This is a genomic window from Streptomyces javensis (genome assembly GCF_039525925.1).
Lineage (GTDB): Bacteria > Actinomycetota > Actinomycetes > Streptomycetales > Streptomycetaceae > Streptomyces > Streptomyces asiaticus.
The window spans coordinates 1-53,918 of sequence record NZ_BAAAIF010000072.1 but is presented as its reverse complement, the minus strand read 5'-3'; the positions used below and the strand labels follow the sequence as shown (position 1 = coordinate 53,918).

Annotated in this window: 49 protein-coding genes, 5 tRNA genes and 2 pseudogenes; 18 read left to right on the top strand and 38 right to left on the bottom strand. The window is 71.1% G+C overall.

The annotated features are described in order from the left end of the window. The 3 genes from ABD329_RS39515 to ABD329_RS39505 form a co-directional block, all read right to left on the bottom strand. A partial coding sequence (locus ABD329_RS39515) for a chromosome segregation SMC family protein (RefSeq protein WP_344317651.1) occupies positions 1 to 2,385 on the bottom strand: 2,385 nt, incomplete at its 3' end. A gap of 238 nt (positions 2,386 to 2,623) precedes the next feature. Then, positions 2,624 to 2,830 carry a hypothetical protein gene (locus ABD329_RS39510; protein WP_020868169.1) on the bottom strand — a complete coding sequence of 69 codons (207 nt, stop codon included), beginning with the start codon at positions 2,828 to 2,830 and terminating at the stop codon, positions 2,624 to 2,626. A 373-nt stretch (positions 2,831 to 3,203) separates the two neighbouring features. After that, positions 3,204 to 3,485, bottom strand: coding sequence for an acylphosphatase (locus ABD329_RS39505; RefSeq protein WP_037948581.1), 282 nt, complete (start codon positions 3,483 to 3,485; stop codon positions 3,204 to 3,206). Between the two features lie 191 nt (positions 3,486 to 3,676). Here ABD329_RS39505 and ABD329_RS39500 point away from each other — a divergent pair, with 191 nt between their 5' ends. Further along, positions 3,677 to 4,621: a CAP domain-containing protein gene (locus tag ABD329_RS39500; RefSeq protein ID WP_198277450.1), complete on the top strand. Its 945-nt coding sequence runs from the start codon at positions 3,677 to 3,679 to the stop codon at positions 4,619 to 4,621. A 165-nt stretch (positions 4,622 to 4,786) separates the two neighbouring features. Continuing rightward, positions 4,787 to 5,278, top strand: a complete 492-nt coding sequence (locus ABD329_RS39495; protein WP_198277451.1) for a winged helix-turn-helix transcriptional regulator — start codon at positions 4,787 to 4,789, stop codon at positions 5,276 to 5,278. On the opposite strand, the gene mutM is transcribed toward ABD329_RS39495, so the two are convergent. From mutM to ABD329_RS39450, 9 genes are all read right to left on the bottom strand, one after another. Then, positions 5,191 to 6,126 (bottom strand): bifunctional DNA-formamidopyrimidine glycosylase/DNA-(apurinic or apyrimidinic site) lyase, encoded by a 936-nt coding sequence (gene mutM / locus ABD329_RS39490; protein ID WP_198277452.1) that lies wholly within the window; start codon positions 6,124 to 6,126, stop codon positions 5,191 to 5,193. The two genes, ABD329_RS39495 and mutM, sit on opposite strands and share 88 nt — an antisense overlap. A gap of 126 nt (positions 6,127 to 6,252) precedes the next feature. Continuing rightward, positions 6,253 to 7,089 (bottom strand): ribonuclease III, encoded by an 837-nt coding sequence (rnc, locus tag ABD329_RS39485; RefSeq protein WP_044569578.1) that lies wholly within the window; start codon positions 7,087 to 7,089, stop codon positions 6,253 to 6,255. Between the two features lie 19 nt (positions 7,090 to 7,108). Continuing rightward, positions 7,109 to 7,282, bottom strand: a complete 174-nt coding sequence (gene rpmF, locus ABD329_RS39480) for a 50S ribosomal protein L32 (protein ID WP_037948573.1) — start codon at positions 7,280 to 7,282, stop codon at positions 7,109 to 7,111. 2 nt (positions 7,283 to 7,284) lie between these two features. Further along, complete coding sequence (locus ABD329_RS39475; RefSeq protein WP_198277453.1) at positions 7,285 to 7,875, bottom strand: YceD family protein; 591 nt, start codon at positions 7,873 to 7,875, stop codon at positions 7,285 to 7,287. 201 nt (positions 7,876 to 8,076) lie between these two features. Next, positions 8,077 to 9,201, bottom strand: a complete 1,125-nt coding sequence (locus ABD329_RS39470; protein ID WP_198277454.1) for an ATP synthase subunit B family protein — start codon at positions 9,199 to 9,201, stop codon at positions 8,077 to 8,079. Positions 9,202 to 9,307: 106 nt separating this feature from the next. After that, positions 9,308 to 9,817: a pantetheine-phosphate adenylyltransferase gene (gene coaD / locus ABD329_RS39465; RefSeq protein WP_198277455.1), complete on the bottom strand. Its 510-nt coding sequence runs from the start codon at positions 9,815 to 9,817 to the stop codon at positions 9,308 to 9,310. Then, positions 9,814 to 10,401 carry a 16S rRNA (guanine(966)-N(2))-methyltransferase RsmD gene (gene rsmD / locus ABD329_RS39460; protein WP_198277456.1) on the bottom strand — a complete coding sequence of 196 codons (588 nt, stop codon included), beginning with the start codon at positions 10,399 to 10,401 and terminating at the stop codon, positions 9,814 to 9,816. The genes coaD and rsmD overlap by 4 nt, the downstream gene beginning before the upstream one ends. Positions 10,402 to 10,530: 129 nt before the next feature. Further along, a complete protein-coding gene (recG, locus tag ABD329_RS39455; protein WP_246618496.1) occupies positions 10,531 to 12,678 on the bottom strand; it encodes an ATP-dependent DNA helicase RecG in 2,148 nt (715 codons plus the stop codon). Between the two features lie 139 nt (positions 12,679 to 12,817). Beyond that, on the bottom strand, positions 12,818 to 14,668 hold the full coding sequence (locus tag ABD329_RS39450; protein WP_344317650.1) for a DAK2 domain-containing protein: 1,851 nt from the start codon (positions 14,666 to 14,668) through the stop codon (positions 12,818 to 12,820). A gap of 265 nt (positions 14,669 to 14,933) precedes the next feature. Here ABD329_RS39450 and rpmB point away from each other — a divergent pair, with 265 nt between their 5' ends. Continuing rightward, positions 14,934 to 15,119: a 50S ribosomal protein L28 gene (gene rpmB / locus ABD329_RS39445; RefSeq protein ID WP_009714771.1), complete on the top strand. Its 186-nt coding sequence runs from the start codon at positions 14,934 to 14,936 to the stop codon at positions 15,117 to 15,119. An 89-nt stretch (positions 15,120 to 15,208) separates the two neighbouring features. Here the strand turns inward: rpmB and thiD are convergent, their stop codons facing one another. Then, positions 15,209 to 16,048, bottom strand: a complete 840-nt coding sequence (thiD, locus tag ABD329_RS39440; protein WP_344317649.1) for a bifunctional hydroxymethylpyrimidine kinase/phosphomethylpyrimidine kinase — start codon at positions 16,046 to 16,048, stop codon at positions 15,209 to 15,211. Positions 16,049 to 16,150: 102 nt separating this feature from the next. Continuing rightward, a complete protein-coding gene (locus ABD329_RS39435; protein WP_344317648.1) occupies positions 16,151 to 17,119 on the bottom strand; it encodes a thiamine-phosphate kinase in 969 nt (322 codons plus the stop codon). Between the two features lie 136 nt (positions 17,120 to 17,255). Between ABD329_RS39435 and ABD329_RS39430 the strand changes: the two genes are divergently transcribed. Together ABD329_RS39430 and ABD329_RS39425 are read left to right on the top strand one after the other, a co-directional pair. Then, positions 17,256 to 17,489, top strand: a complete 234-nt coding sequence (locus ABD329_RS39430) for an Lrp/AsnC family transcriptional regulator (RefSeq protein ID WP_037948554.1) — start codon at positions 17,256 to 17,258, stop codon at positions 17,487 to 17,489. 20 nt (positions 17,490 to 17,509) lie between these two features. Beyond that, on the top strand, positions 17,510 to 18,007 hold the full coding sequence (locus ABD329_RS39425; RefSeq protein WP_344317647.1) for a DUF3515 domain-containing protein: 498 nt from the start codon (positions 17,510 to 17,512) through the stop codon (positions 18,005 to 18,007). Between the two features lie 42 nt (positions 18,008 to 18,049). Here ABD329_RS39425 and ABD329_RS39420 read toward each other — a convergent pair whose 3' ends face one another. The 3 genes from ABD329_RS39420 to ABD329_RS39410 are packed head-to-tail and all read right to left on the bottom strand — an operon-like array spanning position 18,050 to position 21,013. After that, positions 18,050 to 19,222 carry a D-alanine--D-alanine ligase family protein gene (locus ABD329_RS39420; RefSeq protein ID WP_344317646.1) on the bottom strand — a complete coding sequence of 391 codons (1,173 nt, stop codon included), beginning with the start codon at positions 19,220 to 19,222 and terminating at the stop codon, positions 18,050 to 18,052. 34 nt (positions 19,223 to 19,256) lie between these two features. Beyond that, a complete protein-coding gene (locus tag ABD329_RS39415; protein ID WP_037948547.1) occupies positions 19,257 to 20,258 on the bottom strand; it encodes an NAD(P)H-dependent glycerol-3-phosphate dehydrogenase in 1,002 nt (333 codons plus the stop codon). Further along, entirely contained in the window at positions 20,255 to 21,013 is a 759-nt protein-coding gene (locus tag ABD329_RS39410) for a lysophospholipid acyltransferase family protein (protein WP_344317644.1), read from the bottom strand. Before ABD329_RS39410 ends, ABD329_RS39415 begins: the two co-directional genes overlap by 4 nt. Before the next feature lie 170 nt (positions 21,014 to 21,183). Here ABD329_RS39410 and cofC point away from each other — a divergent pair. Then, a pseudogene (cofC, locus tag ABD329_RS39405) lies at positions 21,184 to 21,798 on the top strand (2-phospho-L-lactate guanylyltransferase); the annotation flags it as partial. A gap of 362 nt (positions 21,799 to 22,160) precedes the next feature. On the opposite strand, the gene ABD329_RS39400 reads toward cofC, so the two are convergent. The 4 genes from ABD329_RS39400 to leuC all read right to left on the bottom strand — a co-directional run bounded on the left by ABD329_RS39400 (position 22,161) and on the right by leuC (position 25,259). Then, positions 22,161 to 22,733, bottom strand: a complete 573-nt coding sequence (locus ABD329_RS39400) for an HU family DNA-binding protein (RefSeq protein WP_344317643.1) — start codon at positions 22,731 to 22,733, stop codon at positions 22,161 to 22,163. 125 nt (positions 22,734 to 22,858) lie between these two features. Further along, positions 22,859 to 23,104 (bottom strand): SCO5555 family protein, encoded by a 246-nt coding sequence (locus ABD329_RS39395; protein ID WP_344317642.1) that lies wholly within the window; start codon positions 23,102 to 23,104, stop codon positions 22,859 to 22,861. 124 nt (positions 23,105 to 23,228) lie between these two features. Then, positions 23,229 to 23,822 (bottom strand): 3-isopropylmalate dehydratase small subunit, encoded by a 594-nt coding sequence (gene leuD, locus ABD329_RS39390; RefSeq protein ID WP_344317641.1) that lies wholly within the window; start codon positions 23,820 to 23,822, stop codon positions 23,229 to 23,231. 6 nt (positions 23,823 to 23,828) lie between these two features. After that, on the bottom strand, positions 23,829 to 25,259 hold the full coding sequence (leuC, locus tag ABD329_RS39385) for a 3-isopropylmalate dehydratase large subunit (RefSeq protein ID WP_344317639.1): 1,431 nt from the start codon (positions 25,257 to 25,259) through the stop codon (positions 23,829 to 23,831). A gap of 142 nt (positions 25,260 to 25,401) precedes the next feature. Between leuC and ndgR the strand changes: the two genes are divergently transcribed. Beyond that, positions 25,402 to 26,118 (top strand): IclR family transcriptional regulator NdgR, encoded by a 717-nt coding sequence (gene ndgR / locus ABD329_RS39380; RefSeq protein WP_030834082.1) that lies wholly within the window; start codon positions 25,402 to 25,404, stop codon positions 26,116 to 26,118. A gap of 27 nt (positions 26,119 to 26,145) precedes the next feature. Here the strand turns inward: ndgR and ABD329_RS39375 are convergent, their stop codons facing one another. After that, positions 26,146 to 26,640 carry a DUF4188 domain-containing protein gene (locus ABD329_RS39375; protein WP_344317638.1) on the bottom strand — a complete coding sequence of 165 codons (495 nt, stop codon included), beginning with the start codon at positions 26,638 to 26,640 and terminating at the stop codon, positions 26,146 to 26,148. Between the two features lie 95 nt (positions 26,641 to 26,735). Here ABD329_RS39375 and ABD329_RS39370 point away from each other — a divergent pair, with 95 nt between their 5' ends. Continuing rightward, complete coding sequence (locus ABD329_RS39370; protein ID WP_344317637.1) at positions 26,736 to 27,377, top strand: MerR family transcriptional regulator; 642 nt, start codon at positions 26,736 to 26,738, stop codon at positions 27,375 to 27,377. A gap of 62 nt (positions 27,378 to 27,439) precedes the next feature. Here ABD329_RS39370 and ABD329_RS39365 read toward each other — a convergent pair. The 8 genes from ABD329_RS39365 to ABD329_RS39330 form a co-directional block, all read right to left on the bottom strand. After that, positions 27,440 to 27,515, bottom strand: a tRNA-Glu gene (locus ABD329_RS39365). Between the two features lie 22 nt (positions 27,516 to 27,537). Continuing rightward, positions 27,538 to 27,609, bottom strand: a tRNA-Gln gene (locus tag ABD329_RS39360). A gap of 13 nt (positions 27,610 to 27,622) precedes the next feature. Continuing rightward, positions 27,623 to 27,695 (bottom strand) — tRNA-Glu (locus ABD329_RS39355). Between the two features lie 31 nt (positions 27,696 to 27,726). Continuing rightward, positions 27,727 to 27,799, bottom strand: a tRNA-Glu gene (locus ABD329_RS39350). Between the two features lie 50 nt (positions 27,800 to 27,849). Beyond that, positions 27,850 to 27,921 (bottom strand) — tRNA-Gln (locus tag ABD329_RS39345). A gap of 167 nt (positions 27,922 to 28,088) precedes the next feature. After that, complete coding sequence (gltX, locus tag ABD329_RS39340; protein WP_344317636.1) at positions 28,089 to 29,576, bottom strand: glutamate--tRNA ligase; 1,488 nt, start codon at positions 29,574 to 29,576, stop codon at positions 28,089 to 28,091. After that, positions 29,569 to 30,360 carry a fumarylacetoacetate hydrolase family protein gene (locus ABD329_RS39335; protein ID WP_020868197.1) on the bottom strand — a complete coding sequence of 264 codons (792 nt, stop codon included), beginning with the start codon at positions 30,358 to 30,360 and terminating at the stop codon, positions 29,569 to 29,571. Before ABD329_RS39335 ends, gltX begins: the two co-directional genes overlap by 8 nt. A gap of 119 nt (positions 30,361 to 30,479) precedes the next feature. After that, on the bottom strand, positions 30,480 to 30,695 hold the full coding sequence (locus tag ABD329_RS39330) for a hypothetical protein (RefSeq protein ID WP_344317653.1): 216 nt from the start codon (positions 30,693 to 30,695) through the stop codon (positions 30,480 to 30,482). A gap of 594 nt (positions 30,696 to 31,289) precedes the next feature. Between ABD329_RS39330 and ABD329_RS39325 the strand changes: the two genes are divergently transcribed. The 8 genes from ABD329_RS39325 (at position 31,290) to ABD329_RS39290 (ending at position 41,715) form a co-directional block, all read left to right on the top strand. Then, the gene (locus tag ABD329_RS39325; protein ID WP_344317635.1) at positions 31,290 to 35,108 is read left to right on the top strand and encodes a sensor histidine kinase; all 3,819 of its coding nucleotides are present in this window, start codon (positions 31,290 to 31,292) and stop codon (positions 35,106 to 35,108) included. 9 nt (positions 35,109 to 35,117) lie between these two features. Next, a complete protein-coding gene (locus ABD329_RS39320) occupies positions 35,118 to 35,531 on the top strand; it encodes a roadblock/LC7 domain-containing protein (protein ID WP_020868201.1) in 414 nt (137 codons plus the stop codon). A gap of 106 nt (positions 35,532 to 35,637) precedes the next feature. Then, positions 35,638 to 36,048: a DUF742 domain-containing protein gene (locus ABD329_RS39315; RefSeq protein WP_014055140.1), complete on the top strand. Its 411-nt coding sequence runs from the start codon at positions 35,638 to 35,640 to the stop codon at positions 36,046 to 36,048. Beyond that, positions 36,029 to 36,613 (top strand): GTP-binding protein, encoded by a 585-nt coding sequence (locus tag ABD329_RS39310; RefSeq protein WP_078559056.1) that lies wholly within the window; start codon positions 36,029 to 36,031, stop codon positions 36,611 to 36,613. Before ABD329_RS39315 ends, ABD329_RS39310 begins: the two co-directional genes overlap by 20 nt. Before the next feature lie 335 nt (positions 36,614 to 36,948). After that, complete coding sequence (locus ABD329_RS39305; protein ID WP_198278920.1) at positions 36,949 to 39,987, top strand: sensor histidine kinase; 3,039 nt, start codon at positions 36,949 to 36,951, stop codon at positions 39,985 to 39,987. A gap of 10 nt (positions 39,988 to 39,997) precedes the next feature. Next, on the top strand, positions 39,998 to 40,411 hold the full coding sequence (locus ABD329_RS39300; protein ID WP_020868201.1) for a roadblock/LC7 domain-containing protein: 414 nt from the start codon (positions 39,998 to 40,000) through the stop codon (positions 40,409 to 40,411). An 82-nt stretch (positions 40,412 to 40,493) separates the two neighbouring features. After that, entirely contained in the window at positions 40,494 to 41,156 is a 663-nt protein-coding gene (locus ABD329_RS39295; RefSeq protein WP_086879637.1) for a DUF742 domain-containing protein, read from the top strand. Beyond that, positions 41,137 to 41,715, top strand: a complete 579-nt coding sequence (locus ABD329_RS39290; protein ID WP_075200410.1) for a GTP-binding protein — start codon at positions 41,137 to 41,139, stop codon at positions 41,713 to 41,715. Before ABD329_RS39295 ends, ABD329_RS39290 begins: the two co-directional genes overlap by 20 nt. A gap of 130 nt (positions 41,716 to 41,845) precedes the next feature. On the opposite strand, the gene ABD329_RS39285 is transcribed toward ABD329_RS39290, so the two are convergent. The 5 genes from ABD329_RS39285 to ABD329_RS39265 all read right to left on the bottom strand — a co-directional run bounded on the left by ABD329_RS39285 (position 41,846) and on the right by ABD329_RS39265 (position 48,306). Further along, entirely contained in the window at positions 41,846 to 42,085 is a 240-nt protein-coding gene (locus ABD329_RS39285; RefSeq protein WP_344317633.1) for an acyl-CoA carboxylase subunit epsilon, read from the bottom strand. 55 nt (positions 42,086 to 42,140) lie between these two features. Further along, complete coding sequence (locus ABD329_RS39280) at positions 42,141 to 43,724, bottom strand: acyl-CoA carboxylase subunit beta (protein WP_198278919.1); 1,584 nt, start codon at positions 43,722 to 43,724, stop codon at positions 42,141 to 42,143. A gap of 330 nt (positions 43,725 to 44,054) precedes the next feature. Continuing rightward, positions 44,055 to 45,653: a citramalate synthase gene (gene cimA / locus ABD329_RS39275; protein ID WP_198278918.1), complete on the bottom strand. Its 1,599-nt coding sequence runs from the start codon at positions 45,651 to 45,653 to the stop codon at positions 44,055 to 44,057. A 323-nt stretch (positions 45,654 to 45,976) separates the two neighbouring features. Further along, positions 45,977 to 47,062: a branched-chain amino acid aminotransferase gene (locus ABD329_RS39270; protein ID WP_344317631.1), complete on the bottom strand. Its 1,086-nt coding sequence runs from the start codon at positions 47,060 to 47,062 to the stop codon at positions 45,977 to 45,979. Positions 47,063 to 47,262: 200 nt separating this feature from the next. Continuing rightward, positions 47,263 to 48,306, bottom strand: coding sequence for a 3-isopropylmalate dehydrogenase (locus ABD329_RS39265; protein ID WP_198280457.1), 1,044 nt, complete (start codon positions 48,304 to 48,306; stop codon positions 47,263 to 47,265). A gap of 128 nt (positions 48,307 to 48,434) precedes the next feature. Here ABD329_RS39265 and ABD329_RS39260 point away from each other — a divergent pair, with 128 nt between their 5' ends. Continuing rightward, complete coding sequence (locus ABD329_RS39260) at positions 48,435 to 50,018, top strand: purple acid phosphatase family protein (protein ID WP_344317630.1); 1,584 nt, start codon at positions 48,435 to 48,437, stop codon at positions 50,016 to 50,018. Here the strand turns inward: ABD329_RS39260 and ABD329_RS39255 are convergent. The 3 genes from ABD329_RS39255 to ABD329_RS39245 form a co-directional block, all read right to left on the bottom strand. Next, complete coding sequence (locus tag ABD329_RS39255) at positions 50,012 to 50,134, bottom strand: hypothetical protein (RefSeq protein ID WP_020868213.1); 123 nt, start codon at positions 50,132 to 50,134, stop codon at positions 50,012 to 50,014. The genes ABD329_RS39260 and ABD329_RS39255 overlap by 7 nt on opposite strands. Positions 50,135 to 50,658: 524 nt before the next feature. Further along, a complete protein-coding gene (pruA, locus tag ABD329_RS39250) occupies positions 50,659 to 52,290 on the bottom strand; it encodes an L-glutamate gamma-semialdehyde dehydrogenase (protein ID WP_198280459.1) in 1,632 nt (543 codons plus the stop codon). A 69-nt stretch (positions 52,291 to 52,359) separates the two neighbouring features. Continuing rightward, entirely contained in the window at positions 52,360 to 53,286 is a 927-nt protein-coding gene (locus ABD329_RS39245; RefSeq protein ID WP_198280460.1) for a proline dehydrogenase family protein, read from the bottom strand. A 164-nt stretch (positions 53,287 to 53,450) separates the two neighbouring features. Between ABD329_RS39245 and ABD329_RS39240 the strand changes: the two are divergent. Further along, a pseudogene (locus tag ABD329_RS39240) lies at positions 53,451 to 53,918 on the top strand (PucR family transcriptional regulator); the annotation flags it as partial.

The following is a 53,918-nucleotide window of genomic DNA, read 5'->3' as shown; positions in this document are numbered from 1 at the left end:
GGCGCCCGCCACCCGCGCACCCGGCACGGCGGCGGAACCGTCAGCCGCACCGCGCGACGCCCCCCCGGCATCGCTTCCGACGACGGCCTGCGGCCCGCCCGGACCGCCGGAGCCCGACGCGGCGCCCCGGGAGTCCGCCCCGCCCGACGGCTCACCAGTCCCGCCCGGCCGGGAGCCGTCGTCGGGGCCGGTGGCCGCGGCCGCCGGGCCCTTTGGAGACCGCGTGCCCGGCACGGCGGCAGCGCCGTCACCCGCGTCGGTGGTGCCACCCGCCCGACCGTCCGGCGTGGGCACGGCAGCCGGGGAACCCGCCCCGGCCGTGGGCGCTTCGGCATCCCCACCCGGCGCGCCGTCCGCTTCCGAACCATCGCCGCGCTCCGGCTCGAACGGGGGAGCGACGGAACCGGGCGCCGCCGGGGTGGCGGTCGGTCGCGGCGGGGGCGTCTGGCCCGGCTCGCCCGGCGCGGCCCCCTCGGTGCGCGTTCCCGGTACGAGGGCGGCACCGCCATGCGCGGGCCCGGCAGACGTGGTGTGAAGCGCGGCCGGGCTGTCCGGCTTCGGAGCGACGGCGGGGGACTCCGCGAGGGCGGTGGCGCCGTCCAACTCCTCCACGGCGGACGGGGGCTCCGCGAGGTTGACGGCCGGGGGCTCCTCCCGCTCGGCGCCCGGCGTCGTCAGCAGCAGGGCGGCGCGGCCGGCGTCGTCGGCGCGGAGGAGGCGGATCGCCTCGGCGGCCGCGTGGGGGCCGCTGACGGCGATCGCGTCGGCGGCGGCGCCCAGGGCCGTGGCAACCGGGACCTCGAAGCCCGGGGTCACGGTGAGGAGTTCGGCGGCGGGGCCGAGGAGTCCGCCGAGGCGGTCGGCGGCGGCCATAAGGGCGCCCGTGCCGTCCTTACGGCGCAGACCGAGGGCGAGGGCGTCATGCCGGGCGGAGGTCGCGGCGCGCTCGCGTTCGGCGGCCGTCGCCGCCTCGCGGGCCGCGCTCAGCGCGGCCTCCGCCTCGGCCAGCTCGTGCTTCGCGGCCTCGTGGCGCTCCGCCAATTCCGCGTCATCCGCGTCGAGTCCGTCGACCTCCGCCTTGAGCTGCTCGTACTCCTCCTGCGCGGCGACCGCCCGGGTCTGTGCCTCGTCGCGGGACGCGGCCAGCCGTTCGATCTCGGCGCGGGCCGAACCGGCCCGGCCGCGGGCGGCGTTCACCTGGCCCTGGAGCCGGGCGAGCCCTTCGCGGCGGTCGGCGATGGCGCGGGCCACGTCCTTGAGTCGGCGCTCCTCGTCGGCCAGGCTCCGCTCGAGCTCGGCGCGGTGCGCCACGGTGTCGTCCAGCGCCCGGCTCGCCGCCTCCAGGGCGGCCTCCAGCTCGGCCTCCTGCTCCCGGATGCGGGCCGCCTCGCGCTCCATGTCCTCGGGGTCGCGGCCGCGCCGCTCCTCCCCGGGGGCGGAGGTGGCGCTCTTGACCCGGGCGTCCGCCAGGCTGATCGTGCCGCGCACCCGCTCGGCGAGCTGCGAGAGCTCGTACCAGGTCTGCTGGGCGTCCCGGAGCCGGGGCGCGAGCCGCCGCACCTGCTCCTCCAGCGCCGCCTCGCGCTGCTGCGCGGCCCGCAGCTCGGCCTCCGCGGCCTCCTTACGGCGCTTGAGCTCGGCCTCGTCGGCGACCTCGGCGCGCAGCGCCTCGCGCAGGGTCACCAGGTCGTCGGCGAGCAGCCGCAGCCGGGCGTCGCGCAGATCGGCCTGGATGACGGCGGCCCGCCGGGCCACCGCGGCCTGCCGGCCGAGCGGCTTGAGCTGGCGCCGCAGCTCGTCGGTGAGGTCCTGGACGCGGGCGAGGTTGGCCTGCATCGCGTCCAGCTTCCGCAGCGCCTTCTCCTTGCGCTTGCGGTGCTTGAGGACGCCCGCGGCCTCCTCGATGAAGGCGCGGCGGCCGGTCGGATCGGCGTGCAGCACCCCGTCGAGCTGACCCTGCCCGACGATGACGTGCATCTCCCGGCCGATACCGGAGTCGGAGAGCAGTTCCTGGATGTCCAGCAGCCGGCAGGTGTCCCCGTTGAGCTGGTACTCGCTGCCGCCGTTGCGGAACATGATCCGCGTGATGGTGACTTCGGCGTAGTCGATGGGCAGCGCGCCATCGGCGTTGTCGATGGTGAGCGAGACCTCGGCGCGGCCGAGCGGGGGACGGCCGGTGGTCCCGGCGAAGATGACGTCCTCCATCTTGCCGCCGCGCAGGGACTTGGCACCCTGTTCGCCCATGACCCAGGAAAGGGCGTCCACGACATTGGACTTGCCCGAGCCATTGGGGCCGACGACGCAGGTGATACCCGGCTCGAACCGGAGCGTCGTGGCGGAGGCGAAGGATTTGAACCCTCGCAGGGTCAGGCTCTTGAGATGCACGCCTTTGGACTCTACCCGCCGCGCTTCCTCCGGCACCGTCCCATGACGGTGGCGCGGCGCACCCGCCCCGGCTTTTTCTCCGTTTCAGCAATGATCGGTTTCACCGCTGGGAGAGAGGGGCACATCAGTCGGTAAGGGTGGCTGGGAAGCACACTGGGAAACGACGAAGGGACGCCGAAGCGTCCCTTGAAGATTCTCAAGCGGCTGACGATGCAGCCCGACCGGCCCTGGGGCTGGGTCAGGCGAGCGCAGGCTCCGCCTGGGATACGTCGAAGCTTTCGAGCAGCGAGTCGCCGTGACGAGCGGCGGCGGACAGCGCGTCGTTCTCGGCCTGAATCCGGACGATCTCGGATTCAAGGTCCTGGACGCGCTGCTGAAGCCGTCGCATCTCGGCGAGGACTCGGGGGTCGGAACCGCCGACGTAACCGAGAAGCGCCTTTGCCATGATGGATGGTCCTCCACACTGAGTGACCGACCGAAGCGGTGTGGGTCGTGAGGGAATTTGCACCCGCGCTGCCTGCCGAAATTACTACCGTGCTGCGCGGCAAACAGTTAAGGTGCGCGGGGCTTCCAGCGTCTCACCAATTGGTTTGAGGGTCAACACGATCACACGCCGACGGGCCCGCAGGGGCCGAGAGCACACTGACGGCGGACGGTCCCGCCCCTCTCCAGATGACCCATCGCGGTCGGGGATCTTTCGTGACTCCGCAGCCTTCCACGGCGCGGCCCCGTTGGCAACCATCAGCCGATTTCTGCTCACCGTGCGCAGGGAAGGCGTGGTCAGAGGGGAGCCGCGGAGGGTGCCTCCGGTGAGTTGATCAACGGATCTCGAAGGCGTCGTAGCCGCCGCGGGGTGTGTCCCAGATCTCGGTGATTCCCTCGACTTTCCCGGGCGTGTCGCCGTCCCGGAGCCATTCGAGCAACTGTTCGCATTCCGCACGCGGGCCCTCCGCGACCACCTGCACCCGCCCGTCGGCGAGGTTGGAGGCAAAGCCGACGAGGTCCCCGATGCGCAACGCGTTGGCCCGGGTGTACCAGCGGAAGCCGACGCCCTGGACGCGGCCGCGGACCCACACGGTGAGGCGGACTCTTTCGTTCATATGCGCACGCTAACCCCCCGTCCGAGCAGCCGCTAAACCATCGAATTGCCCAGTGGGCAGGCGCGTTGGGGCCCGAATGGCGTACAGTCCCGGCTCAACAGGACTCACCCACACGAGTGATACATGGCTCGCGCACACGAGTGACACATTTCGAGCGACTTTTGACGCCGAGCACACAAGGAAGGCAGGAGATGGGCCGCCATCGACGATCTGCCCCCGGTACCCCGGCGCAGGTGGCCGCCGCAGGCCGCCACCGGGGACCGCACCGGAGCCCCCTCGCTCCGGTCCGGACCGGACTGTTGGGCGTGTCCGCCGCTGTCGCGGTCGGCGCCGTGGCGATGGCCTCCGGACTCGGTCCGAACGGCTACGAACTCGGCGGGGGCAACGACTCCGCCGGACAGGTCCAGGCGGGCGGTCCCTCGGACTCCGGCCTGGAGACACAGGGCTCGCAGTCCGCGGCCCCCGCCGATCGCGGCACAGTACCGCCCAGCCGTGGTGACGACCGCCCTCACGCACCCTCCACAACTCCCTCCAAGACCCCGCCCAAGCCCTCTGAACCGCCCTCCGCCACCTCGCCGGAGCGGCCGGGGCCCTCCCAGCCCTCCGGGAATGACCGGCCCGGCGGGAACGGCAAGGGCAAGGGAAGCGACAACAGCAACGGCAAGGGTGGCGCGAACGGCGGAGGGCACGGCAAGCCGTCGCAGACGCCCTCGACGGAGCCGACCGCACCCGAACCCCCGGCGGAGTCGACCGGCCCCGAGACCGCCTCGGAAGCCGAAGTCCTCACCCTCGTCAACAAAGAGCGCAAGAAGGTCGGCTGCGCCCCCGTGACGGCCGACTCCAAACTCGCGCAGCTGGCCGAGGACTTCAGCGAGGACATGTCCCTGCGCCAGTTCTTCGACCACATCAACCCCGACGGCGACAGCCCCTGGGAGCGGGCCGAGGGCGCGGGCATCCTGGACCTGGGCGGGGAGAACATCGCCCGCGGCCAGGCGGACGCACAGTCCGTGATGGACTCCTGGATGAACAGCTCCGGCCATCGCGCCAACATCCTCAACTGCTCGTTCAAGCGACTTGGCGTCGGCGCGCACTTCGGCGACGGCGGCCCCTGGTGGACCCAGGACTTCGGCTACTGAGCCGTCGAGCGGGAGATCCCGAGCGGGCCTCCGCAGCATCCGGCCATATATGAGAGCCCGGGGCGCACGAAAGCGCCCCGGGCTCTCACATGCCGTACGAGCAGCACACTCACCAGCCGAAAGCGCGACCCTGGAGTCAGCGCTGAGTGCGCGTATGGTGTGGGTATGGACAGTGAACGCACTGGCGGGGCGTCCACCACGCAGGACGCGGAGAACGTGGACACGGAGAACCTGGCCTTCGACGTGTTCGCCCGCGCCTGCCCCTCACGCGGCACGCTGGAGCACGTCACCGGCAAATGGGGCGGCCTCATCCTGAGCGCGCTCCACGACAGCACCTTCCGCTTCAACGAGCTGCGGCGGCGGGTCGACGGCGTCAGCGAGAAGATGCTGTCCCAGACGCTGCACGCGCTGGAGCGCGACGGTCTGGTGCACCGTGAGGCCCAGCCGACCAACCCGCCCCGGGTGGACTACCGGCTGACCCCGCTGGGCAGCGCGGTCGCCGAGCGGCTGCTGGGCCTCATCCATCTGGTCGAGGACCGGATGCCCGAGGTGCTGACGGCCCGGGAGCGCTACGACACCACGCGCGCCGGGAGCGGCGAGGCATCGGCCGCGCGCGACGCCGGACGGGCCGTGGTGGCCGGGCGCGGCGGGCGCTGACAGCGCGGGCAGAAGTAGCTGGAACGGTTCATCCAGGGGCGGCGGCGCATCGCGGTGCCGCAGCGGCGGCAGGGCTCGTCCTCCCGGCCGTAGGCGTCCAGGGAGCGCTCGAAGTACCCCGACTCGCCGTTCACGTTCACATAGAGGCTGTCGAAGCTGGTGCCGCCGACGGCCAGCGCGGCGGTCATCACCTCGCGCACATGATTTAGGAGTTCGGCGGCGCGCGGCCGGGTGAGGGTGGCCGTCGGCCGGTCGTAGTGCAGCCGGGCGCGCCACAGCGCCTCGTCGGCGTAGATGTTGCCGACCCCGCTGATCAGCGACTGGTCCAGCAGCGCGCGCTTGATCGTGGTGCGGCGGCGGCGCAGCGCGAGGTGGAAGGCGGCCTCGTCGAAGGCGGGGTCCAGCGGGTCGCGGGCGATGTGCGCGATGACGTCCGGCAGCCCCTCCAGGTCGCCGGGGACGGTGTCGTGCAGCGAGAGCCCGCCGAAGGTGCGCTGGTCGACGAAGCGCAGCTCGGTGCCCGCGTCGTCGGCGAAGCGGACCCGGACGCGCAGATGCTTCTCGTCGGGCGCCTCGGCCGGCTGGACCAGCAGCTGCCCGCTCATCCCGAGATGGGCCAGGACGGACTCGGCGGGCGCGCCGTCCTCGAACGGCAGCCACAGGTACTTGCCGCGGCGCCGCACGATCCCGGCGCGGCGGCCCCGGAGGCGGGCCGCGAAGTCCTCCGCGCCGCCGAGGTGGCGCCGGACCGCGCGCGGGTGCAGCACCTGGACCTCGGCGACCGTACGGCCGCTGACCCAGCGCTCCAGTCCGCGGCGGACCACCTCGACCTCGGGCAGCTCGGGCAACGGGGGCCTCCTTGAGCCTTCGAGCCCTCACCGCCCCCGGGCGGAACGGCCCGGGCGGGCCGTCCGCCGCGGGGGCGGTGAGGGGCGTTATGGACGTGATGGACGGTGCGGGTCGGGGAAGGCCGATCAGCGTGCCGGGGATGCGGTGTCGGCGGCGGCTCCGCCGTCCACCGCCGTGCCCGCGGTTCCGGCGTCGGCCGCCTTGGCCTTCGCCTGGGCCTCGTCGGCGGCCGCGCGGATGGCGCGCCAGGCGGCCTCGGCCGCCTGCTGCTCGGCTTCCTTCTTGCTGCGGCCGGTGCCGGTGCCGTACGCGACACCACCGACGCGGGCGGCAGCCGTGAAGGTCTTCTCGTGGTCGGGACCGGTCTCGGAGACCAGGTACTCGGGGACCCCGAGGCCCTCGGTGGCGGTCAGCTCCTGGAGGCTGGTCTTCCAGTCCAGGCCGGCGCCGAGGTTCGAGGACTTCTCGATCAGCGGGTCGAAGAGCCGGTGGACCAGCTCCGCGGCGGCGTCGAGCCCCCGGTCGAGATAGACCGCGCCGATCACCGCTTCAAGGGTGTCGGCGAGGATGGATGCCTTGTCCCTGCCGCCGGTGCCCTCTTCGCCCCGGCCGAGCCGGATGAAGGCGCCGAGGTCGAGGCCGCGGCCCACCTCCGCGAGCGCGCGCGAGTTGACCACCGCGGCCCGCAGCTTGGCCAGCTGGCCCTCGGGCAGGTCGGGGTGGATGCGGTACAGCGTGTCGGTGACCACCAGGCCGAGCACCGAATCCCCGAGGAATTCCAGCCGCTCGTTGGTGGGCAGCCCGCCGTTCTCGTACGCGAAGGAGCGGTGGGTCAGCGCACGCACCAGAAGGGCGGACTCGAGCTGGTACCCGAGCCGCCCTTCCAGGATCGTGTGAGACGAGGCCGTGTCCGCCTGGGCCGCTTCACCGCGCTTGCGCGGGGGCGTGGTGGCGTCTGACATAGAGCCTGTCACCCGCCGATCAGACCTCGAGGACCTGGCGGCGGTTGTAGGTGCCGCAGCTCGGGCACGCGATGTGCTGCTGCTTCGGCTCGTGGCAGCGCTCGCACGCCACCAGGTTGGGGACCGCAGCCTTCCACTGCGACCGGCGGTGGCGCGTGTTGCTGCGCGACATCTTCCGCTTCGGAACAGCCACGGCTACTTCTCCTGTGAGTCATCCCCGCGCTCGCGGGGTGCGTTGTCCTTCTCGCCGTCCCTCATGGTCTCGGCGAGTCCCTGCAATGCCGCCCAACGGATGTCGGCGGACTCGTGGTGGTGGTCGGGGTCGTCCGCGAGCCGGGCGCCGCAATCGGCACACAGACCCGGGCAGTCCTCCCGGCACACCGGCTGCAACGGCAGTGCGAGCACCACCGCGTCGCGCAGCACGGGCTCGAGGTCGAACAGGTCGGCCTCGAGGAAGAGCATGTCCTCCTCCTCGGCGTCGTCGCCGGTATCCGCTTCGCGGCTCCGGTCGTCGGCGTCGGGGTAGGAGTACATCTCCTGGAAGTCCACTTCGAGCTCTCGCTCCAGCGGCTCCAGACACCTTACGCACTCCCCCGTGAGCGGCGCACGGGCGGTGCCTGTGACAAGCACCCCTTCCATGACCGACTCCAGGCGGAGGTCCAGCTCGATCGTCGCGCCCTCCCGCACCCCGATGACCTCGATACCGAGATCCTTGGGCGCCACCACGGAGCGGGAGACCCTTTTGAGCGCACCAGGACGACGGCCCAGCTCGCGCGTGTCGAACACGAGAGGGGCACGGTGGTCGAGGCGGGCGTTCAGGGCTTCCTGCTTTCTACGCTGCGGCGGGCCACCCGAACATCCGCTAAGAATCGGGCAGCCGAGATCGCGGACGTACGCGCGACCGAAGAGCCAGGATACTGGACAGGCCGCCGTAGACCCAATCCGCCCGGTGGGGAAGGGATTCTCCCGGCCCGGGGGGGGAGCGGGCTAGCGGCCCTGCTCGTACTGACGTAGCTGATCGAGGTCGATCATGCTCGTGTCGAACAGGCTGGTCTCGTCGAGCGCGGCGCCCGGCTGCTGCTGCTGGGGCTGGGGCTGCTGGGGCAGCTGCTGGGGCTGCTGGGGCACGTAGGCCGCGTTCGGATCGTAGCCCTGGGCCTGCGCCTGCTGCTGGGCCTGCTGCTGCCACGCGGCGTAGGCGTCCTGCTGATAGCCGCCCTGCGCGGCGTACGGATCCTGTTCGCCCTGCGCGGCGTACGGATCCTGCTGTACGTACGCCTGCTGATAGCCGTAGGCGTCCTGCTGCTGGTAACCCGCGGTGGCGGCGTAGTACGCGGCGTCGGCGGCCGCCTGGTCGGGCGGGGCGACGGGCTGGGCGAGGTCCGCCTGGGACCGGGCCAGGTCCGCCAGATAGTCGTCGTCGGTGGTCCGCAGGGCCATCCCGGCCTCGTCCTGGGCCGCCATATGGGCGCCGAGCTCATCGGCGGGCCGGGCCCCGAGCAGCTTCTGGCGGCCCCGGCCGACCGCCTCCAGGGTCTTGGCGAGGACCGCCGAGACGGCCCCCAGCTTGGTGTCGACGTACTCGTCCGCGCGGTGCCGCAGGGTGGCCGGGTCGGCGCTGCGCTCCGGGCCCTCGTCGGGCTGCCCGAGGCCGTCCTCGGCGCCGGGGGCGCGGCCGAGCAGCTTCTCCCGGCCGCGGTCGACCGAGCCGATGGTCTTGGTGAGCACGACCTCGAAGTTGGCCAGCTTGCTGTCCACGTAGTCGTCGGCCTCGACGCGGATCTCCTCGGCCTCCCGCCGGGCCTCGGCCAGGATCCGGTCGGCCTCCTCCTGGGACTTCCGCACCAGCTCGGTGTCCGAGATCAGCGAGGCGCGCTGGGTGTGCGCGGACTCGATGATCCGCCCCGCCTCCCGGTGGGCCTCCTCGACCATCTGGTCCCGGCCGCCGATCAGCTCCTGGGCGTGGGCCAGGGAATCCGGGAGTGCCGCGCGCACCTCTTCGAGCATGGCGAGCAGCTCGGCGCGGTTGATCACGCACGAGGCCGACATGGGCATGGACCGGGCGTTGCCGACGGTATCGACGATCTCGTCGAGCTTCTTCTGCACGTCCACTGTGGGTGCTCGCAGACTGTCTGGATGCGGATGGATACGGAGCCGAACGGGACGACTGTACGGCCAGCGGCCGCCTCCCGGACAGCCGCTGACGTACCGTCAGCCGCTACTTCCGGCCGAGCCGCTCGGCGAGTGCCTCCAGGACCAGCGGGGGCACCAGGTGGGAGACGTCACCGCCCCAGGCCGCGACCTCCTTGACCAGGCTGGAGGAGAGGAAGCTGTAGGTGGGGTTGGTGGGCACGAACAGCGTCTCCACACCGGAGAGGCCGTTGTTCATCTGGGCCATCTGCAACTCGTAGTCGAAGTCGCTGACGGCCCGCAGCCCCTTGACGATCGCGGGGATGTCCCGCTGCTTGCAGAAGTCCACCAGGAGGCCGTGGAACGCCTCCACCTTGACGTTTCCATACTCCTCCGTGGTCTGGCGGAGGAGGTCGATCCGCTCGTCCACCGTGAACAGGCCCTGCTTCGACTTGTTGATCATCACGGCGACATGCACGACGTCATAGAGCTTGGAGGCACGGGCGATGATGTCGAGGTGTCCATTGGTGACGGGGTCGAACGACCCCGGACAGACTGCGCGGCGCAACGGAAGTTCCTCGCTCTCGGGTCCGGTCATGACGCGTTCTCGCACGTCGAGGCGGCGCGACCGTACCAAAGCGTGCCCTCGCCGTAGCGACGGGCCCTGAGGCCCTCGAATCCGGCAGGCCACACGAACTCCCCACCTCGTGTGCTCCGCTCAACGGTGGCCAGCGCACCGGGCGCGAGCCAGCCCTTCCCCAGGAGTGTGAGGAGTATCTCCCGGAGTTGGTCGTCGCTGACCGCGTAGGGCGGATCCAGGAAAACGACGTCGTACGGGCCGGTGTCGGGGGCCTGTCCGGCGATGGTCTGTTCGGCCTTGCCGGTGCGCAGCTCCGCGCCGGGCAGACCGAGGGTGCGGACGTTCTGGCGGATCGTGCGGGCCGCCCGCGGGTCGGACTCGACCAGCAGCGTGTGGGCGGCGCCGCGGGACAGCGCCTCCAGGCCGACCGCGCCCGAGCCGCCGTACAGATCCAGGACGCGGGCCCCGTCCAGCGAGCCGAGCAGCGACTCCCAGGTGGAGAACAGGCCCTCCCGCGCCCGGTCCGAGGTGGGTCGGGTGCCGTTTCCCGGCGGCACGGCCAGGCGGCGGCCGCCGGCCGCTCCGGCGATCACGCGGGTCATGGGTGGGAGCCGTCCTTCGCGGTGGTCGGGGCAGCGGCGCCCGGTGCCCGTCCGGGCGGGGCCGCCGCATCTCCACGATATGGCGTACGGGGGACCGGCGGTGGCCGGGCGCGCTCCTCATCAAGCGGCTCAGCCCTTGTCGAGGAACTCCGCGCGCTCCTTGTCCAGCAGGGCGTCCAGCGCGGTGCGCAGCTGCGGGTACCCGCCCAGCTCCGGGTCGGCGGCCACGATCGCGGCCGCCTCCTCCCGGGCCGCCGCGATGACCTCCTCGTCGTCGATGACGGCGAGCACCCGCAGCGAGGAACGGACCCCGGACTGGGCCTGGCCGAGCACATCCCCCTCCCGGCGCTGCTCCAGGTCGATCCGGGACAGCTCGAAGCCGTCGAGCGTGGCCGCGACCGCGCCCAGCCGGGCCCGGGCGGGGCTGCCCTCGGGCATGTCGGTCACCAGCAGACACAGCCCGGCGGCCGAGCCCCGGCCGACGCGGCCGCGCAGCTGGTGCAGCTGGGAGACGCCGAACCGGTCGGCGTCCATGATCACCATGGCGGTGGCGTTGGGCACGTTCACACCGACCTCGATGACGGTCGTGGCGACCAGGACGTCGACCTCGCCCGCGGCGAAGCGGCGCATCACCTCGTCCTTGGCCTCGGGCTGCATCCGCCCGTGCAGCACCTCCACCCGCAGATCGCTCAGCGGGCCCTTGACGAGCTGCTCGGCGACGTCGACGACGGCCAGCGGCGGGCGCTTCTCGGCCTCGTCCTCGGGGCTCTTCGCCTTCGCCGCCTTGGACTCGTCCTCCTCGTCCCCGATCCGCGGGCACACCACATAGCCCTGGTGGCCGGCGGCCACCTCCTCGCGCACCCGCTCCCAGGCGCGGGCCAGGAAGTGCGGCTTGTCCTTGGCGGGCACCACATGGGAGGCGATCGGGGAACGGCCCGAGGGCAGCTGGTCGAGGACGGAGGTCTCCAGGTCGCCGAAGACGGTCATGGCCACGGTGCGCGGAATCGGCGTGGCCGTCATCACCAGCAGATGCGGGGGCTGCTTGCCCTTGGAGCGCAGGGCGTCGCGCTGCTCGACCCCGAAGCGGTGCTGCTCGTCCACGACCACCAGGCCCAGATCGTGGAACTGGACCTTGTCCTCGATCAGGGCATGGGTGCCGATCACGATTCCGGCCTCGCCGGTGACCAGGTCCAGCAGCGCCTGGCGGCGGGCCGCGGCGCCCATGGAGCCGGTGAGCAGCACCACCTTGGTGCCCTGCTCGGCCCCGCCGAGCATGCCTCCCTCGGCAAGCTCGCCCATCATCTCGGTGATCGAGCGGTGGTGCTGCTGGGCGAGCACCTCGGTGGGCGCGAGCATCGCCGCCTGTCCCCCGGCGTCCACGACGCCGAGCATCGCGCGCAGCGCGACCATGGTCTTGCCCGAGCCGACCTCGCCCTGGAGCAGCCGGTGCATGGGGTGGTCGGTGGCGAGGTCGGCGAAGATCTCCTCGCTGACCCGGCGCTGGCCCTCGGTGAGGGTGAACGGCAGCCGGGCGTCGAAGGCGGTCAGCAGCCCGTCCGGGGCGGGCTTGCGGGGCGCCGCGGGCAGCTGGGCGTCGGCCTGCCGCCGCCGGGCGAGCGCCACCTGGAGGACGAACGCCTCGTCCCACTTCAGCCGGTCCCGGGCCGTCGCGATGTCGGCCTTGGTGCCCGGCCGGTGGATCTTGCGCAGCGCCTCGGGGAGCGTGGCCAGCCCCCGGCCCTCGCGCAGGCTCTCGGGCAGCGGGTCGATCAGCCCGGCCAGCGCGGACTCCTCATGCCCGGCCGGGCCCAGCACGGTGTCGACGGCCTGCTGGATCTGCCAGGACTCCATCTGCTTGCACGCCGGGTACAGCGGCAGCAGCTGATGGGCGAACGCCTTCACGGCCTCCGCGCCGCTCCCCGCGCCCAGCGTCTTGAACTCGGGGTGGGCCAGCTGCCGCTTGCGATTGAAGACCGAGACCTTCCCGGCGAACATCGCGCGGGTGCCGGGCTGGAGCTCCGTACGCGGCTTGTGGACGCCCTTGCCGAAGAAGACCAGCTGGAGACGGCCGCTGCCGTCGGTGATGGTGACCTCCAGCCGCCGGCCCCGGCCGCCGTTGAACGTGTGCACCCGGGCGTCGGCGACCTGCGCCACCACGGTCACATGCTCGTCCAGGGGCAGGTCGGACAGCCGGGTCAGCTCACCGCGCTCCGCGTACCGCCGCGGGTAGTGGTGCAGCAGGTCGCCGACGGTGTGCAGGTCGAGATGGTCGGCCATCACCTTCGCGGTGTTGCCGCCCAGGACCTTCTTCAGGGGTTCTTCCAGCACGGGCACCCGTCCATTGCACACCACGGGGGTGACAATCGGGGACGACGAGCCGGGTGGTTCGGCGGATGGCCGCTCCGGGCGGCCGGGCTCATTCGATGCCTATGATCAGCGGCGCGGTGGGCTGACCGCCGTGGTAGACGACCGTGTCGACGGCGAAGTGCCCATCCCGCACATGCCGCTCCAGCCGTTCGGCTACCTCGTCCGGAAGGTCCGCGCCGAGCACCAGCGTGACCATCTCGCCGCCCGACGCCAGCATCCGGTCAAGCACCGTCTCGGCGGTCGCGGCCAGCTCGGAGCCGATCACCGCCACATCGCCGTCGATCATGCCCAGGACGTCCCCGGCCTGGCACACCCCGGCCATGGTCCAGGACTGGCGCTCGGCGACGGCCAGCTCCGCGTAGCGGGTGGCGCCCGCTGCCGAGGTCATGGCGACCACGTCCTCGTCGAAGCTGCGGCCGGGCTCGTGGACGGCGAGCGCGGCGATGCCCTGGACGGCGGAGCGGGTGGGGATCACCGCGACCCGTACGCCCTCGGCGCGGGCCTGGGCCGCGGCCGCGGCCGCCGTGTGGTGCAGCTCGGTGTCGTTGGGCAGCAGCACGACCTCCCGGGCGTGCTCCCGCCGCACCGCGTCCACCAGCCCACCGCTGGCGGGCGGCTCCCCGGGGCGGGTGGCGACCGCGGTCGCGCCCTCCTCGGCGCACAGCGCGGCCAGCGCGTCGCCGTGGACGACAGCGACCACGGCACGGGGCGCGCGCTCGGCGCGCGGGCCTCCCGCGGGGCCCTGGGCGCCGGACTGATCCGGCAGGACGATGGCCGTATCCGGCCGGTCCGGACCGCCCGAGCCCGCCTTACGGACGGCGGCGCCGCCGAAGTGGGTGATCCGGATGCGGTACGGGCGCCCGGCCTGGATGCCCGCCTCCACGGCCGCCCCCGCGTCGTCCACATGGACGTGGACGTTCCACAGGCCGTCGCCGCCGACGACCACCAGGGAGTCGCCGAGGGCGTCCAGCCGCTCCCTCAGGGCGGTCACGGCCGAGTCACCGGCCTCCAGGAGGTAGATCACCTCGAAGGCGGGCCCGCCGTCCGGGGCGCCGTCGGTGGAGCAGCCCGCCAGGTCCTGCCCGCCCGTCCCGGTGCGCGCCGGGGCGTCACGGCCGGGGCGGGCCGGGGCGGGCGCCGAGGGGGCCTCACCCGACAGCGCCTGGGCGAGCCCGCCCAGGACCGTCACCAGGCCGTAGCCGCCCGCGTCCACCACCCCCGCGCGGGCGAGGACGTCGAGCTGGCCCGGGGTGGCCTGGAGCGCCGTACGGGCGCCCTCGTACGCGGCGCGGGCCACCGTGGCGGCGTCGCCCGTGGCGCGCTCCGCGCTCTCCGCGGCGGCCACGGCGACCGTAAGGACGGTGCCTTCGACGGGGTGCGCGACGGCCAGGTAGGCGAGGTCGACCGCGCGCCGCAGCGCCCGCCGCAGCCCGTCCGCCTCGTCCGTGTCCGCTGCGTCCGCCGTATCCGCCGTGGACGCCGTATCCGCCGTGGACGCCGTATCCGCCGTGGACGCCGTGCCCGCCGCGCACGCCCTGTCCGCTGGGTCCGCGCCCCCGGCCGGTGTGCCGTCGGCCAGGACGTCCGCCATACCGCGCAGCAGCTGCGCCAGGATCGTGCCGGAGTTGCCCCGCGCGCCGATCAGCGCGCCATGGGCCATGGCGCGCACCACATCGGCGAGGGTGGGACGGGACGCGGCGGCCGAGGTCGCGTGGCCGTCGAAGGCGGCGTCGACGGCCCGGGCGGCGGACTCGACGGTCAGATACAGATTGGTGCCGGTGTCCCCGTCCGCGACCGGATAGACGTTGATCGCGTCGATGTCCGCCCGGGCCCGGCCCAGCGCGTCGAGAGCGAGCCCACACCAGGTCCGTACCGCATCGGCATCGAGCGTGTGCGGCACGAAGGGTCCTCCTCGGAGGCTGCTGGGGGCGGGGGTGGGCATCGCGTCATCGCAGGGTAGCCGCCGCCCTCGGCGGGTGCCGGGGCAGCCATGATAGTTTCGTTGTACGGGAGTGGCCGTTGTATGCTGCTCCGGTTGCCCGATGCGAATCGGGCCATTCCCCCAGGCGCCGCCGATCCTCCACGATCCAGGCAACGTCCGGGGCATCCGTTCAGTGTCCTGTCTCCTCGCGGGAAGCGAGGGCGACCCGTCTTTGGAGTAACCCGTGGCTGCCAACTGCGACGTCTGCGGCAAGGGGCCGGGCTTCGGCAACAACATCTCGCACTCGCACCGCCGCACCCGCCGTCGTTGGAACCCCAACATCCAGACGGTGCGCGCTGTGGTCGGTCGTACCCCGAAGCGGCTCAACGTCTGCACCTCGTGCATCAAGGCCGGCAAGGTTTCGCGCTAGTCGTCTAGTCGCACGGCCTCCCCGCGCAAGCGGGATACCGGTACGCCAGGCCGGTCCACCACTGGAGTGGACCGGCCTTTCGCGTGCCCTCAGCCGGCCGCCTCCGACAGCCACCCGTGGTCGACCGGGCCGATGCCCGTGCCCAGGGGGAAGCCCGCCGCGATGGCGCCCGTGACGTAGTCCTTGGCCGCCGTGACGGCCTCGGGGACCTCGTAGCCGCCCGCCAGATACGTGGCGACGGCCGCGGCGAGGGTGCACCCCGTGCCGTGCGTATGACGGTTGTCCTGGCGCGGCGCCCGCAGCCAGTGCTCCTCGGTGCCGTCGGTGAGCAGATCCACCGCGTCGCCGCCGGGCAGATGGCCGCCCTTGATCAGCGCCCACCGCGGACCGTGGCGCAGCACCGCCCCGGCCGCCCGCCGCTGGTCGTCCTCCGACTCCACCCGGACGCCGGTGAGCTGGGCCACCTCGTCCAGGTTGGGCGTGGCGACGGTCGCGGTCGGCAGCAGCTTCGTACGGACCGCGTCGAGCGCCTCGGTGGCCAGCAGCGGGTCACCGTGCTTGGAGACGCCGACCGGATCGACGACCACGGGCGCGGTGACGTCCGCGAGCAGCGCGGCGACGGTCTCGACCAGTGCGGCGGTCGCCAGCATGCCGGTCTTGACCGCCTGGACGCCGATGTCGTCGGTCACGCTGCGGAACTGGGCCCGTACGGCCTCGGCGGGCAGCTCCCAGGCGCCCTGGACGCCCAGCGAGTTCTGCGCCGTCACGGCTGTGATCACGCTCATGCCGTGGGCGCCCAGGGCCAGCATGGTCTTCAGGTCGGCCTGGATGCCCGCACCGCCGCCGGAGTCCGATCCGGCGACGGTGAGGACGCGTACGGGCGCCGAGCCGTCATGGGCGGGGCGGGGGACGCGGGGAGGTAGAGCCATGGCACCGAATCTACTCGGCGCCCCCGGCACCCCCGAACGTCCCCCAAGGCGCCCTTACGGTCACTCGGCGCCCTTACCGTCGCCACCCGTCGCACATCACCGTCACTCGGCGCCCTTACCGTCGCCGAAGTGGTCCCAGCCCCCATGGGCCCACGGGGCGCCGTCCACCGTCACCTGGGGCAGCGCCGAGGGGTTGAGCACCTCGCCGATCACCTTCCAGCGGGCCGGCAGCTTGGCGTCGGGCGGGAAGGTGGCCACGATCGCGTGGTCCTCTCCCCCGCTGAGCACCCACTGGAGCGGATCGACGCCCACCGCCTGCCCGATGTCCGACATCTGCGAGGGGACGTCGATGTCCGCCGAGCGCAGATCGATGCGGACCTTGCTGGCCTCCGCGATATGCCCGAGGTCGGCCACCAGCCCGTCGCTCACATCGGTCATCGCGGTCGCGCCGAGACTGGCGGCGGCGGGACCGGCGTGGTACGGCGGTTCCGGCCGCCGGTGCGCCTCGACGAAGGCCCGCGGCGAGCGGAAGCCGCGCGAGAGCACCGCGTGTCCGGCCGCCGACCAGCCCAGCCACCCGGTGACGGCGACAACGTCGCCGGGCTGGGCACCGGATCGGGTGACCGGCTCGTGGTTGCGCAGATCGCCCAGTGCGGTGATGGCGACGGTGATGGTGTCCCCGCGCACGACGTCACCGCCCACCACGGCCGCGCCCGCGACCTGGCATTCGTCGCGGATGCCGTCCATCAGCTCGGCGGGCCAGGTGACCGGCAGATCGGCGGGGACCACCAGGCCGAGCAGCAGGGCGGTCGGCACGGCGCCCATGGCCGCGATGTCCGCCAGGTTCTGGGCCGCGGCCTTACGGCCGACGTCATAGGCGGTGGACCAGTCCCGGCGGAAGTGCCTGCCCTCCAGCAGGATGTCCGTACTGGCCACGACCCTCCGGTCGGGCGCGGCCACGACCGCTCCATCGTCACCGGGCCCCAACCTCACCGCCGGGGTGGTGGTGAGCCGGGAGGTGAGCTCTCTGATGAGCCCGAACTCCCCCAACTCGCCCACGGTGCCCTTCATCCCATCGCCCCTTCGTGCTCGTGACCACTTTCCGCCGCGCCGCGCTCCCCGCGCGGGTCTCCCCGCGCCGCATGGCGACGCGGTACCGTGGCGTCCCTTCTTTCCACATGATCCTCGTAGCCGCCCTGGAGGTTCCGTGGTACAGGCGTACATCCTGATCCAGACCGAGGTCGGCAGGGCCTCGACCGTGGCCGACGTCATCGCCAAGCTCCCCGGGGTGATACAGGCGGAGGACGTGACGGGTCCCTATGACGTGATCGTGCGGGCCCAGGCCGACACGGTCGATGAGCTCGGCCGCATGGTGGTCGCGAAAGTCCAACAAGTGGAAGGGATCACCCGTACCCTGACCTGCCCGGTCGTCCATCTCTAGCTCCCCCGTATGATCGGCCGGTGAAATCCGCACACCGTAGTCTCACCCGACGGCTCGTTCCGCTGTCAGCCGCGGTGGCCCTGGCCCTGATGCCGGTGGCCGGTTGCTCCTTCACCGGGGATTCCGACGACACCAAGGCGCCCGCGGTTCCCACGCCGGCCCCACAGGCCGCCGCGATGTGCCGGGCGCTGCACAAGGAACTGCCCGACGCCGTGAACGGGCTGAAGCGGGGCACCGCCGAGCCCGCCTCGGACTACACGGCCGTGTGGGGGGACCCCGCCGTGCAGCTGCGCTGCGGGGTCCCCCGGCCGGAGGCGATGGGCTCCAAGACCGATTCGGCCGAGGTGAACGGCGTCGAGTGGCTCCCGGAGAAGCGAAAGGACGGCTACCGCTTCACCACCGTACTGCGCCGGGCCTATGTCGAGGTGACCGTGCCCGGGAAGTACTCCCCCGAGATCAACCCCCTGCTCGATCTCGCCCGCGCCGTCAAGAAGACGGTCCCGAAGGGCGTGGCCTAGCGATCCGGGGCGACTGGCTCCGGCCGGCGCGGCCCCATCCGGCTAGCGCAGCCCCGTCGAGCGGCGCAGCGCGGCCTCCAGCAGCCGGTCCACCAGCTCGGGGTAGCTCACGCCGCTCTCCTGCCACATGCGCGGGTACATCGAGATCGGGGTGAAACCGGGCATGGTGTTGATCTCGTTGATCACGAACTCACCGCTGTCCAGCAGGAAGAAGTCGGCCCGCACCAGTCCCTCGCAGGACGCCGCCTCGAAGGCGGCCACCGCGAGCTCCTGGACCCGCCGGGTCTGCTCCTCGGTGAGCGGCGCGGGCACGATGCCGTCCGCCGCGTCGATGTACTTCGCCTCGAAGTCGTAGAAGGCGTGGGAGGAGACCGGCGGGATCTCGGCGGGCACGCTGGCGCGCGGCCCGTCCTCGTACTCCAGCACCCCGCACTCGATCTCGCGGCCGCGCAGCAGCGCCTCCACGATGACCTTCGGGTCGTGGCGCCTGGCCTCCTCGACGGCCGCGTCCAGGTCCGCCGGGCCCTCGACCTTGCTGATCCCGAAGGACGAGCCGGCGCGCGCGGGCTTCACGAAGAGCGGCCAGCCGTGCTCCTCGGCGAACTCCACGATCCTCTGGCGGGCGGCGGAAGGTTCCTGCTCCCAGGCCCGGGGGCGGATCACCTCGTACGGGCCGACGGGCAGCCCGAAGGAGACGAACACCCGCTTCATGTACTCCTTGTCCATGCCCACCGCGGAGGCGAGCACCCCGGCGCCCACGTACGGCACCCCGGAGAGCTCCAGCAGCCCCTGGAGGGTGCCGTCCTCGCCGTACGGGCCGTGCAGCATGGGGAAGACGACGTCGACGTCGCCCAGCGCCTTGGGCACCGCCCCCGGCTCGCTGTAGACGACCTCGCGGTTCCCCGGGTCGACCGGGAGCACGACCGAGCCCTCGCTGGACTCGGCGAGCCGTTCGACGCTGGGCAGCTCGCGGTTGGCGATGGCCATCCGCTCGGGCTCGTCGGCGGTCAGCGCCCAACGGCCGTCCGTGGTGATGCCGATCGGCAGCACGTCGTACTTCTCACGGTCGATGGCGCGCAGCACGGCGCCCGCGGTGACCACCGAGATGGCGTGCTCGGAGCTGCGGCCGCCGAAGACGACGGCCACGCGCGGCTTCCGCCGCTCGCCTCCGGAGGAAGCCGGGACAGGGCCTGGGGAAGGGGTCTGGCTGCTCATATCGCGTTGAGATTACCTTGCGGTCCGCGCGGCGTCAGTGCCGCTCGGCCTTGGCGCTGCGGGACATCAGCTCTTTGAGTGCGACAAGGGGCTGTTTGCCGTCGTGCACGATCTCGACGACGGTCTCGGTGATGGGCATGTCGACATCGTGGCGGCGGGCGAGATCCAGCACCGACTCGCACGACTTGACGCCCTCCGCGGTCTGCTTGGTGACCGCGATGGTCTCCTCCAGTGTCATCCCGCGGCCCAGGTTGGTGCCGAAGGTGTGGTTGCGGGAGAGCGGGGAGGAGCAGGTGGCGACGAGGTCGCCCATGCCCGCCAGGCCCGCGAAGGTGTGGGCGTCGGCACCCATCGCCAGGCCCAGCCGGGTCGTTTCGGCGAGGCCGCGGGTGATGAGCGACGCCTTGGTGTTGTCACCGAGGCCCATGCCGTCGGCGATGCCCACGGCCAGCGCGATGACGTTCTTCACCGCGCCGCCCAGCTCGCAGCCGACCACGTCGGTGTTGGTGTACGGGCGGAAGTACGCGGTGTGGCAGGCGGTCTGGAGGCGGCGGGCCACGCTCTCGTCGGGGCAGGCGACCACGGAGGCTGCGGGCTGCCGGGCGGCGATCTCCTTGGCGAGGTTGGGCCCGGTGAGCACCGCGACGCGCTCCGCGGGCGCCTTGGCGACCTCCTGGACGACCTCGCTCATCCGCTTGGCCGTGCCGAGTTCGACGCCCTTCATCAGGGAGACCAGCACGGTGTCGGCGGCCAGCAGCGGGGCCCAGTCGGAGAGGTTGCCGCGCAGCGTCTGGGAGGGCACGGAGAAGACGGTGAACTCCGCGCCGTCCGCGGCCTCGGCCGGGTCGGTGGTGGCCCGCACGCCGTCCGGGAGCCGCACCCCGGGGAAGTAGTCGGGATTGCCGCGGCCGGTGTTGATGGCCTCGACGACACCGGGCCGGCGTCCCCACAGCGTCACCTCGCACCCCGCGTCGGCGAGCACCATCGCGAAGGCGGTGCCCCAGGAGCCGGTGCCGAAGACGGCGCAGCGCGTCACTTGCTCTCCTCATCGGCCAGCGGGAGCGGCGGGCCGTCGGTGCTGGACCGGGTGGGCCGGTCGTACCTCTGAACGGGCGCCGGCTCGCCGCGCACCTCGGAGAGGAGCTCGGTGATGGCGTCCATGATGGTGTCGGTGGCCGCCCTGAGGACCTCGGCGGTGGGCTCCTGGCCGTAGAACTCGGACAGGTCCACCGGCGGGCCGGCGTGCACCTTGAGCGTCTTACGGGGGAAGAGGCGGACCCGCTTCTCCTTGGCGTACGGCGGCACGGCCTCGTTGGCGCCCCACTGGGCGACGGGGATGACCGGGGCCTTGGTGAGCAGCGCGACCCGCGCCGCGCCGGTCTTTCCGCGCATGGGCCACATGTCGGGGTCGCGGGTGAGGGTGCCCTCGGGGTAGAACGCCACGCACTCCCCCTTGTTGATGGCGTCCACGGCGGAGCGGAAGGCGTTGGCGGCGTCGGTGGACTCGCGGTAGACGGGGATCTGGCCGGTGCCCCGGAGCATGCTGCCCACGAAGCCTCCTCTGAAGAGGGCGGCCTTGGCGAGGAAGCGCGGCACCCTTCCGGTGTTGTACTGGAAGTGCGCGTAGGAGAGCGGGTCGAGATACGAGTTGTGATTGATCGCGGTGATAAATCCACCGTCGGCGGGAATGTGCTCCATTCCGTGCCAGTCCCGCTTGAACAGAACCACCAGCGGCGGTTTGCACAAGACCGCTGCCATGCGGTACCAGAAGCCGATTCTGCGGCCGGACACTCGGAACATCCTCTCTTGGACCCTGCTGACCTGCTGGCTTGCTGTCGTCCCCGTAGCCGCACAAGTGTCGCTCCAGGCACCCCGTCTGTCGAGGACACCGTAACCCCGCAGGTCTTCGGCGAGCCGGGCAGCAGGTCAGAATGAGGCCCGTGGGAAGAAACGGAGCCCCTGTGACCTGGACCCTCGTGGTGCCGCTGAAGCCCTTGGCACGGGCCAAGACCAGGCTCTCCGACGCGGCGGGGGACGGCCCCCGGGCCTCGCTCGCCCTCGCGTTCGCCCAGGACACGGTGGGCGCGGCGCTGGCGAGCCGGTGGGTGCGGGAGGTGACCGTCGTCACCGACGATCCGCTCGCCGGACGTGAGCTGTCGGCCCTCGGCGCCCGGATCCTGCCCGACTCCCCGGGGCTCGGGCTGAACGCGGCGCTCGCGCACGGTGCCCGCGCGGTCCGCGGGGAGCGCCCGGAGGCCGCCGTGGCGGCGCTGAACGCCGATCTCCCGGCGCTGCGGACGGCGGAGCTCGACCTGGTGCTCGAGGCCGCCGCCGGCTTCTCACGCGCCTTCCTGGCGGACGCCGCGGGGGTGGGCACCACGCTGCTCTCGGCGGCGCCGGGCACCGAGCTGGCGCCCGCCTTCGGGGGCCCGTCGCGGGACCGGCACCGGGCGTCGGGGGCGCGGGAGATCGAGCTGGCGGGGGTGGACTCGGTGCGGCGCGACGTGGACACGGCCGGGGACCTGCGCGCGGCGGTGGCCCTGGGCGTGGGCGCCCACACCAGGGCTAGGCTGGCGGACATGCAGGGAACCGCCTATACGTACGACCCCGAGACCCGCGCCGGCAGCGTGCTGCTGGACGACGGCACCCCGCTGCCGTTCGACACCGCGGCCTTCGACGCCGGGGGGCTGCGGATGCTGCGCCCGGGGCAGCGGGTGCGGATCGAGGTCGAGGGCGAGGGCGAGCAGCGCCGGGTCGTCTTCGTCACGCTCCAGACGTTCTGAGCGCCGTGAGGCTCCGAGCCCGGCGGACGGATCCGGGTGCCACGGGGTTCTGAGCGCGGATCCCTGGAATGCCGGGCGCCGACAGCACCGCGGGCCGGGCTCCCTCGGGGAGCCCGGCCCGGCGCGGATGCGGTGGGGCGCCTGAGCGCCGCCGGCTAGCGCTTCCTGGCGGTGGTCTTCTTCGCGGTGGTCTTACGGGCGCTCGTCTTGCGCGCCGGGGCCTTCTTCGCCGTGGCCTTGGCGGGAGCCTTCTTGGCCGTGGTCTTCTTCGCGGGGGCCTTCTTGGCCGTGGTCTTGGCGGGAGCCTTCTTGGCCGCGGCCTTCTTGGCCGTGGTCTTCTTCGCGGGAGCCTTCTTGGCGGTCGCCTTCTTGGCCGCGGCCTTCTTCGCCGCCACCTGGAGGCTGCCCTTCGGCGCCTTCTTCACGGCGACCTCGCCGCCGCGCGGGAGCTTCTTGGAGCCGCTCACCAGATCCTTGAAGCCCTGACCGGGACGGAAGCGGGGCACCGAGGTCTTCTTGACCCGCACGCGCTCCCCGGTCTGGGGGTTACGGGCGTACCGGGCGGGCCGCTCCACCTTCTCGAACGAACCGAATCCAGTGACCGAAACTCGCTCCCCGGAGACGACTGCCCGGACGATGGCGTCCAGGACGGCGTCTACGGCATCGGCGGCCTGCTGACGGCCGCCGACCTTGTCGGCAATCGCTTCTACGAGCTGCGCCTTGTTCACGTCTTCCCCTTCGGAGACATTGCCGGAATCAATGTGTTCAAGCCTTTTCGCACGTTAGGCAGATATATACCGCAAATCAAACACGAAACGGGCTAATCACCCTTGTGCCGCAACGCACTCGATCGTCACGGACTTCCGTCGGTGTCGGGATCTTGGGGGAAACGCCCCTCGTCGAGGTCGTTCATGAACCGCTCCAGACGCGTTGCCGCATCTGCGAGATCGTGTTTCGCCGCTGAGGTGATGACCAGCAGCTTCCGGGACAGCGCCATCCGTACGCCCTCCGGGACTTGCAGTGCGCGCACCTTTGCGTGCGCTTCCTTGAGCCGGTCGGCGACGATGCCGTAGAGCTCGAGTTGGCCGTCGCGTTCCATGCACTGATTGTGCCATCTGAGGCGAGTTGTCGCTTCACGGGGCCTCAACATGCCGATGCGCCGCCGGTCCGAGGACCGGCGGCGCATCTTGCCAAACCCGCTCTGTACAGGGCGAACCGGGGGGTCAGACCTCCACGGTGCTGGGCTTGAAGGAGGGGCGACGCGCCTCGTACGAGGCGATCGAATCCTCCTCCCTGAGGGTGAGGCTGATGTCATCCAGCCCCTCCAGGAGTCGCCACCGGGCATTCTCGTCAAGCTCAAAATCAGCCGTGATGCCCTCGGCCCGGACCTGGCGCCCGACGAGGTCCACGGTGACCTCCGCGGCGGGGTCCGCCTCGACCAGCTTCCACAGCCGGTCCACGGTCTCCTGCGGCAGGACGACGGTCAGCAGCCCGTTCTTGAGGGAGTTGCCCCGGAAGATGTCGGCGAAGCGGGCGGAGATGACGGCCTTGAAGCCGTAGTTCTGAAGCGCCCACACCGCGTGCTCGCGCGAGGAGCCGGTGCCGAAGTCGGGACCGGCCACCAGAACCGTTCCCCCCTTGTGCTCGGCCTTGTTGAGCACGAACTCGGGGTCCTTGCGCCACGCCTCGAAGAGACCGTCCTCGAAGCCGTCGCGGGTGACCTTCTTGAGCCAGTGCGCCGGGATGATCTGGTCCGTGTCCACATTGCTGCGGCGCAGCGGGACGGCCCGGCCGGTGTGCGTGGTGAATGCTTCCATGACTGCTCAGGCCCCCACGGGAGTCGATACGGCGGCGTCGGACAGGTCGGCGGGCGAGGCCAGATGGCCCAGCACCGCGGTGGCGGCGGCGACCTGCGGCGAGACCAGGTGGGTCCGGCCGCCCTTGCCCTGCCGGCCCTCGAAGTTGCGGTTGGACGTGGACGCCGAGCGCTCACCGGGCGCGAGCTGGTCGGGGTTCATGCCCAGGCACATCGAGCAACCCGCGTGCCGCCATTCGGCCCCCGCGGCGGTGAACACCTTGTCCAGCCCCTCCTCGACGGCCTGGAGGGCGACCCGCACCGAGCCGGGGACCACCAACATCCGTACGCCGTCGGCCACCGCACGGCCGGACAGCACCGAGGCGGCGGAGCGCAGGTCCTCGATCCGTCCGTTGGTGCAGGAGCCGACGAAGACCGTGTCCACCTTGATGTCGCGCAGCGGCTGACCGGCCGTCAGACCCATGTACTCCAGGGCCTTCTCGGCGGCGAAGCTCTCGCTGGCGTCCTCGAAGGTGGCCGGGTCCGGGACCGACTCCGACAGCGGGGCGCCCTGGCCGGGGTTGGTGCCCCAGGTGACGAAGGGGGCGAGCGCGGAGGCGTCGATGACGACCTCACGGTCGAAGACCGCGTCGTCGTCGCCGCGCAGGGTGCGCCAGTACTCGACGGCGGCGTCCCATTCCGCGCCCTGGGGGGCGTGCGGACGGCCCTCCAGATAGGCGAAGGTGGTCTCGTCCGGGGCGATCATGCCCGCGCGGGCGCCCGCCTCGATGGACATGTTGCACACGGTCATCCGGGCCTCCATCGAGAGCTTCTCGATGGCCGGGCCGCGGTACTCGATCACATAGCCCTGGCCGCCGCCGGTGCCGATCTTCGCGATGATCGCCAGGATCAGGTCCTTGGCGGTGACGCTCTCGGGCAGCTCGCCCTCGACGGTGATCGCCATGGTCTTGAACGGCGCCAGCGGCAGCGTCTGGGTGGCCAGCACATGCTCGACCTGGCTGGTGCCGATGCCGAACGCGAGCGCGCCGAAGGCACCGTGGGTCGAGGTGTGGCTGTCACCGCAGACCACGGTCGTGCCCGGCTGGGTCAGCCCCAGCTGCGGTCCCACCACGTGGACGACGCCCTGCTCGACATCGCCGAGCGGGTGCAGCCGGACACCGAACTCCGCGCAGTTCTTGCGCAGCGTCTCCAACTGGGTGCGCGAGACGGGGTCCGCGATCGGCTTGTCGATGTCGAGGGTGGGGGTGTTGTGGTCCTCGGTCGCGAGGGTGAGATCGGTACGACGGACCGTGCGGCCGGCCTTGCGCAGGCCGTCGAACGCCTGCGGGCTGGTCACCTCGTGCAGCAGGTGCAGATCGATGAAGAGCAGGTCGGGCTCGCCTTCGGCGCGCCGGACGACATGGTCGTCCCAGACCTTCTCCGCGAGTGTCCGTCCCATCGCTGTTCCCTCCGGCCGGCGCCAGTGCCGGCCCAACTCGAGTCAAGTGCGTGCCCTGGTCTCGGGCCCGCCATTTACAGGGTGGCGGGTATCCCCGACAAATGAACTTGCGTTTCATACTGTGAGACGCGAGTATCGTTTCATGGACAACACTAGCGGTGTCGGCGTTCTCGACAAGGCTGCTCTGGTTCTGAGCGCCCTGGAGTCCGGTCCGGCCACCCTCGCCGGGCTGGTCGGGGCGACCGGCCTCGCCCGCCCCACGGCACACCGGCTCGCGGTGGCGCTCGAGCACCACCGGATGGTGGCGCGTGACATGCAGGGACGCTTCATTCTGGGCCCGCGCCTGGCCGAGCTGGCGGCGGCCGCGGGCGAGGACCGGCTGCTCGCCACGGCCGGGCCCGTGCTCACCCATCTCCGGGACGTGACCGGCGAGAGCGCGCAGCTCTACCGGCGCCAGGGAGACATGCGCATCTGTGTCGCCGCGGCCGAGCGGCTGTCCGGACTGCGGGACACCGTGCCGGTCGGCTCCACGCTCCCCATGAAGGCCGGCTCGGCCGCCCAGGTGCTGATGGCCTGGGAGGAGCCCGAGCGGCTGCACCGCGGACTCCAGGGGGCCCGCTTCACCGCCACCGCCCTGTCGGGCGTACGGCGGCGGGGCTGGGCCCAGTCGATCGGCGAGCGGGAGCCCGGCGTGGCGTCCGTCTCCGCGCCCGTTCGCGGCCCGTCCAACCGCGTGGTCGCCGCCGTCTCGGTCTCCGGACCGATCGAGCGGCTGACCCGCCACCCGGGCCGCATGCACGCCCAGGCGGTCATCGACGCGGCAGCCCGCCTGACGGACGCCCTCCGCCGGGGAAATTGATGAGCGCCTTACGGCGCCCATGGCGCCTCACTGCGCCTTGTCCAGGCCCAGCCGGTCGGCCGCACGATCTCCGCGGCGGCCGACCGGCACGACTCCGGTGGCCTTGCCCAGGCCGAACGCCGGCATGTTGATGTAGATCGCCTCGTGCGACCCGGCCGGTACGACATAGGTCTCGTGCCAGAAGCCGACCTTGCCCTTGCCCTCCCGCAGTCGGCGGTTGAACGCCGCCCAGGCGGGACGGTGCTCCTTGTCCTGGGCCGCCGAGTACTCCAGCAGCCGCTCGTGCGAGTCCCAGTACTGGACCACGTAGAGCACCCGCGGCGGGCCGATCAGCACCTGATGGCCCAGCAGCCCGCTCCCCTCGTCCCGCGACAGCTCGCGGAGCATCCGCGGCATCGCCCGGAAGACCGGCAGCCAGCTCCGCAGCGCGCGGAAGCGGTTGATGCGCATGCCGATCAGAAAGACGGTGACCTCCCCCTCGGCCTCGGCGGTCATACGGCCGGCGAGCAGCTCGGCACCCATGGTGATCCCCTCGTTCCCCGCGCCGGGATAGACTTGGATAGCGGCGCTATCCAGTACTTAGATAGTGCCACTCCCCAATGGAAGGTGCAACAGGGATGCGACTGGCGGAGCTCAGCGAGCGCAGCGGAGTGCCCACCGCGACGATCAAGTACTACCTGCGCGAGCGGCTGCTGCCGCCGGGAGAGCGGATCACCGCCACCCAGGCCGAGTACGGCGAGGAGCACTTGCGCAGACTGCGGCTGGTGCGCTCGCTGATCCAGGTCGGCCGGATGCCGGTGGCCACGGCGCGCGAGGTGCTGGCGGCCGCCGAGGACGAGTCACTCAGCCAGAATGCCCGGATGGGAGCCGCGGTCTGGGCGCTGCCGCAGGGCCCCGAGCCCGACGAGGACGATCCGCACGCCGCGCGCGCCCGCGAGCAGGTGGACGCCGTACTGGGGCGGATGGGCTGGTCCCACGGCCAGGAGCTGGGCGACACCTCCCCCGCCTACCGGATGCTGGTGGCTGCCATCGCCTCCCTGGACCGCCTGGGGTACCCCCATGACACCGAGCATCTCCTGGTGCACGCCCGGCTGGCGGGCGAACTGGCCGTGGCCGACCTGGACCTGGTGGAGACCTATGACACCCCGCCGGAGCGGATCGAGGCGGTGGTGGCGCTGACGGTGCTCTACGAACCGGTGCTGCTCAGCCTGCGGCGGCTCGCGCAAACCGAGGAATCCGGGCGTCGCTTCGAGGAGTGACCGGGGGCCACGGCACGAACGGGACACGAAAAAGCCCTCCGCCACCGCGGAGGGCTTTTCGCTGGTACCCCCGACCGGATTCGAACCGGCGCTACCGCCTTGAGAGGGCGGCGTGCTAGGCCGCTACACAACGGGGGCCTGAATCAGCACAAGTGCTGCGCTGGGCTACCAGGACTCGAACCTAGACTAAATGAACCAGAATCACTCGTGCTGCCAATTACACCATAGCCCATGGTATAGACCAGTACCCCCGACCGGATTCGAACCGGCGCTACCGCCTTGAGAGGGCGGCGTGCTAGGCCGCTACACAACGGGGGCTCTAGCGATCTCCGTCTCGCGAAGAGATCCGTACCCCCGACCGGATTCGAACCGGCGCTACTGCCTTGAGAGGGCAGCGTGCTAGGCCGCTACACAACGGGGGCTTGGTCCTGCTTTGATCAAGAGATCCGCCGGACATCCGGGAGATCTCCTGCTGGGGTACCAGGACTCGAACCTAGACTAAGTGAACCAGAATCACTCGTGCTGCCAATTACACCATACCCCACCAAAACGCCACCCCCGTAAGGGGTTTTGTTTGGTTTGCGCCTCCGGTCCGACCTCTCGGCGGCCCGTCCGGCGCAGGAAGAACATTACCCGATGGTGGACGGGCCACCAAAACGAGTATCACCGCGAGTGGCGCCGCCTCACGGGCGCGGGCGGCGCCTCACGCACCTATCCGGCCAGCTTCGCCAGCGCCGCGTCGACCCGGGCCAGCGTGCGCTCGCGGCCCAGGACCTCCAGGGACTCGAACAGCGGCAGTCCGACCGTGCGCCCGGTGACCGCGACGCGCAGCGGCGCCTGGGCCTTGCCCAGCTTCAGGCCGTGCTCCTCACCGGCCGCGAGGACCGCGGCCTTCAGGGTCTCGGCGTCCCAGTCCGCCTCGGCGAGCCGGGTGCGGACCGAGGCCAGGAGCGCGTCCGCGCCCGGCTTCATCGCCTTGGTCCAGGACGCCTCGTCGGCCACCGGCTCGTCGAGGAAGAGGAAGTCCACGTTGGCGGTGATGTCGGACAGGACCGTCAGCCGGGTCTGGGCCAGCGGGGCCAGCGCCTCGAAGGCGGCCGTGTCGAAGGCTTCCGGGGCCCACGGCGCGTGCGGGGCCTTCAGCCAGGGCTCGCACCGCTCGATGAACGCCTTCACATCCAGCAGCCGGATGTGGTCCGCGTTGATCGCCTCGGCCTTCTTGAGGTCGAACCGCGCCGGGTTGGCGTTCACCCCGGAGATGTCGAACGCCTCGACCATCTCCTCCAGCGAGAAGACGTCCCGGTCGGCGGAGAGCGACCAGCCCAGCAGGGAGAGGTAGTTGAGCAGCCCCTCGGGGAGGAAGCCGCGCTCCCGGTAGAGGTTCAGCGAGGCCTGCGGATCGCGCTTGGAGAGCTTCTTGTTGCCTTCGCCCATGACGTACGGGAGGTGCCCGAAGGCGGGCACCGTGCCGCCGCCCACACCGATCTCGGCGAGCGCGCGGTAGAGCGCGATCTGCCGCGGGGTGGAGGAGAGCAGGTCCTCGCCGCGCAGTACGTGCGTGATCTCCATCAGCGCGTCGTCGACGGGGTTGACGAGTGTGTAGAGCGGCGCGCCGTTGGCCCGCACGATCCCGTAGTCCGTGACGTTCTCGGGGGCGAAGGTCAGCTCACCGCGCACCAGGTCGGTGAAGGTGATCGGCTCGTCCGGCATCCGGAAGCGCACGATCGAGGCGCGCCCCTCGGCCTCGTACGCCGCGATCTGCTCGGCGGTCAGGGTGCGGCACTTCCCGTCGTAGCCGGAGGGCCGGCCGGCCTTGCGGGCCGCCTCGCGGCGCTCCTCCAGCTCCTCGGCGGTGCAGTAGCAGCGGTAGGCGTGGCCCGCCTCCAGCAGCTTCTCCGCGACCTCGCGGTAGAGGTCCATCCGCTGCGACTGGCGGTAGGGCGCGTGCGGACCGCCGACCTCGGGGCCCTCGTCCCAGTCGAAGCCCAGCCAGCGCATGGCGTCCAGCAGCTGGGTGTAGGACTCCTCGGAGTCGCGCGCGGCGTCGGTGTCCTCGATGCGGAACACCAGGGTGCCGCCGTGGTGACGGGCGAAGGCCCAGTTGAACAGGGCCGTGCGGACCAGGCCGACATGGGGGTTGCCGGTCGGCGAGGGACAGAAACGAACCCGCACGGGGGCGGAGGAGGGTGCGCTAGCCACGCTTGATCACCTTGTTGGTGAGAGTGCCGATGCCTTCGATGGTGACGGCGACCTCGTCGCCGACGGAGAGCGGGCCCACGCCCGCCGGAGTGCCGGTGAGCACGACGTCGCCGGGGAGCAGCGTCATCGCCTCGGTGATGTGCACGATCAGGTCCTCGATCGGGCGCACCATCTCGCTCGTACGGCCGAGCTGACGCTGCTCACCGTTGACGGTGCACATGATGCCGAGGTCGCCGGCGCGCGTCAGGTCGATATCGGTCTCCACCCAGGGGCCCAGCGGGCAGGAGGTGTCGAAGCCCTTGGCCCGCGCCCACTGCTTCTCGCGCCGCTGGGCGTCGCGGGCAGTGATGTCGTTGCCGCAGGTGTAGCCGAGGATGACGTCCTGGACGCGGTCACGCGGAACCTCGCGGCACATCCGCCCGATGACCACGGCCAGCTCGGCCTCGTAGTGCACCTCGGAGGAGAAGGAGGGGTACGCGACGGGGTCGCCGGGGCCGACCACGGAAGTGGACGGCTTGAAGAAGACGACCGGGACGTCGGGGACCTCGTTGCCCAGCTCCGCCGCGTGCTCGGCGTAGTTGCGCCCGATTCCGACGACCTTGTTCGGCAGGACGGGCGGCAGCAGCCGGACCTTGCTCAGGGGGACCTTCTGGCCCGAGCGCTCGAATTCGGCGAAGGGGTGGCCCTTGATGATGTCGATGACGGGGCCGTCCGGATCGGACGGTTCACCCTCCACCACGCCGAAGGCGACGTTGCCGTCGATGGAGAATCTGGCGATGCGCACGGGAAGCCTTGGCTCCTGACTGAACTCGCTGGAGACTGACGCTCCAGGCTATCGCTCCGCATCCCGCGCGCCGCCGTCCCGCCTGCCGCCGGTGGTGGCGCCCACCACGGGCCCGGGGGTCAGTTGCCCGGGGTCTCGGTCAGCACGGTGCGCTTGGGGTTCGCGGTCCGGTTGGGCAGATCGACGCGGTGCTCCGGCTGCTCCTCGGGCGCGCCGGTGTTCTCGACCTCCTCGGCGATGTCCTTGGCGTCCTTGAGCTCTTGGACGTCCTTGACATGGGCCAGGGTGGTGCGCCGCGGGTTGGCTATGGAGCGGAACATCATCGTCGTCTTCACTGGGGTGTACGCCTCGCTCTTGTCGTTCGTTCCGGCTGTGTAAAGCGTCAGGCTAGAGGCGGCCTTGCCCATCGATTCGCAGGAAAAGTCGCAGCCAGCATGTGATATTGCTCACGAACGATCAGGCAAATGCGACATAGAAGACAGTTGCCTAATCACGCTAAACGGACATCGCATACCCGAACCCGACGTTCCGCTCTTGATCATCGCTAGCCGGACACTCGATTGCGACATTCGATTCGTCCCCGAAAGTCCGTTATCGCTGACATGACTTTCTACGTCCCGTAATAAAGTCCGCACTGAGCGTCACGCGCATCACAGCCTTATCCATTGCCCTTGTTGCAGCATCCGGCACTGTGCTGGAATTCCCGGGACCGCCGCGGGAATCACCGGCGCGCACGGGGGCGCAACGTGAGAGGCGCCGAGCGGCGGGGGGCTCCTCTTGTCGACACGAAAGGATGCGCGCCGGTCACTCACGACCGACAGGGGGGATCGCGGTCCCCCACGACTCGACACCGCTCCGCCGCTCAAGCCGGTGGGGCGCCTGGTCCAGAGGTTGCGACGCTAGTGCAGGGACGTTTCAAGAGGGATGGTATGGGGGCTCCCCAGGCCCACCAGGGCCGAGGGGAAGCTTCGGCGGACCCGGAGCCGCGCGGCGCGACCGACCGCGGCTCCTCGCCCCAGCGCGCCCAGGGCGGCAACGGCAGGACGCTGAGCGATCAGGGCCCCGAGGCCGGTGCGCAGAGCGCTACCCGGGTCAGCGTGCCGAGCGGCGGTGGCGGCGGAGATGCCGCGGAGCCGCCGGCCAAGGCGAAGCCCTCCGGCCCCACCGGGCCCGGCAATCGCATGGCCCTGCGCAACTGGCGCATCAGTACCCGACTGGTCTCCCTGCTCGCGCTCCCGGTGGTCGCCGCGACCACGCTGGGGGCGCTGCGCATCGAGGGCTCGCTGGACAACATCCAGCAGCTGGACCAGATGAAGCTGCTCACCGAGATGACGCAGCAGGCCACCCAGCTGGCCAGCGCGCTCCAGGAGGAGCGCGACAAGTCGGCGGGTCCGCTGGCGGGCAAGGGCAACGACAAGGACGACCGGGTCGTCTCCACCCGCGAGGAAACCAACCGCGCCATTGCGGCCTTCCGCGAGGAGACCCACAAGATCGACCCCGGCGACCAGTCGCTGGCCGGTGTCCAGTCCACGCTCGTCAACATCGACCGTCAGCTCGGCAAGATCAACGAGGTCCGCGACAACGCGTACGACAACAGCGAGTACTACTCGCTGACCGTCCAGGACTACAACGAGCTGATCAACTCGTTGCTGTCGCTCTCCCAGGACATGGCGCAGGCGACCAGCAACCGCGCGATGATCAACAACACCCGCGCGCTCGCCACCTTCTCCTCCGCGAAGGAGTACGCGTCCATCCAGCGCGCGCTCATCAGCGCCGCTCTCGCCGACCCCAAGGGCGCCGACTTCTCCGCCAACGACCGCCGCTTCGCCAGGACCGCGGTGGACAAGGAGAACGAGGCGCTCGGCCGCTTCAAGCAGATCCGCCAGGGCAACTCCGAGGACCTGCTCGAACCGCTGGACAGCCGCCCCGACATCAAGGCGGCGACCATGTACGCCGACCGCGCGGTGCGCGACCCCGAGGGGCTCAAGGCGGAGAAGCGGACCGATCTTGACTGGTACGACCAGGACAGTATCAAGATCGAAGAGATGGGCAAGATCGAGGAGACGCTGCTCAGCGAGATGCAGCAGAAGGCTCGTGAGCTCCGTGACTCCGCCCAGCAGGACGCGATACTCAACGGTGCGCTGATCCTGCTGGTCCTCGGCGTCTCCCTGATCGGCGCCTTTGTCGTCGCCCGCTCCATGGTCCGCTCGCTGCGCCGTCTCCAGGACACCGCGCAGGAGGTCTCCCAGAAGCGGTTGCCCGAACTGGTCAAGCAGCTCTCGGAGTCCGATCCGCAGGATGTGGACACCTCCGTCGAGTCCGTCGGTGTGCACAGCCGGGACGAGATCGGAAAGGTGGCCGCGGCCTTCGACGACGTGCACCGCGAGGCGGTCCGGCTCGCCGCCGAGCAGGCGCTGCTGCGGGGCAACGTCAACGCGATGTTCACCAACCTCTCGCGCCGCAGCCAGGGCCTCATCCAGCGCCAGCTCTCGCTCATCTCCGAGCTGGAGAGCCGCGAGGCCGACCCGGACCAGCTCTCCTCGCTGTTCAAGCTGGACCACCTCGCCACCCGTATGCGCCGTAACGGCGAGAACCTCCTGGTCCTCGCGGGCGAGGAGCCGGGCCGCCGGTGGACCCGCCCGGTGCCGCTGGTGGACGTGCTCCGCGCGGCCGCCTCCGAGGTGGAGCAGTACGAGCGCATCGAGCTCAGCTCGGTCCCGGCCACCGAGGTCGCCGGCCGGGTCGTCAACGACCTCGTCCACCTGCTCGCCGAGCTGCTGGAGAACGCCACCTCCTTCTCCTCGCCGCAGACCAAGGTCAAGGTCACCGGTCACGCACTGCCCGACGGGCGGGTGCTGGTCGAGATCCACGACACCGGTATCGGGCTCTCGCCCGAGGACCTGGCGGCGATCAACGAGCGGCTGGCCTCCCCGCCCACGGTCGATGTGTCGGTCTCCCGGCGCATGGGTCTGTTCGTGGTCGGCCGCCTCTCGCTGCGCCACGGCATCCGCATCCAGCTCCGGCCGTCCGACTCGGGCGGTACGACGGCGCTGGTCATGCTGCCGGTCGATGTCGCCCAGGGCGGCCGGAAGCCGGCCCCGCAGGCCGCCGGCGGCCAGGGCGGACCGGGCGCCGGCAACGGCGGCGCCCAGGGCGGCGGCGGCAGCGGACTGCCGACCCGGCCGGTCGGCGCGGGTGCGGGCCCCTCGGGCGGCGCCCCGTCCGGCTCCACCAACTTCTTCGAGGGCGGCCGGCCTCCCGGTCCCCGGACCAACGCCCCCTCGAGCCCCGGCGGTCAGCAGGGCGGCCCCGGTGGTCAGGGCGGCCCCGGCGCCCCCTCCGGCCGTCCCCCGCTTCCGACCCGCGGCGAGAACCCGACCGTCGCCCCGCCGACCGGCGCCCCGGCCCGGGCCGACGGGGGCGACCAGGGCGGCCGCCCGGAGCTGCCCACCCGCGGCCCCGCGCCCGAGCTTCCGGCCCCCACGCAGCCCGGCACCAGCTGGGGCGCGCGCCGCGCGTCCGGCGAGGACGACTGGCCGGGCACTCCGCGCGACGCCGGGGACACCCCGCGCGGGCACGAGGAGTACGAGCCCACCGGCCAGTTCGCCCGTCCGGAGCCCGGCGGTCCGCCGGAGCGGCGCGATCCGTTCGGCAACCGCGGCCCCGGCGACACCGGCGAGCTGCCGCAGCTGACCGACGGCCCCAGCATGTTCGAGCCGCGCCGCGCGCCCAGCGGGCCGCAGGCCGGGCAGGGGCTGTCCGACACCGGCCAGTTCAGCCGCCCCGACTACGGCCGCGGCCCGGGCGACACCGGCGAGTACGCCCGTCCGGAGCTCGGCCAGGGCCCGGGTGACACCGGTGAGTACGCCCAGCCCCGGTTCGAGGACGCCGCCCCGCGCGGCGGCCGCGGCCCCGGCGACACCGGCGAGTTCCCCCGCCCGAACATGGGCGGCCCCGGCGACACCGGCGAGTACGCCCGCCCGAACATGGGCGGCCCCGGCGACACCGGCGAGTACGCCCGCCCGAACATGGGCGGCCCCGGCGACACCGGCGAGTTCCCGCGTCCGGACATGAGCGGCACCGGCGAGTACGCGCTGCCCCAGGACTCCATGGGCGAGCCCGACCGGCGCACGAACGACCCGCTGCCGCCCGCCGGTCCCGGCGACGGCCGTACCCCGATCTTCGACACCATCGAGTCGACCTGGCACCACCCCCAGGTCGCGGACCCCGGCAACTCGGGCCCGCGGGACGGGGGCCGGTCGTTCCCGTCCGCGCCCTCCGCGCCCGAGCCCACCCCCGGTCGGCCCGCCTCGGCCGTACCGCCCCCCTCGCCCCGCGAGCCGCAGCCGGCGTCCCAGGGCATGGGGGACTTCGCCGGATCGGGCGCCTCGGCGGGCCCGGGCGGCGCCGGTCTGAACGGTCGGAGCACGGGTTCCCACTGGCGTACGTCGCCCCACAACGACGAACGCTGGCGCCGCGCCGAGCAGATCCGCGAACCCGCGGCCGGCGGTATCACGTCGTCCGGGTTGCCACGGCGGGTGCCGCGCGCAAACCTCGTGGAGGGCGCCGCACACCAGCAGCCGCAGCAGCCCGAACGGACTGGGCCGCAGGTGTCTCGCGCGCCCGATGATGTACGCGGAAGGCTGACCAACCTCCGCCGTGGGATCCAGCAGGGTCGCCGGGCCGGTACCGGACTCGACGACAACCATGATCGCGGCATTGGCCCGACTTACCAGCAGGAGCGTTAGTTGAGCCCGATGAGCCAGGCGGCGCAGAATCTGAACTGGTTGATCACGAACTTCGTGGACAACACCCCCGGGGTGTCCCACACGGTGGTGGTCTCCGCCGACGGACTCCTTCTGGCGATGTCCGAAGGCTTCCCCCGTGACCGAGCCGATCAACTGGCGGCGGTGGCCTCCGGCCTGACCTCGCTCACCTCCGGAGCCTCCCGCATCTTCGAAGGCGGCGTGGTCAACCAGACCGTCGTCGAAATGGAACGAGGCTTCCTCTTCATCATGTCGATCTCCGACGGATCCTCCCTCGCCGTGCTCGCCCACCCCGAGTGCGACATCGGCCTCGTCGGCTACGAGATGGCCCTGCTGGTCGATCGCGCGGGCAACGTCCTCACCCCGGACCTGCGCGCCGAACTCCAGGGCAGCCTGTTGAACTGATCCAACGACCATCCGAAGCCCGCCCGCCCGGCCACCTGGCCGGGCGGCCCCCCACCGGCACCGACCGACGGCACCACCGTCACCTTGTTGTCCGACCGGAGGATCCATGACCCCGCCCCCCGCCTCGCCCGGCCCGTACGGCGGCCATCACCAATCGCCGTACGGGGGTGAAGGCGACCAGCCGTTGGTGCGCCCCTACGCCATGACCGGTGGCCGGACCCGGCCCCGCTACCAGCTCGCCATCGAGGCGCTGGTCAGCACGACGGCCGACCCCGTGCATCTACAGGGGCTCCTTCCCGAGCACCAGCGGATCTGCCACCTGTGCCAGGAGGTCAAGTCGGTCGCCGAGGTCTCGGCGCTGCTGAACATCCCCCTGGGCGTGGCACGCATCCTGGTGGCGGACCTGGCGGAAGCCGGCATGGTGGCGATCCACCAGCCCGGGGGCGGTTCGGAAGCGGGCGGTACTCCGGATGTGACACTGCTCGAAAGGGTGCTCAGTGGACTTCGCAAGCTCTAGCGGCGCTCCCCCCGCCCGCGCGACCACCTCGGCGAAGATCGTGGTGGCGGGCGGCTTCGGCGTGGGCAAGACCACGTTCGTCGGCGCGGTCTCGGAGATCAACCCGCTGCGCACCGAAGCCGTGATGACGTCGGCCTCGGCGGGGATCGACGATCTGAGCCACGTCCAGGACAAGACCACGACGACCGTGGCGATGGACTTCGGCCGCATCACGCTCGACGACGACCTGATCCTGTACCTGTTCGGCACGCCCGGCCAGGACCGCTTCTGGTTCATGTGGGACGACCTGGTCCGCGGCGCCATCGGCGCCGTGGTCCTGGTGGACACCCGCCGGCTGGCCGACTGCTTCCCCGCCGTCGACTACTTCGAGAACTCCGGACTGCCCTTCGTCATCGCCCTCAACGGCTTCGACGGCCAGCAGCCCTACAACCCCGAAGAGGTCCGCGAGGCGCTCCAGATCGGTCCGGACACTCCCATCATCACCACCGACGCGCGCCATCGCAGCGAGGCGAAGAGCGCGCTCATCACGCTGGTCGAGCATGCGCTGATGGCCCGACTCAAGTAGGGGCCGCTGTCCGGAAGTTGTCGGGAAACCGGCGTAGGGCGGGCTGTGTCGAACGACACGGCCCGCTCGTCATTCATAACGTTTCGACAGAGATATGCACCGGCTGTCGATACAGAGCGCGATCACGCAGCTCCGGTGCGCACTCAAATAGTTCGGTATTCGACATATCTCAGCCGTAACGCCCGTTTTTTCTCTGGTCCAGACAACCCACTGAGCGCTTTGCGCACTGTTTGGAAAGCACCCGCGCGGCGTGCTGGAATTCGCTGAACTGGGCAGTCAGGGCTCAGCTGGGAACGGCACGAATCAGGTGCCGATGCCGAGAGGTTGTTGGTCGAGTGAGGCGAAGCAAGCCGGACCCCGCGCAAGAGGCGCGAGGGAACTTCACCCCGCCGCCGCGTACAGGTACAGCGGCGTCGCCCGCCGAGGCAGCGGGGCCACCCGCACCCAGTGGTGGCCGGATCTCCCCTCGGAACTGGCGGGTGCGCGGCCGGCTGTACGCGATCCTGCTCATCCCCGTGCTCGTCGCCCTGGTCTTCGGTGGCTTCCAGGTCGCCTCATCCGTCTCCACCTGGAACGAGGCGCGGGACGCCGAGCGCACCGCCCAGGTCGTCCGGGCCGCCACCACCTATGCCCACGCCCTGGTCAACGAGCGCGACCTGACCGCGGGCCCGCTGCTCAGCGGCACCAACGAAGCCACGGTGACCAGGGCCCGGGCCGCCAGCGACGCGGCGAAGAAGGATTTCGACAAGGCCGTCGCCGACATGCCGCAGACGCCGACCCTGAAACGCCGCCTCAAAGCGTTCAGAGCCGCCGAACCGCAGCTGGCCGCCCTGCGCCGGAACGCCTACACCGACCGCCTGAACGGGGTGAAGACCGAAGAGGGCTATGTGGGCGTCGAGCACGGGCTGATCGAGTTCGCCAATGAACTGGGCCTGGGCACCGGCAATATCACGTCATACGGCCGTACCGTCTACGCGGTATCCCTGGCCAAGGGAGCGGAGTCGCTCCAGCGCTCCATCGGCACCCATCTGCTGGTGAAGCCCGGCCCGTCCGCGACCGACCGCAAGACCCAGCTCACCGCCTTCACCTCGTACGTCTACCTCGAGGGCATCGCGCTCGGGGAGTTCGAGGCGGCCGGCACCCCGCAGGACGTGACCCGGCTCGAGGACACCCTCAGGGCGGCCGAGAAGCGTGCGCAGACGCAAATCGCCGAGGCGAAGCGGAAGGCCGAGGCGGACGGAAAGAAGTTCGTGGCGCCGCCCGGCATGGACAAGATGCTCAAGGCCGTGGGCAGCGGTGCGAGCCCCTCCGCGCTGGCCGCCCAGGGAGTCACCCCGGACTCCTGGTTCAACGCCTCCACGATCAAGTTCAACGCCTACCGGGACGTCGAGCAGACCCTGGTGAACAAGGCCGTGGACGAGGCCGCGCAGATCTCGTCGGACGCCCGGCGCGATGCGATCGTGAACGGTGCGATCGTGGTGCTGGCGCTCCTAGCCGCCTTCTTCGTGGCCGCCCGGATGGCCCGCTCGATGAGCCATTCGATGCGGCAACTGCGCAACGCCGCCTTCGACGTCGCCGAGAAGCGGCTGCCCGCGGTGGTCGACCAGCTCTCCCGCACCGACCCCGGACGGGTGGACACCCGGGTCAGCTCGATACCGATCAACACCCGGGACGAGATCGGCGAGGTGGCCCGCGCCTTCGACCAGGTGCACCGCGAGGCGATCCGGCTCGCGGCCGAGCAGGCGATGCTGCGCGGCGGCGTCAACGCGATCTTCACCAACCTTTCCAGTCGCAACCAGGGGCTGATCGAGCGGCAGCTGACCCTGATCTCCGAACTGGAGAGCCGGGAGGCCGATCCGGACCAGCTGGAACACCTCTTCCGGCTGGACCACCTGGCCACCCGTATGCGGCGCAACGGCGAGAACCTCCTGATCCTCGCGGGCGAGGAGCCCGGCCGGCGCTGGAACCAGCCGGTACCGCTGATCGACGTGTTGCGGGCCGCCTCCTCGGAGGTGGAGTCCTATGAGCGGATCGAGCTGGCCGGGATCTCCGAGAGCGAGATCCACGGCACCGCGGTGACCGACCTGGTGCACCTCCTGGCCGAGCTGCTGGAGAACGCCACCACCTTCTCCTCCCCGCACACCAAGGTGCGGGTCACCTCGACCCGGCTGCCCGACGGCCGGGTGGTGGTGGAGATCCACGACAAGGGCATCGGCCTGACCGCCGAGGACTTCGCCGACATCAACCACAAGCTGGCCAATCCGCCGACGGTGGACGCCTCGGTGTCCCAGCGCATGGGCCTGTTCGTGGTCGGCCGCCTCGCCGACCGGCACGGCATCCGGGTCCAGCTGCGCCCCTCCGGGGAGCTGGCGGGCACCACCTCGCTGGTGATGCTGCCCGAGGCGATCACCCACGGCGGTGGCGGCGAGGAGCTGCCCCAGGACGACTTCACGGTCTCCCGGATCGTTCCCGAGCCGCGGCCCGCGCCCGCCTACGAGGACGCGAGCGAGCTGTCCTCGCGCACCGCCGCCGAGCTGGGCTTCGACGACTCCGCCTACGCCCGGGACCAGGGACAGAACCAGTTCCAGGGCCAGTACAGCGGAATGGGGGCCACCCCGCCCGAGCAGGATCCGCGCCATGAGCAGGCCGCTTCCGATCCGTTGGCGCAGTCCGGCTACCAGAATTCCGCCTTTACGCAACCGGAAGCGGATTACACAACTCAAACGGAATCCGAACAGCAGCCGTACATCGGCTACAACTCACCCTCTCAGCAGGGAGAGTGGGGCGATTCCGGATCTTTCGAGATGCCCTTCGCGTCGCAGTTCGGGACCGAAGCGGAATCAGGACCCGGCGCTCCCGAAGTTTCTCGGGACCGCGTAGAGTTCCACCGTCCGGGCCCTTCCCCGAGCGGAATCCACTCGTTGACCGACGCCGGCCTTCCGCGTCGTGACAAGCAGTGGCAGCCGTCCGAGGAGACAGGGGCACAGGGGACGGTCGGGGATCCGGCGGCGCCCGCGGCGCCGCAGCGGCCCCAGCAGGCTCCCCAGCAGCAGGAGGACGGTGCCCCGTGGCAGTCGGAGAACGACCAGCGCTGGCACCGTGCCGAGCGGCTGCGCGAGCCGACGGCCGGCGGGGTCACATCGTCCGGCCTGCCCCGCCGGGTGCCCAAGGCCAATCTGGTCGAGGGCGCCGCGGAGCCGACCGGACAGGGCGGCCCCCAGGTCTCCCGCGCCCCGGAGGACGTCCGCGGCAGGCTGAGCAACCTGCGCCGCGGCGTCCAGCGGGGACGCGACGCGAGGTCCGGGACCCCCGGGCGTGACCAGCATGACCAACAGGGCTTCGGCCCCGGCAGCACCTACGATCAGGAGCGTTAGTGTGAGCCCGATGAGCCAGGCGGCGCAGAACCTGAACTGGTTGATCACGAACTTCGTGGACAACACCCCCGGGGTGTCCCACACGGTGGTGGTCTCCGCCGACGGACTCCTTCTGGCGATGTCCGAAGGCTTCCCCCGTGACCGAGCCGATCAACTGGCGGCGGTGGCCTCCGGCCTGACCTCGCTCACCTCCGGAGCCTCCCGCATCTTCGAAGGCGGCGTGGTCAACCAGACCGTCGTCGAAATGGAACGAGGCTTCCTCTTCATCATGTCGATCTCCGACGGATCCTCCCTCGCCGTGCTCGCCCACCCCGAGTGCGACATCGGCCTCGTCGGCTACGAGATGGCCCTGCTGGTCGATCGCGCGGGCAACGTCCTCACCCCGGATCTCCGCGCGGAATTGCAGGGCAGTCTTCTCAACTAGCAAACATGGAGTGCGTTTCGCGCCACCGCGCCATAGGGTGCGGTGGCGCGACCGGCAAGACAGGCGAGTTGGAGGAGGACACGTGGCAACGCCCCCTAGCGGATATCCCTACGCCCACGGGCAGCCGTCCGAGCCGCGCGGAGAGGGCCCGGTGAAGCGCTACAACTTCCCCTCCGCACCCAGCCGCCAGGCCCGCTCCCCACAGCAGCCGGAGCCCCAGCGGGAGCAGCAGCCCCCGCGGCGGCAGCCGCAGCGGCCCCAGCAACAGCCGTACACGCCCTCCTACGCGCCTCCCGGGCCGTCGGAGGGGTCCTGGTACGACGCGCCGCCCGCGCCGCGTATCGAGCCCGTACAGCCGCCTGAGCGCCCCGCCCCGGAACCTTCCTCCCCCGCGGGCGGCACCCATAACCCTCTGGTGCGCCCGTACGCCATGACAGGGGGCCGGACCCGGCCCCGGTACCAGCTCGCCATCGAGGCGCTGGTGCACACCACGGCCGACCCCGCTCAGCTCCAGGGCCAACTGCCCGAGCACCAGCGGATCTGCCACCTGTGCCGCGAGATCAAGTCGGTCGCCGAGATCTCCGCACTGCTCACCATTCCTCTCGGCGTAGCCCGCATCCTCGTAGCCGACCTGGCCGAGGCGGGGCTCGTCGCGATCCATCAGCCCGGCGGCGACGAGTCCGCCGGCGGTCAGCCTGACGTGACACTGCTCGAAAGGGTGCTCAGTGGACTTCGCAAGCTCTAGCGGTGCAGCCCGCTCCACCACCTCCGCGAAAATCGTGGTGGCGGGCGGCTTCGGCGTGGGCAAGACCACGTTCGTCGGCGCGGTCTCGGAGATCAACCCGCTGCGCACCGAAGCCGTGATGACCTCCGCCTCGGCGGGGATCGACGATCTCACCCACGCGCCGGACAAGACCACCACCACGGTGGCCATGGACTTCGGCCGCATCACCCTGGACCAGGACCTGATCCTGTACCTGTTCGGCACGCCCGGCCAGGACCGCTTCTGGTTCATGTGGGACGACCTGGTCCGCGGCGCCATCGGCGCGGTCGTCCTGGTGGACACCCGCCGCCTCGCCGACTGCTTCCCGGCGGTCGACTACTTCGAGAACTCCGGGCTGCCGTTCGTCATCGCCCTCAACGGCTTCGACGGGCACCAGCCCTACAACCCCGAAGAGGTCCGCGAGGCCCTTCAGATCGGCCCGGACGCGCCGATCATCACCACCGACGCCCGCCACCGCAGCGAGGCCAAGAGCGCGCTGATCACCCTGGTCGAGCACGCGCTGATGGCCCGGCTGCGCTAGCCGAGGCCGACGGCGGAAGCCAAAATCCCCTGCTCTCCGAAGGAGAACAGGGGATTTGTGCGTTTCGCGGGGCTTCCCGGGCGTCCGGGCGGTGTGCGGCCGCCCGCGACCCGGCGGCGCCGGTGGGCGCTCAGCCCTGCCAGCTGTGCGGCGCGCTGAACGCCGGGCGGCGCTCCAGCCGGCGCCAGCGGGCGGCGCTGCGGCTCGGGCGGGTGGAGCCGGCGGTCCGGTGGGTGCCGGCAGCCGCGCGGGCGAGCAGCACCGCGGTGACCGCGGCCAGCTCCTCGGCGTCGGCGTGGCCCTTCTCGACCCGGACCAGGGTGGCCGCCGCCGCGGCGGCGGGCTCGGCGATGTCGCTGGGTGTGCTCACGGTTTTCTCTTCTCCCTTGTCGCGCGGGTCCCGCGCGAGGTCATGAACGTGAGGGTTACTGCGGCGGGTTGCCGTGCTTGCGGGACGGCAGGTCGGCGTGCTTGTCGCGCAGCATCGCCAGGGACCGGATGAGGACCTCACGGGTCTCGGTCGGGTCGATCACATCGTCGACCAGCCCCCGCTCGGCCGCGTAGTACGGGTGCATCAGCTCGGACTTGTACTCCTTGACCATGCGGGCGCGCATGGCCTCGGGGTCGTCGGCTCCGGCGATCTGACGGCGGAAGATCACGTTGGCGGCGCCCTCGGCACCCATCACCGCGATCTCGTTGGTCGGCCAGGCGTAGGTCAGGTCGGCCCCGATGGACTGGGAGTCCATCACGATGTACGCACCGCCGTACGCCTTGCGCAGGATGACGGAGATCCGCGGCACGGTGGCGTTGCAGTACGCGTACAGCATCTTGGCGCCGTGCCGGATGATCCCGCCGTGCTCCTGGTCCACACCGGGCAGGAAGCCGGGCACGTCGAGGAAGGTGACCAGCGGGATGTTGAAGGCGTCGCACATCTGGATGAAGCGCGCGGACTTCTCCGAGGCCTCGATGTCCAGCACCCCGGCCAGCGACTGCGGCTGGTTGGCGATGATGCCGACCACCTGGCCGTCGAGCCGGGTCAGCGCGCAGATGATGTTGGTCGCCCAGCGCTCGTGGACCTCGAGGTACTCACCGTCGTCGACGATCTCCTCGATGACCTTGCGCATGTCGTACGGCCGGTTGCCGTCGGCCGGGACGAGGTCCAGCAGCGAGTCGCCGCGCCGGGAGGCCGGGTCGTCGGACTCGACGGTCGGCGGGTTCTCGCGGTTGTTCTGCGGCAGCAGCGACAGGAGGTAGCGGACCTCCTCGAGGCAGGTCTCCTCGTCGTCGTAGGCGAAGTGGCACACGCCCGAGGTCTCGGCGTGCACATCCGCGCCGCCCAGTCCGTTCTGGCTGACCTTCTCGCCCGTCACCGCCTGGACCACATCGGGTCCGGTGATGAACATCTGCGAGGTCTCCCGGACCATGAAGACGAAATCCGTCAGCGCCGGGGAGTACGCCGCGCCGCCCGCGCACGGGCCGAGCATCACGCTGATCTGGGGGATGACACCGGACGCCTTGGTGTTCCGCTGGAAGATGCCGCCGTAACCGGCGAGCGCCGAGACGCCCTCCTGGATACGGGCACCGGCGCCGTCGTTGAGGGACACCAGCGGCGCCCCGGCCGAGATGGCCATGTCCATGATCTTGTGGATCTTGGTCGCGTGGGCTTCCCCCAGCGCCCCGCCGAAGATCCTGAAGTCGTGTGCGTAGACGAACACCGTCCGTCCGTGGACGGTCCCCCAGCCGGTGACGACACCGTCGGTGTAAGGCTTCTTGGCCTCAAGACCGAACCCGGTCGCACGATGCCGCCGCAGCGGCTCCACCTCGTTGAAGGACCCCTCGTCAAGCAGCAGTTCGATCCGCTCGCGAGCAGTCAGCTTCCCCTTGGCCTTCTGAGCCTCGGTCGCCCGCTCGCTCGGGCCGCGCCGAGCCTGCTCGCGAATCGCGTGCAGCTCGGCGACGCGCCCGCGAACGTCACTCGCCTCAGCAGGCGCACCTTCGAGATTGGTCATGCAATGACGGTACGTTCCCGGACCCCCGGAAACGCATGTCAATTCCCTACAACGTCAGGGGCGTTTTGGTGGGCAGGCGGAACAGAACTGGACAGCGGCTTTCCCACTACCTGGTGTCCTAAAGGACTATCGCCCCTGTCGGCACCTCACAAACCTCCAGGCCGTGACCGTGCGAGGGGCGGGCGCGACCACCCGGATGGGCGCCGTCCGCCGGAGCGGCCATGCGGCCGGATCGGGCAACGGAGCACGTCGGCAGCGCTCCGCTCCCCGCACCCTACTCCGGCGGTCGCCGGAGCCGCACCATCCGCATCTCCCGCCGCCCGGCCGGTGTCACTCCTGGGGGTCGACTCCGGCCCGCAGCAGCCCGTAGGCGTAGGCGTCGTCGAGGGCCTGCCAGGACGCGGCGATCACGTTCTCCCCGACACCCACGGTCGACCACTCCCCCTGGCCGTCCGCGGTGGAGACCAGCACCCGGGTCGTGGACTCGGTGCCGTGCTTGCCTTCCAGGATGCGGACCTTGTAGTCCACCAGCTCCATCGTGGCCAGCTGCGGATAGATCCGCTCAAGACCCACCCGCAGCGCCCGGTCCAGCGCGTTGACCGGACCGTTGCCCTCCGCCGTGGCGACGATGCGCTCGCCCTTGGCCCACAGCTTCACGGTGGCCTCGTTGGCGTGAGTGCCGTCCGGGCGGTCCTCGACGATCGCCCGCCAGGACTCGACCCGGAAGAAGCGGCGGGGACGGCCCTCGACCTCCTGGCGCAGCAGCAGCTCGAAGGAGGCGTCGGCGGCCTCGTAGGTGTAGCCCGCGAGCTCCCGCTCCTTGACCCGCTCCACGATCCGGCCCACCAGCGCCCGGTCGCCGCCGAGGTCGATCCCCAGTTCCTTGCCCTTGAGCTCGATCGACGCCCGTCCGGCCATGTCGGAGACGAGCATCCGCATGGTGTTGCCGACCCGCTCGGGGTCGATGTGCTGGTACAGATCCGGATCGACCTTGATCGCGGAGGCGTGGAGTCCGGCCTTGTGGGCGAAGGCGGAAACACCCACATAGGGCTGGTGAGTGGACGGCGTCAGATTGACGACCTCGGCGATCGCGTGCGAGATCCGGGTCATCTCCTCCAGGGCGCCCTCCGGCAGCACCCGACGGCCGTACTTGAGCTCCAGGGCCGCGACGACGGGGAAGAGGTTGGCGTTGCCCACCCGCTCGCCGTAGCCGTTGGCCGTGCACTGGACGTGGGTGGCGCCCGCGTCCACGGCGGCGAGGGTGTTGGCGACCGCGCAGCCGGTGTCGTCCTGGGCGTGGATGCCCAGCCGCGCCCCGGTGTCGGCCAGCACGGTGCGGACCACCGCGTCGATCTGGCCGGGGAGCATGCCGCCGTTGGTGTCGCAGAGGATCACCACCTCGGCGCCCGCCTCGTGGGCGGCGGAGACGACCTGCTTGGCGTAGCCGGCGTTGGCCCGGTAGCCGTCGAAGAAGTGCTCGCAGTCGAGGAAGACCCGGCGGCCCTGGGAGCGCAGATAGGCGACGGTCTCGCGGACCATCGCGAGGTTCTCCTCGAGCGTGGTGCGCAGGGCCAGCTCCACATGGCGGTCGTGGGACTTCGCCACCAGGGTGATCACCGGCGCCCCGGACTCCAGCAACGCCTTGACCTGGGCGTCGTCCTCGGCACGCACCCCCGCCTTGCGGGTGGCGCCGAACGCCACCAGCTGGGCGTGTTTGAAGTCGATCTCGGCGCGGGCCCGGGTGAAGAACTCCGTGTCGCGCGGGTTGGCGCCGGGCCAGCCGCCCTCGATGAAGCCCACGCCGAAGTCGTCCAGGTGACGGGCGATGGTCAGCTTGTCCGCGACCGTGAGGTTGATGCCCTCGCGCTGCGCTCCGTCGCGCAGGGTGGTGTCGAAGACGTGAAAGCCGTCGTCGGGCAGATCCTTCATGGTTGGTCTGGCTCCTGTCGGATGGATCTCGGTCTACCGGAATATCCGGTTCCGCGCCCTCCTATGATCCCTCACGCTTCGCGTCCGGCGGGATGGTCCGGAAAACGAAAAGACCCCTCGCGGGTGCGAGAGGTCTGCGCGCGGGTCTGGGGCACGATGGCCGCCCTGTACCGGGTCGTACGGGCGGTCACTGCGGACCGGCGCGCCTGCTGCCAATAATCATGACGAACGAGGGCACGGAGGCAGTGTGGCACATTCCGCCCCCGCACTCTCATCCGTCTCAGGATGCGAACCCCCGGCGTCAACGAGGTGACGCCCCAGGGTCAGCCCAGGGGGTGCATCCAGCCATGCGGGTCCGGGGCGGCACCGGTCTGGATGTCCAGCAGCGCCCTGCGCAGCCGCATGGTCACCTCACCCGGCTCACCGTCGGCCACCGTCCAGCTCGCCCGGGCGGACTTGACCGAGCCGACCGGGGTGATCACGGCCGCCGTACCGCAGGCGAAGACCTCGGTGAGGGTCCCGTCGGCGTTGCCCTCCCGCCAGTCGTCGACGGAGATCCGGCCCTCGGTGACCTCGTAGCCGAGGTCGGCGGCGATCTCCAGCAGCGAGGCGCGGGTGATCCCCGGCAGCAGCGAACCGGACAGCTCGGGGGTCACGATGCGGTTCCCGTACACGAAGTACAGGTTCATCCCGCCCATCTCCTCGATCCAGCGGCGCTCGATCGCGTCCAGCCAGACCACCTGGTCACAGCCCTGCTCGGCGGCCTGTGCCTGGGCGACCAGGGAGGCCGCGTAGTTGCCGCCGGTCTTGGCCGCGCCGGTGCCGCCGGGCACCGCGCGGACGTACTCCTCCGAGAGCCAGACCGAGACCGGCCGCACACCGCCGGGGAAGTAGGCCCCGGCCGGGGAGGCGATCACCACGAAGAGGAACTCGTTCGCGGGCCGGACACCGAGCCCGACCTCGGTGGCGAACATGAAGGGCCGCAGGTACAGGGACTGCTCCCCGTGCCCCGGCACCCACGCCTTGTCCTGGGTGACCAGCGCGTCACACGCCGCGATGAAGGTCTCGACGGGGAGCTCCGGCATGCCCATGCGACGCGCGGACGTCTGGAACCGCTCGGCGTTCTGGTCGGGGCGGAACGTGGCCACGGTGCCGTCGGGCCGGCGGAACGCCTTGAGCCCCTCGAAGATCGTCTGGGCGTAGTGCAGCGTCATGTTCGCCGGGTCGAGCGAGAGCGGGGCGTACGGCACGAGCTGGGCCTCGTGCCAGCCACGGCCCTCCGTCCACTTGACCGTCACCATGTGATCGGTGAAGTGGCGGCCGAATCCGGGGTTGGCCAGGATCTTCTCCCGCTCGGCGGCGGGCAGGGGGTGGGAGGAGGGCTTGAGCTCGATCGTGGGCGTCGTCATGGCAGGTAGTCCTTCACTTCGGTTGTGGCGGACCGCGCTCTCACCATCCTGCCCGCAAGCGGTACTAGGACGTCCAAGCTCTTCTTCACACGGCGGCCCCACCGGGGATTATCTCCTAGGTGGGGCCGGGGAAGGAACGTGGTGAAACGCGCGGCCCAAGGTCGATGGTCGCACCCAGCCGCGCGCTGGCACAGGCTGGGTCAGCCGGATACTCGGGCGGCGAGCGCGTCGCCGATCTCGTCGGTGGTGCGCGGCGCGGCCGTGCCCCGCTCGGCGAGGTCCGAAGCGACGGCGGTCTCGATACGGGCCGCCTCGTCCCCGTAGCCGAGGTGCGACAGCAGCAGGGCCACCGACAGCACGGTCGCCGTCGGGTCGGCCTTGCCGGTGCCCGCGATGTCCGGCGCGGAGCCGTGGACCGGCTCGAACATCGACGGGAAGGCGCCGGAGGGGTTGATGTTGCCGCTCGCGGCGAGTCCGATACCGCCGGTGACGGCGGCGGCGAGGTCGGTGAGGATGTCACCGAAGAGGTTGTCGGTGACGATCACGTCGAACCGCTCCGGCTGGGTGACGAAGAAGATCGTCGCGGCGTCGACGTGCAGATAGTCGGTGGTGACCTCGGGGTACTCCTGGCCGACCCGGTCGAAGATGTTCTTCCACAGGTGGCCGGCGTGCACCAAAACGTTGTTCTTGTGCACGAGGGTCAGCTTCTTGCGCGGCCGGGCGTTGGCGCGCTCGTAGGCGTCCCGCACCACGCGCTCGACCCCGTGGGCGGTGTTCAGGCTGACCTCGGTGGCGACCTCGTCCGGGGTACCGGTACGCATCGAGCCGCCGTTGCCCACGTACGGGCCTTCGGTGCCCTCGCGGACGACCACGAAGTCGATGTCGGGGCGGCCGGCCAGCGGGGTCGGGGTGTTCGGGAAGAGCTTCGACGGACGCAGGTTGACGTAGTGGTCGAAGGCGAAGCGCAGCTTGAGCAGCAGTCCGCGCTCGAGCACGCCCGAGGGCACCGACGGGTCGCCGATGGCGCCGAGCAGGATCGCGTCGTGGTCCTTCAGCGACTCCAGGTCGGCGTCCGGCAGGGTGTCGCCGGTGGCATGCCAGCGCTGGGCGCCGAGGTCGTAACTCCGGGTCTCCAGCTTCACGTCCTGTGGAAGGGCGGCGGAGAGGACCTTCAGGCCCTGGGCCACGACTTCCTGGCCGATACCGTCACCGGGGATCACTGCGAGGCGAATGCTGCGAGACATACCCGGACCCTACCGCTCGTCCCATGGATTGACATAGGCGTTCCACCATTCGGACGGCCGCCCAGCGGCAATCACCCGTTCACCCCCTGTACGGTGCGCCGTTGACCGCTCGGGGGACATTCCGGTCCATGGACACACCACGGTTCGGCGTACCGGAGCGGCTCGCCCAGCGGATGACCATGGCGGAGCAGCACGAGTATCTGCGGGCCCGGCTCTCCCGCCGCCGGGTGCTGCGCCGGGGCGCCGCCACGGCGGGCACGGTCGCGGGCGCGGGGGTGCTGGGCGGCGCGGCGTGCGCCGCCGACACCAAGCCGGCGCCGGCCGCGGGCCCGGGGACGGGGACCGCCACGGTGAACGGCGCGCTGGTCGCCCCCTTCGGCCGCCATCTGGCCTTCGGCGCCGACCCGCGGACGCAGATGCGGATCTCCTGGCAGGTGCCGTTCGCGGTGCGCAAGCCGTATGTGCGGATCGGCACCAGCCCGCTGGAGCTCACCCGCAAGGTCGAGGCCGAGGTGCGCCATCTGCACACCCCGTCGCTGAGCGACCGGCTGCCCGCGGTCGACCAGTTCTATCTGCACGCCGCCGTGGACGGCCTGCGCCCCGGGGCCACCTACTACTACGGCGTCGGGCACGCGGACCGCGATCCGGCCGAGCCGCGTCACTTCGCGTCCGTGGGCACCTTCCGCACCGCGCCGGACCGGCCCGGGACGTTCGTCTTCACCGCCTTCGGCGACCAGGGGGTGAGCTATGACGCGCTCGCCAACGACCAGTTGATCCTTGGCCAGAATCCGTCGTTCCATCTGCACGCCGGGGATCTGTGCTACGCGGACACCACCGGCCACGGGAAGAAGACCGACCTCTATGACGCCCGGGTCTGGGACTCCTTCCTCGCCCAGACCGACTCGGTCGCGGCGAGCGTGCCGTGGATGGTGACGACCGGGAACCACGACATGGAGGCGTGGTACTCCCCCGACGGCTACGGCGGCCAGCTGGCCCGCTGGTCGCTGCCCGGGAACGGCCCGGACCCGCGCAAGGCGCCCGGCGTCTATACGTTCGTCTACGGGAACGTGGGCGTGGTCGCCCTGGACGCCAATGACGTGTCGTACGAGATGCCGGCCAACAAGGGGTACACGGACGGGGCGCAGACGCGCTGGCTGGACCGCGAGCTGGAGCGGCTGCGCGAGCGGCCCGGCATCGACTTCCTGGTGGTCTTCTTCCACCACTGCGCCTACTCCACCACCAGCGCCCACGCCTCGGACGGCGGGGTGCGCGACGCGTGGGTGCCGCTGTTCGACAAGCACCAGGTGGACCTGGTCATCAACGGCCACAACCACGTCTACGAGCGGACCGACGCCCTCCGGGGCGGCAAGGTCGCCCGCCGCGTCCCGGTGGCGGGGAGCGCCGACGCGGTGCGCGACGGGATCGTCTACGTGACGGCGGGCGGGGCGGGCGCGAAGCTCTACGAGTTCCCGGTGCCCGACAGCTACGAGGGGCACGTCAAGGACCTCGACGAGGTGAAGACCTACCACTGGACCAGGGACGGCGAGAAGAACCGGGACAGCGCGGACTGGTCCCGGGTCCGCTACACCGGCTTCTCGTTCCTCGCGGTGGAGGTCGAGCCGGGCCCCCGCCCCAGGCTCACGGTCACGGCCCTGGCGGAGTCGGGCGAGCGGGTCGACCGCTTCGAGGTCACCCGGCCCCGGCGTCAGTGACCGGTGGCGCCGCCGTTGTCCCGGCGGTCGAGGGCGCGCTGAAGCGCGGCGGCCGCCTTCTTGCGGTCGGTGTTGTCGGTCTTGCGGCGGATCCTGCGGACAGTCGTCTCGGCCATGATCACATCTCCTCTGCTGAACCCCGGTGACGCCCGGGAGGAAGGAAAGCTCCCCGAGAAGGTGGCTGCCGGAAGGGGCGGGGGCCTGGGTGCGGCAGGGGTCACCTGCGCGATGTGCACCGGCCGCGGCCGCCATCGCTGGATGCAGCGAGACGTTCGGCTTCCACAAAAGTAAGGCAGCGGAGCGTCAGTGTCTGCACAATTAGTCGGACGTCCTACTATCTGAGACGAGAACAGGGTGACATCGGCCACTGACCCAGGGTGATCATCTATCGGCGTCACGCCGATGATCGAGGCCGACCCCCGTCCGACCTCGACCAACGGCGGCCGATCGCAAGTCCGTGGGCGTTCCCGCGCCTGGTTACCCACGTAAACTGCGGTAAATAGTGCCTACTTGACTGGTTGACGCTAGCACCGCCGCGTATCGGGCGTCCACAGATTTCCCCCGACACGCCCCCGGACAGCACCGCGCCCCCGGACCACTTCAGTGCGGTCCGGGGGCGCGGGTCGCCGGGGCTCGAGGGTCAGCCCATGTGCGGGTAGCGGTAGTCGGTCGGCGGGACCAGGGTCTCCTTGATGGAGCGGGTGGAGGTCCAGCGCATCAGGTTCTGCTTGGCGCCCGCCTTGTCGTTGGTCCCGGACGCGCGGCCGCCGCCGAAGGGCTGCTGGCCGACGACGGCACCGGTCGGCTTGTCGTTGATGTAGAAGTTGCCGGCCGCGAAGCGCAGCGCCTCACAGGCGGCGGCCGCCGCCGCGCGGTCCTGGGCGATGACGGCGCCGGTCAGCCCGTACGGGGCGGCCGACTCCATCTGCCGCAGCATCGCGTCGTACTCCTCGTCCTCGTAGACGTGCACCCCGAGGATCGGCCCGAAGTACTCGTCCTTGAAGATCTCGTTCTCCGGGTCGGTGGAGACCAGCACGGTCGGGCGGACGAACCAGCCCTCGCTGTCGTCGTAGGAGCCGCCCGCGACGACCTCGACCGTGGGGTCGGACTTCGCCCGGTCGATCGCCGCCTTGTTCTTGGCGAAGGCGCGCTCGTCGATGACCGCGCCCATGAAGTTGTCGAGGTCGGCCACATCGCCCATGGTCAGTCCGTTGACCTCGGTGGCGAACTCCTCCTTGAGGCCGTTCTCCCACAGGGAGCGCGGCACATAGGCGCGGGAGGCCGCGGAGCACTTCTGGCCCTGGAACTCGAAGGCGCCGCGGGTCATCGCCGTCTTCAGCACCGCCGGGTCGGCGGAGGGGTGGGCGACGATGAAGTCCTTGCCGCCGGTCTCGCCGACCAGCCGCGGATAGGTCTTGTAGTTCTCGATGTTGTTGCCGACCGTCTTCCACAGGTACTGGAAGGTCCGGGTCGAACCGGTGAAGTGGATGCCCGCGAGGTCCGGGTGGGCCAGCGCCACCTCGGAGACCTCCTTGCCGTCGCCGGTGACCAGGTTGATCACGCCCTTGGGCAGCCCGGCCTCCTCCAGCAGCTCCATCAGCAGCACGGCGGCGTGCGTCTGGGTCGGCGACGGCTTCCAGACGACCACATTGCCCATCAGGGCGGGGGCGGTCGGGAGGTTGCCCGCGATGGCGGAGAAGTTGAAGGGGGTGATCGCGTAGACGAACCCCTCCAGCGGCCGGTGGTCGGTGCGGTTCCAAACCCCGGGCGAGTTGGTCACCGGCTGCTCGGCCAGGATCTGGCGGGCGAAGTGGACGTTGAACCGCCAGAAGTCGATCAGCTCACAGGGGGTGTCGATCTCCGCCTGCTGCGCGGTCTTCGACTGGCCCAGCATGGTGGACGCGGCGAGCGTCTCCCGCCACGGGCCGGAGAGCAGATCGGCGGCCTTGAGGATGACCGCGGCGCGGTCGTCGAAGCTGAGCGCGCGCCACCCCGGGGCCGCGGCCAGGGCGGCGTCGATCGCGTCCTGCGCGTCCCGCTGGGTGGCGTTGCCGTAGGTGCCCAGGCGGGCGGAGTGCTTATGCGGCTGGACGACGTCGAAGCGCTCCCCCGCCCCCATCCGCTTCTGGCCGCCGATGGTCATCGGCAGATCGATGGGGTTCTCGCCGAGCTCCTTGAGCTTGGTCTCGAGGCGGGCGCGCTCCGGGGTGCCGGGGGCGTAGGTGTGCACCGGCTCGTTCACCGGCACGGGGACCTGGGTGACGGCGTCCATGATGACGGTTGTCTCCTTCGATCGTCGGGGGCGTCGGGGGTGGTACGAGATCTGCGATCCCGGGAGCGGTCAGCGGCGGCCGACCAGCGAGCGCAGGAAGAATGTGAGGTTGGCGGGACGCTCCGCGAGGCGGCGCATGAAGTACCCATACCAGTCTGTGCCATACGGCACGTAAACCCGCATACGGTGACCTTCCGCCACCAGCCGCTCCTGCTCGGCCACGCGGATCCCGTACAGCATCTGGAACTCGTACTCGTCCAGCTTGCGCCCGAGGCGGTGCGCCAGGTCCTGGGCGATGGCGACCATGCGCGGATCGTGCGAGCCGATCATGGGGTAGCCGTCACCGGCCATCAGGATCTTCAGACAGCGCACATACGCGCGGTCCACCTCGCGCTTGTCCTGGTGGGCGACGCTCGCCGGCTCGTTGTACGCGCCCTTCACCAGCCGCACCCGGGAGCCTTCCCCGGCCAGCGCCCGGCAGTCGTCCTCGGTCCGGAAGAGATAGGACTGGAGGACCGCGCCGGTCTGCGGGAAGCGACCCCGCAGCTCGCCGAGGACGGCGAGGGTGGAGTCCACCGTGGTGTGGTCCTCCATGTCGAGGGTGACCGTCGTGCCCGCCGCCGCGGCGGCCTCCACGACCGGGGTCACATTGGCCAGCGCCAGATCGTGGCCCCCGGGCAGCGCCTGGCCGAAGGCGGAGAGCTTCACGGACATCTCCGCGCGCCCGGCGAGCCCCTCGGCGGCCAGCGCCTCGGTCAGCGCCAGATAGGCGTCACGGCTGCGCAGCGCCTCGGACCGGTCGGTCACGTCCTCGCCCAGATGGTCCAGGGTGACGTCCAGGCCGCGGGCGGTCAGCGACCGCACCGCCCCCAGGGACTCGGCCAGCCGTTCCCCGGCGACGAAGCGGTCCACCATGGGGCGGGTGACCGGCGCGGCCGAGACGATACGGCGGATGGCGGCACTGCGCGAAGCGGCGAGCAGCACGGGTCCCAGCACGGGGCACCTCCACGATGACGGCCGATGAACGGCAACGGCAACTCACCGTGAAACTTAAGGATGGCGCGGATTCCGGACCATCGACAGCTGTCACGCATCCGTGGCCGGGATCTCAGACATCTGTATGAGAATGTGAGGGGCGAAAGCGGGAAGAGGCGGGACCCATGCGCGACGACTACCAGCAGCTGGTGGACGAGATCACGGCGGTGCTCCGGGCACCCGCGACCCTGGAGAACCGCGACTTCGCGCTGATCGCCTTCGGCGCCCAGGAGAGTGAGGACAGCGATGACACCGCGGAGCCCGCGCTGGATCCGGTGCGCACCCGCTCGATCCTCCAGCGCCGCTCGACGGCGGCGGTGCGGGCCTGGTTCGAGGCGTTCGGGATCGCCCGGGCGCAGGCGCCGCTGCGGATCCCGCCCGACCCGGCGGCCGGGGTGTTCATGGGCCGCATCTGTCTGCCCGTCCGGCACCGCGGGGTGGTGCACGGCTATGTCTGGCTGCTGGACGACGGCCATCTCGCCGATCTGGAGCTGGGCGGCCCGGCGGGCGCGCGGGACCCCCGGCTGGCCCGCGCGATGGAGACCGCGGACCGCATCGGGGCGCTGCTGGCGGCCGTGGCGCGGGCCGGGGAG

Coding starts and splice junctions, on each gene's coding strand:
- ABD329_RS39510 (WP_020868169.1), bottom strand. CDS start 2,830: ATGGCAAAGGCGCTTCTCGGTTACGTCGGCGGTTCCGACCCCCGAGTC.
- ABD329_RS39505 (WP_037948581.1), bottom strand. CDS start 3,485: ATGAACGAAAGAGTCCGCCTCACCGTGTGGGTCCGCGGCCGCGTCCAG.
- ABD329_RS39500 (WP_198277450.1), top strand. CDS start 3,677: ATGGGCCGCCATCGACGATCTGCCCCCGGTACCCCGGCGCAGGTGGCC.
- ABD329_RS39495 (WP_198277451.1), top strand. CDS start 4,787: ATGGACAGTGAACGCACTGGCGGGGCGTCCACCACGCAGGACGCGGAG.
- rnc (WP_044569578.1), bottom strand. CDS start 7,089: ATGTCAGACGCCACCACGCCCCCGCGCAAGCGCGGTGAAGCGGCCCAG.
- coaD (WP_198277455.1), bottom strand. CDS start 9,817: ATGACCGGACCCGAGAGCGAGGAACTTCCGTTGCGCCGCGCAGTCTGT.
- rsmD (WP_198277456.1), bottom strand. CDS start 10,401: ATGACCCGCGTGATCGCCGGAGCGGCCGGCGGCCGCCGCCTGGCCGTG.
- recG (WP_246618496.1), bottom strand. CDS start 12,678: ATGGCCGACCATCTCGACCTGCACACCGTCGGCGACCTGCTGCACCAC.
- thiD (WP_344317649.1), bottom strand. CDS start 16,048: ATGGCTCTACCTCCCCGCGTCCCCCGCCCCGCCCATGACGGCTCGGCG.
- ABD329_RS39435 (WP_344317648.1), bottom strand. CDS start 17,119: ATGAAGGGCACCGTGGGCGAGTTGGGGGAGTTCGGGCTCATCAGAGAG.
- ABD329_RS39420 (WP_344317646.1), bottom strand. CDS start 19,222: ATGAGCAGCCAGACCCCTTCCCCAGGCCCTGTCCCGGCTTCCTCCGGA.
- ABD329_RS39395 (WP_344317642.1), bottom strand. CDS start 23,104: ATGGAACGCGACGGCCAACTCGAGCTCTACGGCATCGTCGCCGACCGG.
- leuD (WP_344317641.1), bottom strand. CDS start 23,822: ATGGAAGCATTCACCACGCACACCGGCCGGGCCGTCCCGCTGCGCCGC.
- leuC (WP_344317639.1), bottom strand. CDS start 25,259: ATGGGACGGACACTCGCGGAGAAGGTCTGGGACGACCATGTCGTCCGG.
- ndgR (WP_030834082.1), top strand. CDS start 25,402: ATGGACAACACTAGCGGTGTCGGCGTTCTCGACAAGGCTGCTCTGGTT.
- ABD329_RS39375 (WP_344317638.1), bottom strand. CDS start 26,640: ATGGGTGCCGAGCTGCTCGCCGGCCGTATGACCGCCGAGGCCGAGGGG.
- ABD329_RS39370 (WP_344317637.1), top strand. CDS start 26,736: ATGCGACTGGCGGAGCTCAGCGAGCGCAGCGGAGTGCCCACCGCGACG.
- ABD329_RS39325 (WP_344317635.1), top strand. CDS start 31,290: ATGGGGGCTCCCCAGGCCCACCAGGGCCGAGGGGAAGCTTCGGCGGAC.
- ABD329_RS39320 (WP_020868201.1), top strand. CDS start 35,118: ATGAGCCAGGCGGCGCAGAATCTGAACTGGTTGATCACGAACTTCGTG.
- ABD329_RS39315 (WP_014055140.1), top strand. CDS start 35,638: ATGACCCCGCCCCCCGCCTCGCCCGGCCCGTACGGCGGCCATCACCAA.
- ABD329_RS39300 (WP_020868201.1), top strand. CDS start 39,998: ATGAGCCAGGCGGCGCAGAACCTGAACTGGTTGATCACGAACTTCGTG.
- ABD329_RS39280 (WP_198278919.1), bottom strand. CDS start 43,724: ATGACCAATCTCGAAGGTGCGCCTGCTGAGGCGAGTGACGTTCGCGGG.
- cimA (WP_198278918.1), bottom strand. CDS start 45,653: ATGAAGGATCTGCCCGACGACGGCTTTCACGTCTTCGACACCACCCTG.
- ABD329_RS39270 (WP_344317631.1), bottom strand. CDS start 47,062: ATGACGACGCCCACGATCGAGCTCAAGCCCTCCTCCCACCCCCTGCCC.
- ABD329_RS39265 (WP_198280457.1), bottom strand. CDS start 48,306: ATGTCTCGCAGCATTCGCCTCGCAGTGATCCCCGGTGACGGTATCGGC.
- ABD329_RS39260 (WP_344317630.1), top strand. CDS start 48,435: ATGGACACACCACGGTTCGGCGTACCGGAGCGGCTCGCCCAGCGGATG.
- ABD329_RS39255 (WP_020868213.1), bottom strand. CDS start 50,134: ATGGCCGAGACGACTGTCCGCAGGATCCGCCGCAAGACCGACAACACC.
- pruA (WP_198280459.1), bottom strand. CDS start 52,290: ATGGACGCCGTCACCCAGGTCCCCGTGCCGGTGAACGAGCCGGTGCAC.